Origin of the sequence: Actinokineospora terrae, from assembly GCF_900111175.1 — a bacterium.
In the GTDB taxonomy this organism is placed as follows: Bacteria; Actinomycetota; Actinomycetes; order Mycobacteriales; family Pseudonocardiaceae; genus Actinokineospora; species Actinokineospora terrae.
The window spans coordinates 561,889-618,625 of the sequence record NZ_FOGI01000002.1 but is presented as its reverse complement, the minus strand read 5'-3'; the positions used below and the strand labels follow the sequence as shown (position 1 = coordinate 618,625).

Sequence of the window (56,737 nt, the reverse complement as noted above, 5' to 3'; positions counted from 1 at the left end):
CCGGTCGGCCCCGGCGGGCTCGCCGTCCACGCGCACGATGGCGCGCTCGGCGTAGAAGCAGGCGAGACCCGTGATCTTCTGGCTCTCGGGCAGCGGCGAGCGGTAGCTCCACACCAGGTCCTCGTGCAGCGTCCCGTCGACGAGCACGTGCCAGTAGGTGGCCGTTCCCTTGTAGGGGCACATGGTCGTGGTGCGGGACGGCCGCAGCAGGTCGAGGCGGATGTCGTGCAGGGGCAGGTAGTACCGGGCGGGCAGGCCGGTCTCGAACAGGATCCGGGGCCTGCGCGACGACGCGACCACGGTCCCGGCGACCTCCACCACCACGTGCCGGGACGACGCCAGGATGTCCACCCGCGTGTACGGGTCCCTGGCGTGCACGTAGACCGGTTCGTCCTCCTCGAACCACTCGTCCATCGACTCCCAGGCGACCCGCGCCAGCCCGGCCAGCTCCGGTTCGTCGGCGACCCGCAACGCCCCCGGCGGCACCAGTTCGGCCCGCACGTCGGCAACCGGGAAGTAGTACGTCGGGTACACCCGCTCCCAGACCAGCCGTGGGCGCAGGCAGTCGACGACCAAGGCGCCGTCGCGGTAAGCACGGACTCGCTTCGGTGACCGTTCGACACGCAGGGGCATGGGGCGAACGTACCCGCGAGTGGCCGCCCGCACCGGGGCGTGGGAGGTTTCTGTCATGGTCATCAACCCGGGCACCGAGCCGCGCAAGCACCGCGTCTCGGTGGACGACTGGGTGATGCTCCTGTTGGCGGTGCTCGCGGTCGGCCTCTTGGTCTACCGGAAGTTCTGGCACCCGCCGGTCGACCAGGTCAGGGTGATCCTCTGGGTCGACCGGGGGCTGTGCGCGGTGTTCGCCGTCGAGTTCCTGTGGCGGTGGGCCGCCGTCCGGTTCACCCGGCGGTTCCTGCTGGTCAACTGGTACGACCTGGTCGGCTTGGTGCCGGTGGCGCACGTGGCGCTGCGCGCGTTCCGACTGCTGCGCGTGGTCCGCATCGGCGTGCAGCTGACCCGGCTGCGGCGCCCGGTCGACCGCTCGGTCGGCGAGGAACTGGCCCACCGGGCGATGGCCCGCTTCGGCGGCGTCCTGATCGACGTGGTCAAGAAACCACTGACCGTGGCCGTGCTCGACGAGGTCGTCTCCGTCCTGCGCACCGGCCACTACGCGCGGAACCTGGCCAGCGCCCTGGAGGAGAACCGCACCGAGATCCGCGCCATGGTCCTGGAGAAGATCCGCCAGGACCCCCAGGCCGGACTCCTGCGCCGAGTCCCCTTCCACGACGAGATCGTCGGCTCCGTCACCGACGCCACCCTCCGCGTCGTGCTGGAGATGCTCGCCGACCCCCGCACCGACGAACTCATCTCCGACCTGCTGCGCGAGAACATCGAGCAGATCCGCTCCGCCGTCCGCGCCGACGCCCACCGCAACCTCCCCGAGCCGGAGCCGCCCGACCGGTGAGCGGTGCCATCACGCTCTGGTGAGCTGTGCCATCGTGGTCTGGTGAGCTGTGCCATCGTGGTCTGGTGACCGATGAGCGCTTCCAGGTCGACCCGGCCATCCACCACCTCAACCCCGGCGCGGTGGGCATCGTGCCCCGGGCCGTCGCCGAGGCTCGGGCGCGGTACGCCTCGCGCGCCGAGGCCAACCCCATGCGGTTCCACCGGGTCGAGACGATCCCGCTCGTGGCACGGGCCAGGGCCGCGGGCGCGGAGTTCCTCGGCTCGGACGGGATCGTGCTGGTGCGCAACACCACCGAGGCCGTGGCGACCGTCCTCGCGTCCATCCCGTTCGGCGACGGCGACGAGATCCTGCTGTCCGACCACGGTTATCCCACCGCGCTGCTCGCCGCCCAGGACCGCGCGCGGGTGCGGGAGGTGTCGTTCCCGGTCACCGCCACACCGGACGAGGTCGTCGCGGCGTTCGCGGAAGGGCTGCGGACCAACACCAAACTGGTGATCATCGACGCCATCACCTCGATCAGCGCGTTGGTCCTACCGGTCGAGCGGATCGTGACGCTGGCCCACGAACACGGCGTGCCGGTGCTGGTCGACGCCGCGCACGTGCCAGGACACCTGAGGCAGCGACCCGCGGACACCGGTGCGGACTTCTGGGCGGGCAACTTCCACAAGTGGGCTTACGCCGCGCGGACGACAGCCGCCCTGTACGTCGCCGAGCAGTGGCGCGACCGGATCCGGCCCCTGGTGCCGTCTTTCGAGCACCCACTCGGCTTCCCGCGCTGGTTCGATCACGCGGGCACATTGGACTACTCGGCGTGGATGGCGCTACCGGAGGCGTTGGACTTCTGGCGGGAGGTAGGCGGATGGGACGCCGTTGACGCAAGCTCCCGATTGCTGGACAAAGGCGTCCGGATCGTCGCGGATGCCTTAGGCGCCACCGGACAGGTCAGCCCGCACCACGCGCCCCTGATGCGTTTGGTGCCACTGCCGGAAGGTTGGGTCACCAGCCCAGAGGACGCCCTGGAGTACTACGAAGAACTGAGCACCCGCCACAACATCGAGGTAGCCGTGCACTCCTACGGCGGGCAGGGCTACTTCCGCCTAGGGGCCACGATCGCGAACACCGAGGCCGGGTTCGCGGCCCTCGCCGACGCGGTCGCCGAGGGCCGCTAGCGGGCTACTGCACGCCCTTGCCGGGGTGCGGGATGGAGAACCCGGGACCCGCGCGTTCCACACTGTCCACACCGGACACCCCGCGCAGGGCGGCGAACGCGCCCGGCTCGGCCGCGCCGGTGATGGTGGCGATCTCCGGCAGGACGCGGTCCACCCGCATCCCGGCCGCCTCCAACGCCGCCACCACCGCCATCAGCCCGCCGAGCGCGCCGTCGTCGACCACCACCAGCACCGGGACACTCACGGAGCCTGCACCACACCAGCACCCACGTCGACCGAGGGTAGCGGCAACCGGCGCGCCGCCTGGTGCAGCCGCGCCCACAGCTCCCACCCGCGCGCGCCGGTCGCCTGCGCGATCAGCGCCGCCACCCCGGCCACGTGCGGGGTCGCCATGCTGGTGCCGCTGATCCGGTTGTGGTTCTTCGGCCGCGGCCACGACGAGTACACGTCCACCCCGGGCGCCACCACGTCCACCGCGCCGATCAGGTCGACCGTGCCGCAGGAGAACCAGCCCAGCGCGGTCGCCACGTCGATCGCGCCGACCGCCAGCACCGAGGGGCAGTTCGCCGGGTGCCCGACCGGGTTGATCCGGCCTTCCTGCCGCCGCGACTCGTTGCCCGCCGCCGCCACGATCAGCGTGCCCTGCGCCAGCGCCCGGCTCGCCACCCGCTCGTAGGTCTGCGAGTACGGGGTGCCCGGCCGCACCGCCGCGCCCAGCGACATCGACACCACCTGGCAGTTGTTCGACACCGCCCACGCGATGCCCGCCAGGATGCCGCCGTCCGAGCCGGACCCGGCGTTGCTGAGCACCTTGCCCGCGAAGATCTCCGCCTCGTACGCCACCCCGTAGCCCGCGCCGCCGCCCGGTGCCCGCGGCCCCGTCGCCGTGCCGATGCAGTGCGTGCCGTGCCCGTGGCCGTCCGCGACGGTCTCGCCGTCGATGAACGACGCCGTGGTGATCGCCCGGCCCGCGAACTCCGGGTGCTCGGCGTCGAACCCGGTGTCGAGCACCGCGACCCGCACCCCGGCCCCGGTCGCCGCCGACTTGTTCGCGCCGACCGCCTGCAGCCCCCAGGTGAACACCGACTCGTCCACCTGCGGCCCCGGCGCCGCTTCCTCGGCGGCCGCGCTGATCGCGAACACCCGCCGCTCCGCCTCCAGCGCCGCGATCGGCCCGGGCGCGTCCACCGCGCTGGTGAGCGCGGCGAGCTGGTCGGGGTCGGCGCTGACCACCGCCACCCCGAGCCGGTCGAACACCAGCCCGTCCGGGCCGGGGAACTCGGCCCCGGCCGCCTCCGCGGTGCTCGCGGTCCGCAACCCCGCGATCCGGTCCAGCTCGCGCGTGCCCGCCTCGACCGCGCCGTCCTCCAGCAGCACCAGGAACCGACCCGTGGTGCCGTTCTCCTCGTCGGGATTGGTCATCTCCGCCCCTCTCCGCACGCTGGCCCCCTGTACAGGGTGATCGCCAACACCGGGTGGGTGTAACGGGGGTCACACGTTTGGCCCACGGTGTACCGGTTCACCCACCGTCCACCCCGTGGCACACCCCCGCGGGTGAGGCCGGGACGTTTACTGTCGGAGTCATGCAGACCTGGCAATCCCACCCGGTGCCGCGGGTAGCCGGCACGCCTCGGCCGCTGCGGCTCTACGACACCGCCGCGGGGGAGGTCCGGCCGACGGCCCCCGGCCCGACCGCGACGATGTACGTCTGCGGGATCACCCCCTACGACGCGACGCACCTGGGGCACGCGGCCACCTACCTGGCCTTCGACCTGGTGCACCGGCAGTGGCTCGACAACGGCCACGACGTGCACTACGTGCAGAACGTCACCGACATCGACGACCCGCTGCTGGAGCGGGCCGAGCGCGACCAGGACGACTGGGTGGTGCTCGGCATGCGCGAGACCGCGCTGTTCCGCGAGGACATGGTCGCGCTGCGGGTGCTGCCGCCGCGCGAGTTCGTCGGCGCGGTCGAGTCCATCCCGGAGATCGTCACCGCGGTGGCCAAGCTCATCGCCGACGGCACCGCCTACCGGGTGGACGACGCCGAGTTCCCGGACGTCTACTTCGACCACACCGCGACCGGCCGGTTCGGCTCCGAGTCCAACTACGACGAACCGACGATGAACCGGTTCTTCGCCGAGCGCGGCGGCGACCCCGACCGCGCGGGCAAGCGGCACCCGCTCGACGCGCTGCTGTGGCGCGCCGCGCGCCCCGGCGAGCCCAGGTGGGACAGCGAACTCGGTCCCGGGCGCCCCGGCTGGCACATCGAGTGCAGCGTCATCGCGCTCAACCGGCTCGGGATCACCTTCGACCTGCAGGGCGGCGGGTCCGACCTGATCTTCCCGCACCACGAGTACAGCGCCGCGCACGCCGAGGCGCTGACCGGGCAGCACCCGTTCGCCCGGCACTACACGCACTCCGGGATGATCGCCCTCGACGGCGAGAAGATGTCCAAGTCCCGCGGCAACCTGGTGTTCGTGTCCCGGCTGCGCGCCGACAAGGTCGACCCGATGGCGGTCCGGCTCGGCCTGCTCTCCGGCCACTACCGCCAGGACCGGTCCTGGGCCGACGCCGTGCTCGCCGAGGGCCAGGCCAGGCTCGCCCGCTGGCGCGCCGCGGTCGACGCGGCCACCGGCGCCCCCGCGGCGGACGTCATCGCCCGGCTGCGCGACCACCTGGCCGACGACCTGGACACCCCCGGCGCGCTGGCCGCCGTCGACGCCTGGGCGAAGCAGGGCGGCTCGGACCCGGACGCGCCCCAGGCCGTCCGGGACGCTGTGGACGCTCTCCTCGGGATCGCGCTCTAGCGGCTCTGGTCCCCTGGCACGACACCCGTCGCGTCAGGGGACCGGTTCCTGCCCAGCAGCAGCACCGCCGAGGTGGACACGAACAGCGCGGGAACGACGAACCCCAGCCAGGACTCGACCTGGTACAGCGGGGTGCACGCCAAAGGGGACACCGCGGCACCGGTGAACCGCAACGACTGCACCACCGACACCGCACCCGCCCGGTTGGGACCGTCCCCGCTCAACACCAGCGAGTTGACTCCTGTTAGCACCAACTGCGCCGAGATGCCGGTAAGCGCCCACAGCAGCGCTACCGCGGGCAACCAGTCCAGCGTCCCCACCAACGCGACCGGTACCGCGCCCGCGACCGACCCGATCAACACCGCGCGCCGACCCCCGATCCGGTCGATCGCCCGCCCCACTGGCCTCGCCGAGAGCAGACCGACCACACCGAACCCGGTCAGCACCAACCCGCGCTCGGCAGCGCTAAGGCCGAAGGTCTCCTCTGCCCGCAAAGCGAGCAATACGGACATACCGCCGAGGCAGGCCCAACCGACCATGGCGAGCCAACCGGCCTTGAGCACGTGGGGCCGCCACGCCGACCGCAACGTCGAGTGGGTGCGCTGCGGCTCCCGCATCTGCTCCGGCAGGCCAGCCAGCGCCAGACCCGCCGACACGACCGCGACCCCCGCGAACGCCCACCGCCAGTCGACCTCCGCGGCCACCCCGCCCAGCAGCGGCGCGCTGGTCTGCCCAGCGGCCTGCAACGACGCGTAGAGGCCCAGCGCCCGCCCCAGCCGCTCCGGGGGCGTCACGGTCGCGATGGCGGCCAGCAGCAGGGGAGTGGTGAACGCGTTCGCCCCGCCCTGCACCGCCCGCGCGGCGAGGAACTGCGGGTAGGTCGACGCCACCGCGCAGGCGGCCGACGACACGACGTAGACCAGGTACGCGACCCGCACGCTGCGCCCCGCGCCCCAGCGGGCACCCAGCGTGCCGGAGAACAGCATCAACGCCGCGAACGGCACCAGGTACGCCGTCAGCGAGTACGACGCGACCTGCGTCGACACCCCGAAGTCGGCCCCCAGTTCCGGCAGCATCGAGGTGGTGATGCCGCCCGCGAACGGGCCAAGGAACCCGCCCGCGTACAGCGCGACGGTGACGCCGCGGTTCACACCCCGGTCGGCCCGGGACCTGACCCGCCGCGGCCGGGACCGGGCCTGCGCCTGCGCAGGTACCGCTCGAACTCGGCGGCGATCACGTCACCGCTGGTCTCGTTGAGGGTGTCCTCCGCGTCGCCGCGCTCCTCGAGGGCGCGCACGTAGTTGCGCACGTCCTCGTCCTCCTCGGCCATCTCGCTGACCGTCTGCTGCCACTCCTCGGCCTGGTCGGGCAGCGTGCCCAGCGGCACCTCCACGTCCAGCACCTCCTCGACCCGGTGCAGCAGCGCCAGCGTCGCCTTGGGCGAGGGCGGCTGCGACACGTAGTGCGGCACCGCCGCCCAGATCGAGATCGCGGGCACCCCGGCCCGCACGCAGGCGTCCTGCAGCACCCCGACGATCCCGGTCGGGCCCTCGTAGCGCGAGCGCTCCAGGCCGAAGCGGGCCGCCGAGGTCGCGTCGTAGGCGGTGCCGGTCACCGGGACCGGGCGGGTGTGCGGGGTGTCGGCCAGCAGCGCGCCCAGCGTCACCACCGTGGTGATGTTGAGCTCCTCGATGTGGCCGAGCAGCTCCGCGCAGAACTTGCGCCACCGCATGTTCGGCTCGATGCCGTGCACCAGCACGACGTCCCGGTTGGACCCCGGCGGCCTGCACAGGTACAGCCGGGTCGTGGGCCACTCCACCCTCCGCGTGACACCGTCCACCATGCGCACGGTCGGCCTGGTCACCTGGAAGTCGTAGTAGTCGTCCGGGTCGATCTCCAGCAGCGGGCTCGCGTCCCAGGTCAGCTGCAGGTGCTCGATCGCGGTGCTGGCCGCGTCGCCCGCGTCGTTCCAGCCCTCGAACGCCGCGACCAGCACGGGGTCGACGAGTTCCTGCCGCGCCGTCGGCTCGCGGTCGGGCGCCATCTGCTGGTGGTCCGGGTCGGTCACCCGGCAAGCCTACGGCTAGGGGGTCGGCGGCGGAGATCGTAGGCTGAGGGAGCGCCGCGACGCCGCGGCCGGACCCGGGCCGCCGCCCGGCGCGCCGCGACGTCGCACGAGTGGAGCACGCCAGTGACCGGACCGTCCACAGTGGATGGCCTGCCCGCCGCGGTCCTGTGGGACATGGACGGCACCCTGCTCGACTCCGAGAAGCTGTGGGACATCCCGCTGCGCGAGTACTCGCTGAAGCTGGGCACCCCGTTGGCCGCAGACACCAGGGCCGCGATGGTCGGCAGCAACGTCCCCACCAGCATGGGGCTGCTCTTCGGCGGCATCGGCGTGGTGCCCACCGAGGCCGACATCCGCGAGGCCATGGGCTGGATCAACGCCCGCATGCGGGAGCTGTTCGCGACCAGGCTGGCCTTCCGGCCCGGCGCGCCGGAGGCGTTGCGCGCGGTGCGGGCCACCGGGCTGCCGGTCGCCCTGGTCACCTCCACCGAGCGCGAGCTGACCGAGGTGGCGCTCGACACCCTCGGCCGCGAGCACTTCGACGTCACCGTCTGCGGCGACGAGGTCGCGGGCCGCAACAAGCCGCTGCCGGACCCGTACCTGCGCGCGGCCGCCCTGCTCGGCGTCGACCCGGCCGCCTGCCTGGCCGTCGAGGACTCCCCGACCGGCACCACCTCGGCCGTCGCCGCAGGCTGCGTCGTGCTGGTCGTGCCCTGCGAGGTCCCGGTACCGGACGGGCCGCGCCGGGTGCCGCGCGCCTCCCTGGTCGGCCTGGACGCCGACGTGCTGCGGGCGGTCGTGGCCGCGGGGCGAGGTGGTGTCGCCCCGGCGGGTGCCGGGTGGCAGGATCGTCCGGCGTGAAGACCTTCGACCAGCTGTTCGCCGAGCTCACCGACCGCGCCACGACCAGGCCGGAGGGCTCCGGCACGGTCCGCGCGCTCGACGACGGCGTGCACGCCCAGGGCAAGAAGGTCCTCGAGGAGGCGGGCGAGGTGTGGATCGCCGCCGAGTACCAGTCCGACGCGGAACTGGCCGAGGAGATCTCCCAGCTGCTCTACCGCGTCCAGGTCCTGATGGTCGGCCGCGGCCTCACCCTCGACGACGTCTACAAGTACCTCTAGTCGGCCCGGTCCAGCGCCGACTCCTCGCCGGGGTCGGGCTCGGGCCAACCGGGGTACTCCGGCGGGGTGCCGCCGAACTCCGGGCAGTGCGCCTGGTGCGAGCACCACCCGCAGAGCTTGCTCTTGTTCGGCCGGAAGTCCCCGGTGCGACCCGCGCGCAGGATCGCCGCCCAGATCGCGTCCAGCGTCCGCTCGAACCGCGCCAGCTCGGCCTCGTCCGGGGTGTAGGCCAGCGACTGCCGGTCGGCCAGGTACATCAGCCGCAGCTGCCGGGGCACCTCACCGCGCAACCGCCACACGGCCAACGCGTAGAACTTCATCTGGAACAGCGCCTTGGCCTCCCCGATCTCCCTCGGCGCAGCCCCGGTCTTGTAGTCCACCACCCGGATCTCCCCGGTCGGCGCCACGTCCAGCCGGTCGATGTACCCGCGCAGCAACACCCCCGAGGGCAACTCGGTCTCCACCAACAGCTCACACGCGTCCGGCTGCAACCGCCGCGGGTCCTCCAACTCGAAGTACCCGTCGATCAACCCCTCCGCCGAGGCCAGCCACTCTCCGGGATCCTCACCCTCGGCGAAGATCTCACCAAGCCCGGGCTGCTCCGCCAGCAACTCGTCCCAGGTCGGCGAGAGCAAGCCCCGCGCGGTGTCAGGCACCCGCTCGGCAGCGGGAAGGGCATAGAGCCGCTCCAGGACGGCGTGCACGACCGTGCCGCGAACCTGGGCCTTGGTGGGCGTCTCGGGCAGCCGATCTACGGCGCGGAACCGGTAGAGCAGGGGGCACTGCTTGAAGTCACCCGCCCGGGAGGGCGACAGCGCAGGCCTGCGCCTGCCCGACCCACGCCCGGGCCGCTCCGCTGTGTCCTTCGGCTCCGCAGTGACCTCGGCCGCCTGGACCGGAATGGGCTCAGTGTCCGTCGCCATGACCGCCAACCCTAGTGTTGACCACCGACAGTCCTAGACACCGCACTGCGCGCCGGTGCCCAGCCGAGCCCACCGGCCCCCACGAACGCCCATCTCCACCCGGCCCTCACAGACGTTGGCCCCAACGCGCCCTCACAGGCATTGGCCCAACGCCCCCCTCGCAGGCGATGGCCCGAAAGCGCCCTTCTCAGACGTTGGCCCCAACACGCCCCTCACAGGCGTTGGCCGAACAACGCTCCTCGGAGTCGCTGGTGCCAACCCTGCTCGATGGGGCGGACTTGTTTTGTGTGGGGGAGCAGTGCCCGTAGCGTCGTTCGCGGACAGGGCCATGCTCTTCGGCCCCTGCTTTGCGGTCCTGCCACGGGTGCTGTCGGGGCCCCGCGCAAAGCAAGTTCGCCGCATCGAGCACAGCTCGAAACTCGCGTCCCGGCCAATGCCGAAGGCGAGGCGGTTCCGTCGACGCCGCAGGCGAGACCGAGAGCCGCCACCCCCAGCTCAAGATCAAACCGCCCAAAGCAGCCCCCGATATACAGCCTACCGAGATGCACCGACAAACCAGCCAGAGCAATCAGCCGCCCTGTGGACAACCAGCCACCCGGTGGGGATCACCCCTGTCCTACATGGAGGCGGATAGGCTGGGTGAGGTGACGGGCACCACACACCAACTCCCTGCTGCTGGCGGTGGGCTGCTGCTGTTCCGCTACAGCGGCGTACCGGTGGTGCTGGCCCCGTCCTGGTGGGTTGGGGCGTTGGCGGTGGTCGTGTTCTACGCGCCCTTGGTCGGGAACCTGATGCCTGGGGCGTCAATGGTGACCTCGGTCCTCCTCGCGTGTGCGTTCGCCGTTCTGCTCGGCGCCTCGGTGCTGGCGCACGAGCTTGGGCACTGTGTGGTGGCGTTGAAGCTGGGTCTGCCGGTGCGCAGGCTGCGGCTGTTCCTGCTCGGGGGGCTCTCCGAGATCGCCAAGACCCCGCGTAGGCCGGTGCATGAGGGGGTTGTCGCGGCGGCGGGGCCTGCGGTGTCGATTGCGTTGGCCGGGGCTTGTGGGCTGGCGCTGTTGGCCATTCCGGCTGGGGGTCCGGTGTGGCTGCTGGTGCTCGAGTGCGCTTTCGCCAATACCGCTGTGGCTGTGTTCAACCTGCTGCCCGGGCTCCCGCTCGATGGTGGGCGGATGCTCCGGGCGGGGGTGTGGGCGCTCACCGGCCGTCGTGGGGCTGGGACCAGGGCCGCGGTGGTCGGTGGGTGGGCTGTCGCGGGGTTGTTGGTCGCGTGGGCGTTGTGGGGGATTCTGGAGCAGAGCCCGGACCGGTGGCTGCGGCTGGGCGTGTGCGTGCTCACCGCGTGGTTCGTGGTCGCGGGCGCGGGTGGGGAACTGGCCGCCGAGCAGCGGCGTGGGTGGCCCGAGGGGCTGCTGCTGTCCGACGTGGTGCGGCCCGTGCTCCAGTTGCCCGCCGAGAGCCCGGTCGCCGACGCGCTCGCGGCGGCGGCGGGCAGGGGAGTGGTGCTGGTCCGGGCCGATGGTGTCGCCGCCGGGTTGCTCGACGAGATCGCGGCCAGGGAGCTCGCCGCGCACTCGCCGTTCGCCCCTGCCGAGCACGCCGCCGAGCCGATCCGGCCCGAGTCGGTGCTGCTGGCCTCCGAGCCGGGCGAGGAGATCGCCGAGCGGGTGCTGGAGACCCCGGCCTGGCAGTTCGTGGTCGTCGACGACGAGGGGCGCCCGTCCGGTGTGCTGCGCCGCGAGGACCTGCACGCCGCGCTGCGCGACCACGGCGGCCGCTGACCGGGGTGGGTGCCCGCCCGCGCGACCCGCTCTGCGACCATCTCCTGTCGGTTCAGGTACGGCAGGAGGGCGAGGTCCGGGTGTCGGCACGCAAGGTCAGCGGTCCGTTCGAGGCGGGGGACCGGGTTCAGCTCACCGACCCCAAGGGCAGGCACTACACGCTCGTGCTCGAGGCGGGCGAGAAGTACCACACCCACCGCGGCGCCCTCGCCCACGACGACATCATCGGGCAGCCGGAGGGCTCGGTCGTCAGCTCCGTCGCCGGTACCGCCTACCTGGCGCTGCGACCGCTGCTGGCCGACTACGTGCTGTCCATGCCGCGCGGGGCCCAGGTCATCTACCCCAAGGACGCCGCGCAGATCGTCATGCACGGCGACATCTTCCCCGGCGCCAGGGTGCTGGAGGCCGGGGCGGGCTCCGGCGCGCTCACCTGCTCGCTGCTGCGCGCGGTCGGCCCCACCGGCACCGTGATCTCGCACGAGATCCGCGCCGACCACGCCGAGCACGCCGAGCGCAACGTGGTGCAGTTCTACGGCGAGCACCCGCCCAACTGGTCGCTGACCGTCGGGGACCTCGCCGACCACACCGGTGAGGTCGACCGGGTCATCCTGGACATGCTCGCCCCGTGGGACGTGCTGCCCACGGTCGCGAAGAACATCATCCCGGGCGGTGTCCTGGTGGTCTACGTGGCCACCACGACCCAGCTGTCGCGGGTCGCGGAGGCGCTGCGCGAGCAGACCTGCTGGACCGAGCCGTACGCCTGGGAGACCCTGGTCCGCCCGTGGCACTCGGTCGGCCTCGCGGTCCGGCCGGAGCACCGGATGATCGGGCACACCGCGTTCCTGATCACCGCCCGCCGCCTGGCGGATGGCGTGGTCACCCCACGTCCGCAGCGGCGCCCCAGCAAGGGCTGAGCACATGGCGAGGGCCGGTGGGAAACCCCACCGGCCCTCTTCGCCTGCCTGTCCGGGGACGGTCCTACAGGGACACGCACCAGCCCTTGGACTTCTTCTCGAACACGATCGGGAAGTCGATGGGCGCGCTGCCCATGACCGTCACCTGGGTGTCGACCTTGCCGTTGCTGTCGCCGTAGGTCTCCGGCTCGCCCACCACGGTCACCTTGCCGCCGTTGGGGGCGACGCTGGTGTACATGATGCCCGCGTCGGTGCCCGAGCAGGTCAGCGACTTCGCGGTCGCCTCGTCCTTGGCGTTCACCGCGTCGGCGTACTTCGCGCCAGCCGCCTTGAGGTCCTCGCCACCGCCGCCGGTCCCGCCGCCGTCCGCGGTCGTGGTGGTCGGCCGCTTGGTGGTGGTCGTCTCGTCGTCGGTGGTGGTCTTGGGCGCCTTCTTGGTCGTGGTGGTGCTGGAGGTCGTCTCACCACCACCGCCCCCGGGCGACGCCGAGTTGCCGCTGTCGTTCTTGAGCAGGAAGTACAGGCCGACGCCACCGCCGCCGAGCACGAGCACGGCGATCACCACGATGGCGATGATCTTGCCGCTGCCCTTCTTCGGCGGGCCGCCCACCGGCTGGCCGTAGCCGCCGTAGGGCTGCTGCTGGCCGTAGGGGTCCTGGCCGAACTGCTGCGGCTGCTGCTGCCCGTAGTACGGCTGCTGCTGCTGGCCGTAGGGGTCCTGCTGGGGCTGCTGGCCGTACGGGTCCTGGCCGAACTGCTGGGGCTGCTGCGGCTGCTGCTGGGCGTACGGGTCGTGCTGGTAGGGCTGTTGCTGGCCGTAGGGGTCGGGCTGCTGCCCGTAGGGTCCCGGCTGCTGCGGTGGGTAGGTCATAAGTGTTCCCCGGCTCGTGCTGGCGAAAGGGCGGTCTCAGGCTGTCTGCGGTCGGTTCGCGCGTTCTCGGTCGGTGCCCCGGTCAGGCCGCCTCCTCGCCGCAGAACCGCCACTCGCCGGTCTCCTTGACGATCTTGATCTTGATGCTGGCGTCCTTGCTCGTCCCGTCCTTGCTCAGCACCAGGTCGATGACCGCGGTCGCGGAGTTGCCCGACACCGTCGGCTCGCCCTTCGCGGTCGCGGTGATGTCGAACGGCGCCAAGTCCGTCTCCAGCTTGGTGGTGTCGGTGCCGTACTTGTCCTTGTAGGCGTCGCAGGCGCTCTCGGTGACCGACGAGAAGCTCTTCGACTCGTAGGCCTTGAGGTAGTCGTCCACGACCTCCTGCGGCCCGGAGGTGTCCGGCGCCGCCTTGGTCGTGGTGGTCGGCTCGTCGGTGGCCGACTTCTTGGTCGAGGTCTTGGGCGCGCTGGTGGTGGTGCCGCCACCGCCGCCCGCGTCGCTCTTGCCGTCCTTGGTGAGGAAGTACACCCCGACCCCGGCGCCGCCGAGCACCAGCACCGCGATGATCACGATCGCGACGATCTTGCCGGTGTTGTTCGGCTTGGGCGGCTGGCCGCCACCGCCGGGGAACCCGCCGAGCCCCTGGTAGCCGCCCTGCTGCGGGAACTGGCTGGTCTGCGGGTACTGCTGCCCCGGCTGCGGTGGCTGGTTCCCGTAGCCGCCGGGCTGCTGCGGCTGCTGGCCGTAGGGCCCTGGCTGCTGCGGAGGGTAGGTCATCGTCGTCCTGACTTCCGGGTGGACTGCGCTTGTCCGTTGGCTGCCGCGCCTGCGGCCGACGCGGAGGTAGACGGTCGGGACCGCCACCGCGTTCCACCGCCGACGGTATCCCGTGACGGCGCCACCATGGTATTGGCCACAAGGCGCCCGACCGGCCCGCCCCACCACCGGCGCGGGCCACGATCGGGTGACGAACCGGGCACGGCTCAGCCGCGACCGATCCGGTCGACGCACCAGGCGTCGCCGCGCTTGCGCAACTGGAGCCGGATCTTGGTCTCCCGGCCGCTGATGGACGCGGTGAACTCGCCGACCGCGGTGTCGCCGTTCTCGGTGACGTTGGTGACCGAGGTGTCGGTGATCTGGACGTCGCGGTCCTCGTCGATCTCCTTCTGGGTGGTCTTGTCGTCCTCGTCGCACATGAGCTTGTTGAAGGCCTCGGCGTCGCGGTCCTTCACCGCGGCGATGAACGCCTCGGTCGTGCCGCGCGGCGACCCGGTCCCGTCGCCGCTGAGCACCAGGATCAGCGTGACGACGACGCCGATCACCAGCAGGCCGCCGCCTGCGAGCAGCAACGGCGTGGTGTTGCGCCGCCGCGGGCCGTAGGTCTGGCCGTACGGGTTCGGGTAACCGCCCGGCTGCCGCGGGTAGCCACCCGCAGGGGGGACCTGGCCGTAGGGCGCCTGCTGGTACTGCTCCTGCTGGAACTGCTGGCCCGGGTACTGCTGCCCGGGGTGCTGCTCGCCGGGCAGTTGCTGGCTCGGGTACTGCTGGCCCGGGTACGCCTGACCGGCCGGGTACTGCGGGTGCCCCGCGGCGGGGTCCGCGCCGTGCTGACCGGGCGCGAACTGCCCGAATGGTGGGACGTTCGGCTGCCGGTCCGGAGGTTGCGCAGAGTGAGCGCCCGGCTGCGGGTACTGGCCGTGCGCGGGCTGCGGCGGGTACGGGTCGTGCGCGCCGTACGGGGTCTCGCCCTGCGGCGGCTGCACCGGGTCCGGCTCCTGGCCCGGGAAGGCGCCCGAGGGCAGGAACTGGGTCTGCCCGGGGAACGCCTGTTGGTATCCGCCCTGGTCAGGCTGCTGGCCGGGCTCCTGTGGCTGTCCTTCGAACGGATCACGCGGCGGTTGGGTCATGGTCCCCGGGCTCTCGTGGGAGTGGAGTGTGCGGTTGGGAGTGATCGCCACCGGGCGATCGTGCCGGTGATCGTGTCACGGCGCCGCCCGTGGCCGAGGCGGACCCGCTGCCGACGCCCCCGCGCGCCGGTCACCACCCGGGTCTGGTAACACCAGCCGTGCTGACGCGACACTCCGGTTCACACCCGCGCGGTCGGCCTAGCGCGTGGACGCACGGTGACGCCCGTCCGGTTCCCGCGAGTACCGGGATGGCGGACGGGGTGCGGCCAAGCGAGTGTCACGCGGGTGTGACACGCAAGTTCCGACATGTCGATGCTCTGTCCTTGTCGGTGATCGCCGGTACCGTAGGGGTACGAGTTCGGGAGGAGGTGCCGACATGCAGCACGATCGTCCCGGCAGTCGGCCAGAGAACGCCGACGGTGAGCACGGAGGCGTGGTGGACCCTGGGCGCGAGCGCCCCGAGGTGTCCGAAGCCGCGCAGATCCGCTTCCTCGAGGAGGAAGTCGCTCTGCTTCGCCGGAAACTGACGGAATCGCCACGGCATTCGCGGCTGCTCGAGCAGCGGCTCGCGGAGGCGACCGAGCGGGTGAACCAGCTCACCGAGCGGAACACCAAGCTGGTCGACACGTTGCGGGAGGCCAGGAGCCAGCTGCTAGCGCTGCGCGAAGAGGTCGACCGCCTCGCCCAACCGCCCAGCGGCTACGGCGTGTTCCTGGTAGGCCACGACGACGGCACTGTGGACGTGTTCACCGCGGGCCGCAGGATGCGGGTGTCGGTGTCGCCCGCGGTGGACGGTGCCGCCCTGCGGCGCGGGCAGTCGGTTCGGCTCAACGAGGCGCTCACGGTCGTCGAGGGCGGCGGCTTCGAGCGCACCGGTGAGGTGTCCACGTTGCGCGAGCTGCTCGTCGCCGACGGCGAGGAGGTCGCCACCAGGGCGCTGGTCGTCGGGCACGCCGACGAGGAGCGCGTGGTGTGGCTGGCCGACCCGCTGACCGAGGCGCCGCTCAAGGCGGGTGACTCGCTGCTGGTGGACGGCAAGTCCGGCTACGCCTACGAGCGGGTGCCCAAGGCCGAGGTGGAGGACCTGGTCCTGGAGGAGGTGCCCGACGTCGACTACACCGACATCGGTGGCCTGTTCCGGCAGATCGAGCAGATCCGCGACGCGGTGGAGCTGCCGTTCCTGCACAAGGACCTGTTCGCCGAGTACGAGCTGCGCCCGCCCAAGGGCGTGCTGCTCTACGGCCCGCCCGGCTGCGGCAAGACGCTGATCGCCAAGGCGGTGGCCAACTCCCTGGCCAAGAAGGTGGCCGCGGCGCGCGGGGACCACGCGCCCAAGGACGCCAAGTCGTACTTCCTCAACATCAAGGGTCCCGAGCTGCTCAACAAGTTCGTCGGCGAGACCGAGCGGCACATCCGGCTGATCTTCCAGCGGGCGCGCGAGAAGGCGTCCGAGGGCACCCCGGTGATCGTGTTCTTCGACGAGATGGACTCGATCTTCCGCACCCGCGGCAGCGGTGTCTCCTCCGATGTGGAGACCACCATCGTCCCGCAGTTGCTCAGCGAGATCGACGGTGTGGAGGGCCTGGAGAACGTCATCGTCATCGGGGCGTCCAACCGGGAGGACATGATCGACCCGGCCATCCTGCGACCGGGCAGGCTGGACGTGAAGATCAAGATCGAACGGCCGGACGCGGAGGCGGCGCGCGACATCTTCTCCAAGTACCTCACCACCAACCTGCCCATCCACGCCGACGACCTCGCCGAGTTCGGCGGCGACAAGCGGGTGTGCATCGACGCGATGATCCAGCACACCGTGGAGCGGATGTACGAGGAGACCGAGGACAACCGCTTCCTGGAGGTCACCTACGCCAACGGGGACAAGGAAGTCCTGTACTTCCGCGACTTCAACTCCGGCGCGATGATCCAGAACATCGTGGACCGGGCGAAGAAGGCGGCCATCAAGTCCGTGTTGGAGACCCGGCAGGCGGGCCTGCGGGTGCAGCACCTGCTCGACGCCATTGTGGACGAGTTCGCCGAGAACGAGGACCTGCCCAACACGACCAACCCCGACGACTGGGCGCGGATCTCGGGCAAGAAGGGCGAGCGCATCGTCTACATAAGGACACTGGTCACCGGCAAGAACCAGGAGTCCGGGCGGGCGATAGACACCGCGACGAACACGGGCCAGTACCTCTAGGCACTGGCGGTAGTCAGATCGGTCCCCGGTGGGCCCCGACCACGCGGTCGGGGCCCACCGCCGTGCACGGACCACCCCAGCCAAGACCATCGCACCCAGCGGTGACCGGGGTTCGACCACGGGGTGAACCGATGGCCACGGAGCCTCGACGAAGTCGGGGGCGGGGACCGGGGGGCGGATCGGCACCGCGGCGGGGGAAGTGACCCGACCACCCGATACGGTCGTGGTGATCACTCCCGCATCCCCCGGAAGGACGACCGTTGCCCCGGGTTCGCGCCCTGGCGCTCGTCGCCGCGCTCCCCCTCGCCGCGCTCGCGGCCTGTTCGGACCGCCCGAACGACCTCTACACCTACTACGACGACCCCACCTCGGCCTCGGCGGTGGCGGGCGAGGTCACCGCGCGGCCCCCGGTGTCCACCTCGGCCACGCCGGTCGAGACCAGCCGCGCGCAGGCGCCCGCCGAGCTCGCCACGAACGCGTTGATGCGCCAGTCGGACCTGGTCGCCGAGGAGGTCGTGGCCGACCAGGCGGGGACGACACCGGTGACGACGCTCCCGGACTGCGGCATCGACCTGGGCGCGGGCACGGCCAAGCAGGCGACCTGGGCCTACCCGAGCGGCGCGAGGTTGCGCCAGGTCGTGGTGTTCAGCACCGGTACTGCGGCCGCCGCCGACGTCGTCGCGGCCGCCCGCTCGGAGCTGACCTGCAAGACGTTCAAGGTCGCGGGCACCACCTTCCAGCTCGACAAGTCCCTCACCCTCCCCGGGTTACCCGACACCGACGACCAGGTCGCCTGGTGCGCCACCACCCAGACCAAGTCGTCCTGCACCGTCGTGGTGGCCGCCGACCGCCTGGTCACCGCCGTCACCGTCGAGGCCTCCACCGCCGCCCGCGCCAAGACCGCCATCGCCCGGGTCGCCCCCAAGGCCGCCGAGGTGCTCACCCGCGGCGCCTGAACCACTCCTCGACCGCCACCCGACCGTCCGGGACGAACGGCCACGACGGGTTCGCCAGCCGGGCGCGCAGGTCGTCGAGCGGCAGCCACCAGCCCTCGGCGACCTCCGCCTCCTGCGGCACCACCGGCCCGTCCCAGCGGACCTCGTAGGCCCACAGGTGCTCCCGCACCGGTGCCCGCCCCGGCAGGTCGAACTCGGCGGTCATGGTGAACAGGGGCGCCAACGGCACCCCGCAGACCCCGAGCTCCTCCGCCAGCTCCCGCTCCGCGCACTCGTCCGGCGACTCCCCGGCGGCCACCACGCCACCGGCCCAGCAGTCGTGCGCGCCGGGGAAGACGTCCTTGGTGTCGGTGCGGCGGTGCACGTACACGCGCTCGCCGTCACCGGAGCGCACCAGCACCGACGAGCACGCGTGCCACAGCCCCTCGGCCCGGACCCGCTGCCTGGTGACGGCGCCGATGACCGACCCCGCCGCGTCGTAGTGCGCCACCATCTCCACGGGGTTCACCGTAACGGCGGTGTGGCGGGCCGATCCGCCGAGCCGGGGCGGGGACGCGGGGCGGGCGGCGGGAGAAAGCGCCACCGTCCCCGTAGGCTGGGCTCATGCGGCGGATCATGGGAACCGAGGTCGAGTACGGCATCGCGGTGCCGGGCGACGCGACGGCGAACCCGGTGTTGACATCGACCCAGGTCGTGCTGGCCTACGCCGCGGCGGCGGACATCCCGCGCGCGCGGCGGGCCAGGTGGGACTACGAGGTGGAGTCGCCGCTGCGCGACGCGCGGGGGTTCGACCTCGGGGTGCCCGGGATGGGGCCCGCCGACCCCGACGTGGAGGACCTGGGGGCGGCCAACGTCATCCTCACCAACGGGGCCCGGCTCTACGTCGACCACGCGCACCCCGAGTACTCCGCGCCCGAGGTCACCAACGCCCGCGACGCGGTCATCTGGGACAAGGCGGGGGAGCGGGTGATGGAGGAGGCCGCGCTGCGCGCCGCCACCGTGCCCGGCCAGCCCCGGTTGCAGCTCTACAAGAACAACATCGACAACAAGGGCGCCAGCTACGGCACCCACGAGAACTACCTGATGGCCCGCGGCACCCCGTTCGTGTCGGTCATCGGCGGCCTCACCCCGTTCTTCGCCTCCCGGCAGGTCGTCTGCGGGTCCGGCCGGGTCGGCATCGGCGCCTCCGGTGACGGCGCGGGCTTCCAGCTCTCCCAGCGCGCCGACTACATCGAGGTCGAGGTCGGCCTGGAGACCACCCTCAAGCGCGGCATCATCAACACCCGCGACGAGCCGCACGCCGACGCCGACAAGTACCGGCGGCTGCACGTGATCATCGGCGACGCGAACCTGGCCGAGACGTCGACCTACCTCAAGGTCGGCACGACGGCGCTGGTGCTCGACCTGATCGAGTCCGGTGTCCGGTTCGACCACCTCAAGCTCGCCGACCCGGTCCGCGCGGTGCACGTGCTCAGCCACGACCCGACGCTCAAGGCGACCGTCGAGCTGGCCAACGGCCGCAGGTTCACCGGTATCGACATCCAGCAGGCCTACCACGAGCTGGTCGGCGAGCACCTGGAGCGGGTGGAGCCCGACCGGGTCGGGCTCGACGTGCTGCGCACCTGGGGCGAGATCCTCGACGCGCTGCGCCGCGACCCGATGGAGACCGCCGACCGGCTGGACTGGCCCGCGAAGCTGCGGCTGCTGGAGGGCTTCCGGGCCCGCGACGGCCTGGCCTGGTCCTCGCCCCGGTTGCAGCTGGTCGACCTGCAGTACTCCGACGTGCGGCTGGACAAGGGCCTCTACAACCGGCTGGTGGCCCGCGGCTCGATGAAGCGGCTGGTCACCGAGGACGAGGTCCGCTCGGCCATCACCAGCCCGCCGCAGGACACCCGCGCCTACTTCCGCGGCCGCTGCCTGGAGCGCTACCCCAGCGCCATCGCGGCCGCCTCGTGGGACTCGGTGATCTTCGACCTCGGTCGCGAGTCGCTGGTGCGCATCCCCACCCTCGAACCGCTGCGCGGGACGAAAGCCCACGTGGGAGCGCTCCTGGACGCCGCGAACACCGCCGAGGAGCTGGTCGACGCGCTGACCGGGGCGGCCAAGCGCTGAGCCGGTCGATCATGGCTGCGGCGCGGCCCGCGACGAAAGCCGCTGCGGATCGGTAGTGTTCTCAGGTAGGGCCCCAGTTCCACACCGGGAGGCGACATGTCCCAGGAGCAGACGCAGCGCCAGGGCGGCGGAGACGGCGACGACGGCGTCGACGACACCACCGCGGCCGGGCAGGAGCGCCGGGAGAAGCTCGGCGACGACACCGACGCCATCCTCGACGAGATCGACGACGTCCTCGAGGAGAACGCCGAGGACTTCGTCCGCGCCTACGTGCAGAAGGGCGGCGAGTAGGGCCGAGCAGCCCCGCCCGCCTCGAGTCCCGACCCGCGACAGGATTGAAAGAAGGCATGGAACACACCTCGTCCCGAGGGCAGCTGGGCGCCTCGCTCCCGGCCGCCTACCTGTCGGCAGGAACCTCGTCGTTCACCGATTTCCTGCGCTCGCAGGCCCCCGACCTGCTGCCGGGCGGCCGCGGCGGGCGCGAGCAGCGCGGCACCCCGGCCGCGGTGCCGGTGGACGCCGCCCCGCACGGCACCACGATCGTGGCGCTCACCTTCGCCGGTGGCGTGCTCATCGCGGGTGACCGGCGGGCGACGGCGGGCAACCTGATCGCGCAGCGGGACATCGAGAAGGTGTTCATCACCGACGACTACTCCTCGGTGGGCATCGCGGGCACCGCGGGCCTTGCCGTGGAGATGGTCCGGCTCTACACCGTGGAGCTGCGCCACTACGAGAAGATCGAGGGCGTCCAGCTCTCCCTCGACGGCAAGACCAACAAGCTGGCCAGCATGGTGCGCGGCAACCTCGACGTCGCGCTGGCCGGTCTCGCGGTGCTGCCGCTGTTCGTCGGCTACGACATCGATGCCGCCGACCCCGCGCGGGCCGGGCGGATCGTGTCCTACGACATCACCGGCGGCCGCTACGAGGAGCGCGCGGGCTTCCACGCCATCGGCTCCGGCTCGATGTTCGCCCGCTCCGCGCTCAAGAAGCTCTACCAGCCCGACGGCGACCGCGACGCGGCGCTGCGCGCGGCCGTGGAGGCGCTCTACGACGCCGCGGACGACGACTCGGCCACCGGCGGGCCCGACATGGCCCGCGGCATCTACCCGAGCATCGCCACCATCACCGCCGACGAGGGCGCGGTGCGGGTGACCGAGCAGGAGGCGGCCACCGTCGCCGCCGCCGTGGTCGCCGAGCGCGCCGACCGGCCGCGCGGCTAGTCCCGTTGTCCCCTCGCCGACCAGCACCGAAGGAGCCCGCCCCGTGACGATGCCGTTGTACGCCTCGCCCGAGCAGCTGATGCGCGATCGCTCGGAGTACGCCCGCAAGGGCATCGCCCGGGGTCGCAGCGTCGTCGCGCTCAAGTACGCCGACGGGGTGCTCTTCGTCGCCGAGAACCCGTCGGCGACGCTGCACAAGGTCTCCGAGATCCACGACCGGATCGGCTTCGCCGCCGCCGGGCGCTACAGCGAGTACGAGAGCCTGCGCCGCGGCGGGATCCGGCACGTCGACCTGTGGGGCTACTCCTACGACCGCAGGGACGTCTCGGCCAGGCAGCTGGCCAACGTCTACGCGCAGACCCTCGGCACGATCTTCACCGAGCAGGTCAAGCCGATGGAGGTCGAGGTCTGCGTCGCCGAGGTCGGCGCGACCGCCGCGCAGGACCAGCTCTACCGGCTCACCTACGACGGCTCCATCGTCGACGAGCCGCAATTCCTGGTCATGGGCGGGCAGACCGAGCCGATCGTGGCGTCGCTGAAGGAGAACTACACCGACGCGCTGCCGATCGCCGACGCGGTCAAGCTGGCGCTGCGGGCCTTCGGCGCCGGGTCGACCGCGGCCCCCAACGGCGCGGGCACCGAGGCGGGCCCCGGCATCGAGAAGCTGGAGGTGGCGGTGCTGGAGCGGCACCGCCCGCTGCGCGCGTTCCGCCGCGTCCAGGGCGCCGCGCTGACCGCGCTGCTGCCCGTGCCCGCCGCCCAGGCCGAGACCGAGTCCCCGGCCCAGCCCGTCGAGGACGTCGAGCTGCCGCCGGACGAGGGCACCGACGCCCCGTAGTCACCCCGCGATCCCCGTTCGGCCACCGGCCGGGCGGGGATCACCGGTGTGGCCGCTGGGAGCGCTCACCACCGGTGAGCGGTGCCGCGCCCGCGGTCACCACCGGCGTCCGATATGCGCACGGATGCAGTACCGGGTGGTTCCACACGCCGCGTGATGAAAATGTGCCGTTATTCCCAGATGGCCGCAGGAAGTTTGCATAACGTCGGCGCAGCGGGCATAACTTTCGTGTGAGCGAGTTGGAACTCCGTCATCTGCGCGTCATCCGCGCGGTCGCCGACGCGGGCAGCCTGTCCAAGGCGGCGGTCCAGCTCGGGGTGTCCCAGCCCGCCCTCACCGCCCAGCTGCAGCGCCTGGAGCGCCGGGTCGGCGGCCTGCTCTTCGCCCGCACCGGCACCGGCGTCGTCCCCACCGACCTGGGCAGCTACGTGCTGTCCTCGGCGCGGGCGCTGCTCAACGACGTCGACGAGCTGATGACCGGCATCCGGCAGCGCACCCAGGCCGCCACCCACACCGGCCAGGTCCGCGTCGGCGGCCCGCCCGGGCTGATCGTGCCGCTGTTCGCCACCGCCATCGCCACGCGGCTCGGCGGCGCCGAGGCCACCATCGACATCGACATGCACCCCGCCGAGCTGGTCCGCAAGGTGCTCGACCACAAGGTCGACTTCGCCGTGCTGGAGGAGAACCCCGGCTTCCGCACCAGCCTGCCGCCGCGGCTGCTGAGCCGGATCATGTTCCGCGCCCCGCTGTTCCTCGCCATCGCCGCCGACCACCCGCTCGCCGACCACGACGAGATCCACCTGGCCGAGCTGGCCGGGGAGAGCTGGGTGATGCCGCCGGTCGCCGAGGGCACCGAGCAGCTGGCCTTCACCAGGGTCTGCGCGCAGAGCGGCTTCACGCCCAACATCAAGCACCAGATGTCGGACTCGACCACCACCAGGGCCCTGGTCCAGGCGGGCGCGGTCACCCTGGCCAAGCCGGTGGCGCGGGAGGGCAGCGGCATCGTCATCCGCCCCATCGTCGGCACCCCCATGCGCCAGGAGATCGTCCTGGTGTGGCACGAGGAGAGCGCGCTGGCCGGTGCCGCGGAACAGGCCCCCAAGGCGCTGCTGGAGGCCTACTCGCGGCTCACCGACACCAACCCGCTCTTCGCCGCCTGGTGGGCCAGGTTCCGCCCTGAGGACTGAGTCACTCCTTCCCGCCACCCACCCCCTCGCCCCCGCCCGGCATCGTTCCCGACTTGGCGCGCCTCCCCGCTGCTTGGAGGGATCAGGCGTCGTGGTGGGCGCGGTAGATGGCGAGGGCGTCGGGCTTGGCGCTGAACCCGAACTCCTGGCCGAGCGGCCCCACCTCGCCGTCGGTGGCGATCCGCCGGTAGCCGTCGAGCAGCCGCACCCGCAGCGCGCGCAGGTCGTGCTGCCGGTAGACGTGGCTGGTGCCCAGGGTCCTGGTCAGCGTGCCGATGACGAACCTGGCCCGCGAGTACGGCAGGTCGGCCCGCAGGTAGCGCACGTCGAGCAGTCCGGTGTCCAGCTCGGGCCTGCTGGTCGGCGCGAACCCCTTGGGCGCGTAGCTGCCGTTGCCGACGAACAGCATCCACACCAGGTGCGGCTTGCCGTTGAGCTCCAGCCGGATCGGCTGGGCCCGGCGCAGCGTCCTGATCAGCGCGATCGCCCCGGCAGGCCACTTGGGCCACTTGCGGGCCTCCAGCCGCTCGCGCAGCCGCACCATCTCCGGGTAGCCGCCCAGGCTGGCGGTGTTGACGAACCAGCGGTGCGTGTCGCCCTCGGTGCCGGAGATCTCGACGTAGCCGAGGTCGATCTCCACCCCGGTGCCGGTCGCCACGGACTCGACCGACTCCGCCGTCGACTCGACGCCCACGTCCCTGGCGAAGTGGTTGAGCGTCCCGGCCGGGATCAGCACCAGCGGCAGCTGGTACTCGGCGGCCACGGTCGCCACCGCCGCCACCGTGCCGTCGCCGCCCGCCACGCCGACCGCCTTGATGTCGCCCGGCGAGCGGGTGAGCTCCTCGGAGAGCTGCTCGACCAGGTCGCGGCCCGGCTCCGGGTAGACGATCGTCGCCCGCGGCCAGGACACCTTGATCTCCTCGGTGGGGTCCGCCCCCGACACGCCCGAGTGCGGGTTGACCAACACCAACAACCCGTCGCCGTCCTCCAGCGCGGCCAGCCGCACGGACTCCGTCACGTGCGCTGGGCCCTCGTGCGTCCTGGGCCACCAGTGCCGGGTCGCGTACGCCGCGCCCACCCCGATGGCCGCCCCCGCGGCGATGTCGGTCGGCCAGTGCACGCCGGTGTGCATCCGCGAGTAGGCGACCGCGGCGGCGACCGGCGCCAGAGCGATGGCCGCACCCGGGTGCTCCATGGCGACCGCGGTGGTGAACGCGACCGCCGACGCCGAGTGCCCCGACGGGAACGACGAACTGGTCGGGCGCTTGGTCAGCCGCCGGTGCTCCGGCAGCAGCTCGGCCGCGGGCCGCCTGCGGGGGAACAGGTTCTTGCCGACCAGGTTCGCCGTCGCGCTGGCGATCCCGATCGCGGCGACCCCCCGCAGCGCGCCGCGCCTGGTCGCCCCCTTGCGGGCGGCGAGCAGGGCGGCCACGGCGAACCACAGCCTGCCCTTGTTCGCCGAGCGCGACAGCGCCTTGAGCGCGTCGTCGGCGCGGGTGCGGGGCAGGTCGGCACTGCGCGTCATGAGCCGCAGGTCGACCCGGCCCACCTGTCGTCCGGTCCGCCGGACATGTCCGAACATGATCGTAGATTCAACCCGACCCCGGGGTCGGGCGCCGACTGAGACCACCGTCGTGGGCCCGCTGTGCACAACCGGTCACCGTGCGCTCGATAACAGAATGTGGACCACCCCGAACGGCGCACGGTCCGCGGCCGCGCGAGCGCCTAGGCTTAGGGGATGCAGCGGCGGATCTTCGGCATCGAGACCGAGTTCGGCGTGACCTGTACGTTCCACGGGCAGCGCAGGCTGTCGCCGGACGAGGTCGCGCGGTACCTGTTCCGGCGGGTGGTGTCGTGGGGGCGTTCCTCGAACGTGTTCCTGCGCAACGGTTCACGCCTCTACCTCGACGTCGGCTCACACCCGGAGTACGCGACCGCGGAGTGCGACGACCTCGTCCAGCTGGTCACCCACGACAAGGCAGGCGAGCGGATCCTGGAGGACCTGCTCGTCGACGCCGAGCGGCGGCTGGCCGACGAGGGCATCGGCGGCGACATCTTCCTGTTCAAGAACAACACCGACTCGGCGGGCAACTCCTACGGCTGCCACGAGAACTTCCTGGTCACCAGGGCCGGGGAGTTCTCCCGCATCGCCGACGTGCTGCTGCCGTTCCTGGTCACCCGGCAGCTGATCTGCGGGGCGGGCAAGGTGCTGCAGACCCCGCGCGGGGCGGTGTTCTGCCTCTCGCAGCGCGCCGAGCACATCTGGGAGGGCGTCTCCAGCGCCACCACCCGGTCCCGGCCGATCATCAACACCCGCGACGAGCCGCACGCCGACGCCGAGCGCTACCGGCGGCTGCACGTCATCGTCGGCGACTCGAACATGTCCGAGAGCACCACGCTGCTCAAGGTCGGCACCGCGAACCTGGTGCTGGAGATGATCGAGGACGGCGTCCAGTTCCGGGACTTCTCGCTGGACAACCCGATCCGGGCGATCCGCGAGATCAGCCACGACCTGACCGGCCGCAAGCCGGTGCGGCTCGCCGGTGGCCGCGAGGCCTCCGCGCTCGACATCCAGCGCGAGTACTACGCCAAGGCCGTCGAGCACGTCGCCCGCCGCTCGCCCGACCCGCTGGGCCAGCGCGTGGTGGACATGTGGGGCAAGGTCCTCGACGCGGTCGAGGCGCAGGACCTGACCAGGATCGACCGCGAGGTCGACTGGGCCATCAAGCACCGGCTGCTGGAGCGCTACCAGGCCAAGCACAACCTGGAGCTGTCGAGCCCGCGCATCGCCCAGCTCGACCTCGCCTACCACGACATCCGCCGCGGCCGGGGCATCTTCGACCTGCTCCAGCGCAAGGACCTGGTGGCCAGGGTCACCGACGACGGCGAGATCGAGGCCGCCAAGGACACCCCGCCGCAGACCACCAGGGCCAAGCTGCGCGGCGACTTCATCGCCGCCGCCCAGCAGGCGGGCCGCGACTTCACCGTCGACTGGGTGCACCTCAAGCTCAACGACCAGGCCCAGCGCACCGTCCTGTGCAAGGACCCCTTCCGCGCCGTCGACGAGCGGGTGGAACGCCTGATCGCCTCGCTGTAAACCTGCTTGCCGAGGGCGGGCCGCACCGGGAACATCCCCCGGCGTGGCCCGCCCTCGCGCTGTGCTGAGCAACCCGCCCGTCCTGCTGCGCAGGCTCACCCGGGCCGACGCGCCGGAGGTGCTGCGCGTGGTCGCCGAGTCGGTCGAGCACCTGCGGCCGTGGATGGCCTGGGCGGCCGTCGACCCGACCGCCGGGCAGGTCGTGGCCAACATCGACCAGTGCGTCGCGGACTGGGACAACGGCGTGGACTACTCGTACGCGATCGTCGTCGACGGCACGATCGTCGGCCGCTGCGGCATGATGCCCCGCGTCGGGCCAGGGGGCCTGGAGATGGGCTACTGGCTGCACCCGGCGCACGTCGGCAGGGGACTGGCCACCCTCGCCACCGCCGCCATGGTCGACGCGGCGTTCGCCCTACCCGACATCGACCGACTGGAGATCGTGCACGACACCGCCAACACCCGCAGCGGCGCCGTACCCCGGCGGCTCGGGTTCCGCGAGGTCGCCAGGGACTCCCCACCGCAGGAACCGATCACCGCGGCCGAGCACGGCGTCGACGTCCGCTGGCGGCTGACCAGGGCCGAGCACCTGTCCCGCTGACCGCACCCGCTTCTTTCTCTGCTGACCTGTTGCGCTGGCTCTTGTCGAGACTGGAGTCATTTATCCGGTATCAACTATCAAGATATTCGGTTATTGCGGTGGGGGCCGGCTGGTTGGCCGAGTGGGGATCGACAAGGGAAACAAGCGCCAGGACCCGGAGATGATCACGGAGGGTGAGGGGGTGTCTGCTCGGTGGGGTGGTCGGCGACTAGAACGGGTGTTCGGGTGTGGCGGGTGCCGCGGCGGGGAGCTGGGGCGTTAAGGTGCGCGGGTGTCTGTCGCACGCGCCGAACGGCTGGTGAACCTGGTGCTGTGCCTGCTGTCCACCCGCCAGTACCTCAGTGCCGAGAAGATCCGGGGGATCGTGCCCGGGTACTCCGACGCGCCGAGTGACGAGGCGTTCTTCCGGACGTTCGAGCGGGACAAGACCGAGCTGCGGGAGTTGGGGATCCCGCTGGAGGTCGGGCGCAACCGGGTGGTCGACACCGTCGACGGGTACCGGATCGCCCGGCGGGACTACGAGCTCGGCGAGATCGATCTGGAGCCGGACGAGGCCGCGGCGGTCGCGCTGGCGGTGCGGCTGTGGGACTCACCGGAGTTGACCGGTGCCGCGCACGGTGCTCTGTTGAAGCTGCGGGCGGCCGGGGTCGACGTGGACCAGGCGGCGCCGACCGTGGTCGAGTCCAAGGTCCGCACCACCGAGCCCGCGTTCGGTCCGCTGCTGGCCGCTGTCCAGGCCGGTCAGGCGGTGGCGTTCGACTACCGCCGCCCGTCGCCGGTCGAGCTGCGCGAGCGGGTCCTGGAGCCCTGGGGCGTCGTGTCCTGGCGGGGCCGCTGGTACGTGGTCGGCCACGACCGCGACCGCAAGGCGCCGCGCTGCTTCCGGCTGTCGCGGATCGTCGGCGAGGTGCGCAAGCTCGGCAAGCCGGGCACGGTGCGCAGGCCCGACGACGTGAACCTGATGGCGTTCGTCGCCAACACCAGCGGTGAGCCCGCCCGCTCGTCCACCGCCTCGCTGTGGGTCGCCGACGGCCGGGCCGCCGGTCTGCGCCGCAGCTCCAGGGTCGTCGGACAGCGCGAGGTCGACGGCATCGCCGGGGACGTCATCGAGATCGACCTGAACTACCCGGACACCGCGGCGGGCTGGATCGCGGGTTACGGGGCGGACGTGCTGGTGCTCGACCCCGAGGTGCTGGCCAAGTCGGTGCGGGAGCGGCTGCTGGCCGCGGCGGGGGGTGCGCTGTGAGCGCCGCGCAGGACCGCCTGCCCAGGCTGCTGGCCCTGGTGCCGTACCTGCTGGCCAGGCCGGGCATCCTGATCGACGAGGCGGCCGCCGACTTCGGGGTGACGGCCAGGCAGCTGCGCAAGGACCTGGAACTGCTGTGGATGTGCGGGCTGCCCGGCTACGGCCCGGGCGACCTGATCGACATCTCGTTCGACGAGGACACCGTCACCGTCGCCTTCGACGCGGGCATGCGCAGGCCGCTGCGGCTGACCGGCGCCGAGGCCACCGCGCTGCTGGTGGCGCTGCGGGCGCTGCTGGAGACCCCGGGCGTGGCCGACGCGGACGCCATCCGGCGCGCGGTCGCCAAGATCGAGTCGGCCGCGGGCCAGGCCCGCCCCGGTGGGGTCGCGGTCGGGCTCGGGGTGCGCGAGGCCGAGGGCACCGCGCGGGTCCGCGAGGTCGTGCAGTCGGCCCTGGTTGCCGGGCTGGCGCTGCGGATCAGCTACTACACCGCCTCCAAGGACGAGGTCACCGAGCGCACCGTCGACCCGATGCGGGTGTTGATCGTCGACGGCCGTGGATACCTGGAGGCGTGGTGCCGCCGCGCCGACGGGGTCCGGCTGTTCCGGTTGGACCGCGTCGACGAGGTGGTCGTGCTCGACGAGCGCGCCGCCCCGCCGCCCTACGCCGAGCCGACCGACACCTCCGAGGGCCTGTTCCGGGCCGCGCCGGACCAGCGCTCGGCCCGGCTGCTGCTGCGCCCGGACGCCCGCTGGGTGGCCGAGTACTACCCGGTGGAGGACGTCGAGGAGCTCGACGGCGGCCAGTTGCGGGTGCGGATGCGCTACTCCGACACCTCCTGGATCGTGCGGCTGCTGCTCGGCCAGGGCGGCGAGGTCGTGGTGGAGGAACCGGCCGAGTTGGCCCGTGCCGTGCGCGAGCAGGCCGCCGCCGCGGTGGCGCGGGTGGATCGTCACCTCGCGGCCACCTGAACTCCGCCTCGCGCACGCCGAAAGGGTGTTCGATCGCCGACCGGGCGCGGGGTAGAGTTCGGCCGTGCCTTATCTGCCGAGTGCGGCGCTGCTCCTCATCGGGCTGGCGCTGCTGGGTCTGCTCGTCCTGCGGGTGAACCGCGGGGTCGGCAGGACCAGAACCGTCCTCGCGGCAGCGAAGGCGACATTCGGTGACGAAACCGGACTGCTGCGCGCGCGGGTCGCCGGTCTGCGGGTCGCGGTAGCTGAACGGAAGCGCTCGCCTCGCGTAGCATGGGCGGGGCGAGGCGAGACTGGAGGACGGTCGTGAACCTGGGACCCTGGGAAATTCTGATCATCGCGGTGGTGGTCGTGCTGCTCTTCGGGGCGCGCAAGATGCCCGCGATGGCGCGGTCCCTCGGGCAGTCGATGCGCATCCTGAAGGCCGAGACCAAGGGCATGCGCGCCGACGACGAGGACGACAAGGCGGACAAGACCGCTGCCCCCGCGCAGCCCGCCGCCGCGTTGCCCGCGGCCAAGCCCGAGCAGTCGCCGGAGCAGTTGCGCGCCGAGATCGATGAGCTGCAGCGCAAGCTGAACCAGCAGCAAGCGCAGAAGAACGCGGGCTGAGAGAACCGGTCCCCACGGTGGTGAGCGACGAGTCGCTCCGCCCGGATCCGAGCCGTCGCGAGAAGCGCAAGCTGCGCAGTCGCAGGCACAATCCCGACGGAACGATGTCCCTGAAGGATCACCTCTACGAGCTGCGCACCAGACTCGGTTGGGCTGTCCTGTTCATCCTGCTCGGTGGAGTCTTCGGCTTCATCTGGTTCGAGGTCGACTTCGGCGTGGTGCCGTCACTGAGCCGCGTCCTGATCGACCCGTACTGCGCGCTGCCCGAGACGGTGCGCCTGTCCCCGAACGGCACCTGCCAACTGCTGCAGACCCAGCCGTTCGAAGCGTTCATGATCCAGTTCAAGGTCGGCATCGCCGCGGGTATGGTGCTGACCGCCCCGTTGTGGCTCTACCAGTTGTGGGCGTTCATCACCCCGGGGCTCTACGCGAAGGAGCGCCGGTTCGCCACGGTGTTCGTGTTCCTCGCGTCGATCCTGTTCGTCGCGGGTGGCGTGCTGGCGTTCCTGGTCATCCCGCAGGGCCTCAGCGTGCTGGTGTCCTTCGGTGGCGACGCGTTCATCACCGCGCTCAACGGCTCGGCCTACATCTCGTTCGTGCTGGTGATGCTGCTGATCTTCGGGGTGAGCTTCGAGGTCCCGCTGCTGATCATCATGCTGAACCGGGTCGGCGTGCTGCGCTACGAGAACCTGAGCAAGTGGCGGCGAGGCATCATCTTCGGTGTCTTCGTCTTCGCCGCGTTCGCCACCCCGGGCACCGACCCGATCTCCATGGTGGTGCTCGCCGCCGCGATGGCCGTGCTGGTGGAGCTGGCGATCCAGGTGTCGCGGGTGCACGACCGGCGCAAGGCCCGCCGCGAGGCGGTGGAGGACCCCAACGCGGGCCTGTCCGACGACGAGGCGACGCCGCTGGTGTTCGACACCGGCCCGGTCCCGGCCTCCCCGCCGCCCGCGGAGCCGGTGGTCCAGTCCGGTCCGACCCCGCCCGCCGAGCCGCGCAAGCCCGGCGGCTACGACGACGTGACCTGATCCGAGGTCTGGGTACCATGCCCGGCACGCCCCACGGGGAGTGCCGGGCATGGTCGTTTCCCGGCGGGCACGGTCGTTTCTCGGGAGGTGGCGCGGTGGTCAGGGCGGCGTTGGCGGTGCACCCCGGCTCGGGGCACGGCGCGGCGGCGCGGGCCTTGGACGCGGTGGTGGCGCGGATCCGGCCCGTGGTGGACGACCTGGCGGTGGTGTCCGCGGACACCGTGGCGCAGTCGCGGGCGTTGATGGAGCGCGCCAAGGACGCGGGTCTGGACGTGGTGGTGGTCCTCGGCGGCGACGGTTCGGTGCACCAGGGCGTGCAGTTCTGCGCCGACAACGACGTGGCGCTGGCGGTCGTCCCGGCGGGGACCGGCAACGACTTCGCGCGGGCGCTTGGCCTGCCGGGGGAGCCGGTGCCCGCGGCGGAGGCGGTCGCGAGGGCGCTGGCCGAGGGCACCCGGCGGCGCGTCGACCTCGGGCGGCTCGACGGCGGCCCGTGGTTCGCCAGCGTGCTGTGCGCCGGGTTCGACTCCGCGGTCAACGAGCGGGTGAACCGGATGCGCTGGCCGCACGGCCGCCGCCGCTACGACCTGGCGATCGTCGCGGAACTGGCCGCGCTGCGCCACCGCGGGCTGGTGGTCGACACCGGCGACGAGCGGCTGGAGCTGGACGCCACCATGGTCGCGGTCGGCAACACCCCGTACTACGGCGGCGGCATCCCGGTCTGCCCCGCCGCCGACCCGGCCGACGGCCTGCTGGAGATCACGGTCGTCGGCAGGGCGAGCCGGGTAGACCTGCTGCGCATCCTCCCCACCCTGCGCACCGGCGACCACGTGCGCCACCCCTTCGTCCGCACCCTCCGCGCCCGCCAGGTAGCCCTGACCCCCGCCAACGACTGGATCGCCTACGCCGACGGCGAGCGACTGGGCCCCCTCCCGATCACCATCGCCTGCACCCCATCCGCCCTCACCGTCGTCGCCTGACCCCGTTCTCCCGCCCCCGCTCGGCGGTCGCCGCGCCGCGGCCCGCCCGGGAAGTTCGCGCGACGAGTGTCGGTCTGATGTGGAAGTCTTGGTGACGTGTCCGCCAGTGCATCTCGCAGTCCGGCCGAGGCGTATGCCGCTTCCCGGCAGCGTTCGAGCAGTCCCAAGCTGGCGGGGTTCGCCGCCGAGCTGTCGTTCGACCTCGACCCGTTCCAGCAGCGGGCGTGCGCGGCCTTGGAGGAGGGCCACGGCGTGCTGGTGTGCGCGCCGACCGGGGCGGGGAAGACGGTGGTCGGGGAGTTCGCCGTCCACCTCGCCCTGGGGGAGGGGCGCAAGTGCTTCTACACCACGCCGATCAAGGCGCTGTCCAACCAGAAGTTCGCCGACCTCACGGCCAGGTACGGGGCCAAGTCGGTCGGGCTGCTGACCGGCGACACCGCGGTCAACGGGAGCGCGCCGATCGTCGTGATGACGACCGAGGTGCTGCGCAACATGCTCTACGCGCGCTCGCCCGCCCTCGACGGCCTCGGGTACGTGGTGATGGACGAGGTGCACTACCTCGCCGACCGGTTCCGGGGCGCGGTGTGGGAAGAGGTGATCCTGCACCTGCCGGAGTGGGTCAACCTGGTGAGCCTGTCCGCGACGGTCAGCAACGCCGAGGAGTTCGGCGAGTGGCTGGTCGCGGTGCGCGGTGACACCTCCGTGGTGGTCGACGAGCACCGGCCGGTGCCGCTGTGGCAGCACATGCTGGTCGGCGGCAGGCTGCTGGACCTGTTCGTGGGGGAGGACCAGGACGGCGAGGCGCGGATCAACCCGCACCTGGTGCGCCGCACCGAGGAGGTCGGGCGGGTCCACGCGCCGTGGCACAACCCGAGGGCCAAGGGCGGTCGGGCGGCCGGGGCGCGCGGGCCGCGGTTCAAGCCGCCGTCGCGGGTCGAGGTCATCGACCGGTTGGCCGCGGCGAGCCTGCTGCCCGCGATCGTGTTCGTGTTCAGCCGCGCCGGGTGCGAGGCCGCGGTGACCCAGTGCGTGCGCTCGGGCCTGCGGCTCAACACCGAGGACGAGGTCGCCGAGGTGCGCAGGATCGTCGACTCGAAGACCAAGGACCTGCCGGACGCCGACCTGGCGGTGCTGGGTTTCTGGGAGTGGAAGGAGGCGTTGGAGCGCGGTTTCGCAGGCCACCACGCCGGTCTGCTGCCCGCGTTCAAGGAGACCGTGGAGGAGCTGTTCGTCCGCGGCCTGGTCAAGGCGGTGTTCGCGACCGAGACGCTGGCGCTGGGCATCAACATGCCCGCCCGCACCGTCGTGCTGGAGCGGCTGGTCAAGTACAACGGCGAGGCGCACGTCGACCTGACGCCGGGGGAGTACACGCAGCTGACCGGCCGGGCCGGGCGGCGCGGCATCGACGTCGAGGGCCACGCGGTGGTGCTGTGGCAGCCGGGCGTCGACCCCAAGCAGGTGGCAGGCCTGGCCTCGACCAGGACCTACCCGCTGCGCTCGTCGTTCCGCCCCGGCTACAACATGGCGGTGAACCTGGTCGAGCGGCTGGGGGCGCGGCAGGCGCGGGAGATCCTGGAGCAGTCCTTCGCGCAGTTCCAGGCCGACCGGTCGGTGGTCGGGCTCTCCCGCAAGCTCGACCGCAACACCGAGGCGCTCGACGGGTACGCCGACTCGATGACCTGCCACCTGGGCGACTTCGCCGAGTACGCGGGGCTGCGGCGCGCGATCTCCGACCGGGAGAAGGCGTTGGCGCGGCAGAACACCGCCGCCCGCCGCGCCGAGGTGGCGCACTCGCTCGAACAGCTGCACCGCGGCGACGTGATCGCGGTCCCCGCCGGGCGGCGCTCCGGGCTGGCCGTGGTGATCGACCCGGGCCTGGACTCGATGGGCGAGCCGAGGCCGCTGGTGGTCACCGAGGACCGCTGGGCCGGTCGGCTCTCGGTGTCGGACTTCCCGGCGCCGGTGGCGGCGCTTGGCCGGGTGCGGCTGCCCAAGCAGGTCGACATCCGGTCGCCGAAGTCGCGCCGGGACCTGGCCACGACGGTGCGCTCGACCGGTATCGAGACGCCGGACCGCGCGCGCAAGCGGTCCGGGGTGGACGACGACGCGGAACTGGCGGCGCTGCGGCGGGCGTTGCGCGCGCACCCGTGCCACGGCTGCCAGGACCGGGAGGCGCACGCGCGGTGGGCCGAGCGGTACCACCGGCTGCTGTCGGAGACCGAGCAGTTGCAGCGCAAGGTCGCCGCGACGACGCACTCGCTGGCGCGCGCGTTCGACCGCATCCGCGGGTTGCTGGCCGATCGCGGCTACCTCGCCCCGGGTGAGGACGGCGAGCAGGTGGTCACCGAGCACGGGCGCAGGCTCGCGCGGCTCTACAGCGAGTCCGACCTGCTGGCCGCCGAGTGCCTGCGCAACGGGGTGTGGACCGGCCTCGGGCCCGCCGAGCTGGCCGCGGTCGTGTCGTCGCTGGTCTACGAGGCGCGCCGGGACGGGCAGGTCGAGGCGCGGGTGCCCGGCGGCGCGGTGGCCGACGCGATGACGGCGACCGCGCGGCTGTGGGCGGAGCTGGAGGCCGACGAGCGCCACCACCGGCTGGACCGGACCAGGCAGCCCGACGCCGGGTTCGCCTGGACGGTGTACCGGTGGGTGCGCGGCGAGTCGCTGGAGAAGGTGATCACCGCGGCGGACTCGGCCGGGCAGGAGCTCTCCGCCGGTGACTTCGTGCGCTGGTGCAGGCAGGTGATCGACCTGCTCGACCAGATCAAGGAGGTGGTCGGCCGGGACGACCCGGTCGGCAAGGCCGCGGCGGAGGCGGTGCGGGGGATCCGGCGCGGGGTCATCGCCCTGGCGACGGCGTGAACCCGGGGTGGCGTTGTTGCCGGTTCACCACGTGGCCTGGGTGTGGCGGTGGCGGGTCACTGTGGTTTGATCGCGCGCAAGCGGCAAATCCAGCAGCGGCGCGGGCAGCGCCGACGGCCACACGATCTGGCGGAGGCGAGTGATGAGCAGCCCCTACGGGCCGTCCGGTGGGCAGGACCCGCAGCAGCAGTGGGGTCAGCAGCCTTATGGACAGCCCTCCGGTACCCCCTCGGGCGGGTTCCCCGCGCAGGGCTACCCGCAGCAGCAGCAACCGGGCTACCCCGGGTACGGCCAGCCGCAGCAGCAACCCCAGTACGACCCGAACCAGCAGCAACAGCAGCAGCCGCAGTACGGCGACCCGACCCAGCAGCACGGGTACGGCCAGCAGCCGGGCTACCCCGGTGGCTACGGGCAGCCGGGCCAGCAGGCCCAGCCGTTCGGGCAGCAGCAGTACCAGCAGTACCCCGGTTCGCCGCCGCAGGCGAAGAAGGGCGGCGCCTGGATCTGGGTGCTGGTCGCGGTCGTGGTGGTCATCGCGGGCGCGGTCGCGGTGCTGGGGTTCATCACCCCCGGGTGGTTCAACAAGCGGGTGTTCGACGTCAACGCGGTGCAGGACGGCGTGAAGTCGATCCTCACCGAGAAGTACAGCATCGAGGGCGTCGAGTCGGTGACCTGCCCGGCCCAGCAGGAAGTGAAGAAGGACAACCGCTTCACCTGCGACGTCACCATCGGTGGGGAGAAGAAGACGGTCAACATCACCGTCCGCAACACCAACGGCGAGTACGAGGTCGCCCCGCCCAGCGGCAACTAACCGGTCGCGTCCTGCCCCCGTCCCGGGGCAGGATCACCGGGTGTCCGACATCGAGATCCGCACCCTGGCCGACACCGAGTGGCGTGAGTCCCTCGCGTTGTTCCGGGCCGCTCTGCACGTCACCCCGCCCACCGACGAGCAGTGGGCGGTGGGCAGCCGTTCCTACGAACCCGGCCGCACCCTGGGCGCCTTCTGCGGCGACACCCTGGCCGGGACCGCGTTCGCCTGGTCGTCGGACCTGCTGGTCCCCGGCGGCGCGGTGGTGCCGATGGCGGCGGTCACCCGGGTCGGCGTGCGGTCGGACTTCCGCCGCCGCGGGGTGCTGCGCGAGCTGATGCGCCGCCAGCTGGCCGACGTCGCCGACCGCGGCGAGGTGCTGGCGGCCCTGCGCCCCACCGAACCGGTGATCTACGGGCGGTTCGGTTATGGGCAGGCCACCCGAGGCGCCAAGACGGTCGCGGCACCCAGGAATGCCGTGCTGCGTCCCGAAGTATCCTCCGGCGGCCGGGTCCGCCTGGTCACGCCCGCCGAGGCGCTGGCGGTGATGCCGGGGATCTACGAGCGGGCAGGCCGGAGCCGGCCGGGCACGATGGCGCGGCCGTCCTACTGGTGGACCGTGGCCTACGAACGGGCCTTCGCCGCCGACGAGCACATCATCGTCGCCGTCCACAGTGGACCCACGGGCGACGACGGCTACCTGATGTACCGGCCCACCCCCGGCGCGCTCCCCGGCACGAACGCGACCCTCGCCGTCGACGACTTCGTGGCCGCCGCCCCGGACGCGGTGTACGGCCTGTGGCGCTTCCTGCTCGGCGTGGACCTGGTCGACGAGGTGACGGTGTGGACCCGCCCGACCGACGAGCCGATCGCCGAAGCCCTGACCGACCCGAGGGCGATCACCTCGGCCGAGCACCGCTCGGACCTGTGGCTGCGCCTGGTGGACGTGCCGAAAGCCTTGGCAGCCCGCGAGTACGGCCCTGCAACGGTCGTGCTGGAGGTCGAGGATCCCTTGCTCCCCAGCAACTCCGGCATCTATCGCCTCACCCCGGACGGTGCGACCCGAACAACCGCGACCCCCGACCTGTCTCTGGGCGTCGACGTCCTGGCGATGCTCTACCTGGGCACCTGGCGGGCCGGCGCCCTCACCACCATCGGCCGCATACGCGAACTAACCCCTGGCGCGGCAGCGAAGGCAGACACCCTGTTCGCCGTTCCCCAGGCCGCGTGGTGCGGAACCTTCTTCTAGGCGGCCAAAACCTCAGACGCCGAGAGCCTTCAGCAGTCTGTCCACGGCGGACCCCAGTGCCCACCGCTCCTGGAGTTGCCGAACCCGGTCAACGTCAACTGCGTGCGGTAGCTCGGGAGTGCCGGTGGCCTCGATGGTGACGTCGGTGGCGACGCGGACCACGAGAGGGGCCTTGGCGAGGTAGTCGGCGTCGTGGGTGAAGGCTTCGCGGACCTTGAGGGGGACGTCCTTCGAGCCCGCGGCGGCGGCGTCGACCAGGGCGGCGAGGGAGCCGAACTTGGTGATCAGCTTGGCCGCGGTCTTCTCGCCGATGCCGGTGATGCCGGGCAGGCCGTCGGAGGGGTCGCCGCGCAGGACGGCCATGTCGGCGTACGCGAGGCCCTCGGCGGGCAGGCCGTAGCGGGCCGCGAGCTCCTGCGGTCCGACCACCTCGGCCTTGGACCAGCCGCGGCCCACGTACACCACGCGCACCGCGGTGGGCTCGTCGCGGACGCACTGGAACAGGTCGCGGTCACCGGTGATGATCTCCACCGGGGCCGCGGCCTCGCGGTGCGCCAGGGTGCCGATGACGTCGTCGGCCTCGTACCCGGCGGCCTGGGCGGTGGCGATGCCCAGCGCGTCGAGCAGGTCGATGATGATCGGCACCTGCGGGGTGAGCGTGTCCGGTACCTCCTCGGCGTTGACCGAGGGGTCAGCCACCCGCTGCGCCTTGTAGCTGGGGATCGCCTCGACCCGGAACGCGGGCCGCCAGTCGGCGTCCAGGCAGGCCACCAGCCGGGCCGGGTGCCGCTCGGTGACGATCTGGGCGATCATCCCGGCGAACCCGCGCACGGCGTTGACCGGGACGCCGTCCGGCGAGGTCATCGACTCCGGCAGCGCGAAGAACGACCGGAAGTACAGGCTCGCCGAGTCCAGCAGCACGAGGGGTCCGCTCACGGGGTCAGCCTGCCACATCGGACCGCAGAGAGTCCTTTGCAAATTTTCCTCTGCGGTTGTAGCGTCGCGATCATGACTCCGAGACCGAGGTTCAACCGGGTCGGCGCGGACACGCTCAAGGTCATCGCCCACCCGCTGCGGATGCGGATGCTGGGCGTCCTGCGCGCGCACGGCCCCAACACCGCCACCGGGCTGGCCGCCTGGCTGGGGGAGAGCTCCGGCACCACCAGCTGGCACCTGCGCCAGCTCGCCGACGCCGGGTTCATCGAGCAGGACACCGAGCGCGGCAACCGCAGGGAGCGCTGGTGGCGGGCGGCGCAGGACGTCACCCAGGTCCAGTCGCACACCATGCCCGACGACCCCGAGACCCAGGACGCCTACAACACCTTCCTCAGCGCCCTGATCGACCTGGGCCACGAGCGCGCCGCCCGCTACATCCGCACCCGCCACCAGCTGCCGCAGGAGTGGCTGCACGTCTCCGAGCTGTCGGACTGGCGGCTGTCGATGACCCCGGACGAGCTGCGCGAGCTGGCGGTCGAGCTGAACGAGGTCGTCGAGCGCTACCGCAGGACCCCGGCCGAGGGCGACGAGACCGTCACCGTCCAGATGCAGCTCTTCCCGACCAGCGAGTCCCCATGAGACGGCTGCCGCTGGTCGCCCTGCTGGCCGCCAACGCGTTCTCGGCCTGCGGGTCGATCATGACGGTGCTCGCGGTGCCCTGGTTCGTGCTGGCCACCACCGGCAGCGCCGCCAGGACCGGGCTCACCGCGGGCGCCGAGGTCGTCGGCGTGGTGATCGCGTCGCTGCTGGCCGGGCCGGTGGTGGACCGCTTCGGGCGGCGGGTGGTGAGCGTGACCTCCGACCTGGTCGCCGCGGTCGTCGTGTCGACCATCCCGCTGCTGCACGGCACGGTCGGGCTGCCGTTCTGGGCGCTGCTCGCCCTCGCCGTCGCACTGGGGTCGGCGGCGGCACCGGGGCAGACGGCCCGGCAGTCCATGATGCCCGGGCTGATCGCGCTGACCGGGGTCGACACCGAACGCGCCGCCAGCGCGTACGACGGGGTGAGCAGGGGCGCGCGGATGCTCGGGGCGCCGCTGGCCGGGGTGCTCATCGCGGTGCTGGGGTCGCAGCCGGTGCTGCTGGTCGACGCGGGCACGTTCCTGGTCTCGGCCCTGCTGGTCCGCCTGTTCGTGCCCCGCGTCACCGCCGCACCGCAGGACGCGCCCGGGTCGTACCTGACCAGGATGCGCCGCGGCCTGGCCTACCTGCGCCAGGACCGGCTGATGCTGGGCATCGTCGTGATGGTCTCGGCCACCAACCTGCTCGACGCCGCGTTCTTCTCGGTCCTGATGCCGGTCTACGCCAAGGACGTCCTGCACAGCAGCATCGCACTCGGCCTGATGGCCGGGACCTTCAACGCCGCCGCCCTCACCGGCTCCCTCCTGTACGCCTGGGCAGGCCCCCGCCTACCCCGACACCTGACCTACACCCTGGCGTTCCTGCTCAGCGGCGCCCCCCGGTTCGTGGTGCTCGCACTCGGCGCCCCGCTGCCGGTCGTGCTCGCCCTGTGGGCCGTCCTGGGCCTCGGCGTCGGCGCCATCAACCCGATCCTCGGCGCGGTCGAGTACGAGCGGGTACCCGAGGCGGTCCTGCCGATGGTCTTCGGCGTGATGCACGCGGCCGCGTTCTGCGGGATGCCCCTGGGCGCCGCCCTGGCAGGCCTCTCGGTCGAGGCCATCGGCCTGTTCCCGACCCTGTCAGGCTGCGCCGCGCTGTACCTCGTGGCCACCACGACCCCCGCCCTGTTCCGCGTATGGCGCCAACTGGACCGACGTCCGGAACACCCACCGGTCCCGGTGGCTGCCTGAATCGTCCGGGGACACCGTGAGGGGCCCGGGACCGGACCCGGCACGCGCGGCGCTGTTCTCGGTGGCGACCTCGGCCTCCGTGCGGCGGGAGCTCGACCGGCGATCGGGGCCAGTCTTGGTAGTCGCCCGGATGGGGTGGGGGAGCCGACTAAGCTGCGGGGTATGTCGACCATCACCGCCTCCGCCGATCCCGACCTGCTGCGTGCCCGGCTCCAGCGCGCCCGCCACGCCGCCGCGGCTCAGGGTGCCGATGCGTTGGTCATCGCTCCGGGATCGGATCTGCGGTACCTGATCGGGGGAACGGGGTCCTCGTTCGAGCGGCTCACCGCGCTGGCCGTGCCCGCCGGTGACGGTGAGGCCGTGCTGGTGGTCCCGAAGCTGGAGGCGCCCGGGTACGCGGGTGTGCCGCTCGACGCCCTGGGTGTGCGGTTGGCGACGTGGGTGGACGGGGAGGACCCGTACGCGCTGGTCGCGGGGGCACTGGGGGCGCCGTCGGTGGTCGCGGTCGGGGACATGCTGCCCGCCCTGCACGCGCTGCCGCTGCGGGACGCGCTGCCGGGGGCCGCGCAGGTCCTGGCCGGTCCGGTGCTGCGCGAGCTCCGGATGCGCAAGGACGCCGCCGAGGTCGAGGCGCTGCGGGTGGCGGGCGCGGCGATCGACCGGGTGCACGCCAGGATCGGCGAGTGGCTGCGCGCGGGCCGCACCGAGGCCGAGGTCGGCGCCGACATCGCCGCCGCGATCGTCGCCGAGGGGCACGCCACCGTCGAGTTCGTCATCGTCGGCTCCGGCCCCAACGGCGCCAGCCCGCACCACGGCCTGTCCGACCGGGTGATCACCACCGGCGACGTCGTCGTGATCGACATCGGCGGCTCCACGGCCGAGGGCTACAACTCCGACAGCACCCGCGTCTACTCCGTCGGCACCCCCCGCGACGCCGATGTCGCCGACACCTACGCGGTGCTCCTGGCCGCCCAGCGCGCCTCCGTCGAGGCCGTCCGCCCCGGCGTGACGGCGGAGTCCATCGACGCCGTGGGCCGCCAGGTCATCGCCGACGCCGGGTTCGGCGAGTACTTCATCCACCGCACCGGCCACGGCATCGGCCTGGACGTGCACGAGCACCCGTACATCGTCGCCGGGAACGACCTGGTCCTGGAGCCGGGCATGGCCTTCAGCGTGGAGCCGGGCATCTACCTGCCCGACCGCTGGGGCGCCCGCATCGAGGACATCGTCGTGGTCACCGAGGACGGCGTGGAATCGGTCAACAACCAGCCGCACGAGCTCGTGGTGCTCCCCGGATGAGCGAACTGGAACCCATCGACAAGGCGATAGTCCGCGAACTGGCCCTCGACGGCCGCCGCAGCTTCACCGACCTCGCCGAACGCGTCGGCCTGAGCGTCTCCGCCGTCCACCAACGCGTCCGCCGCTTGGAGCAACGCGAGGTAATCCGCGGCTACTCAGCCCGCTTGGACGCCCAGGCCATCGGACTGCCGCTGACCGCCCTGATCTCCCTGACCCCCATCGACCCCGCGGCCCCCGACGACTACCCGCAGCGGCTGCAACACATCAGCGAGATCGAGTCTTGTTATTCGGTGGCGGGGGATGAGTCGTACGTCCTTTTGGTTCGGGTGGCCACGCCTATCGACCTGGAAGACCTGCTCCGCAAGATCCGCGAATCCGCCAAGGTCTCCACCCGCACAACGGTGGTCCTGTCGACTCCCTACGAAGGCCGGTCACCCGCGCTCTGACGCTATTTTCCACGCGGTGGCGTAATTGCGAATGACAACCACTGTGGTCGGATGGTCTGGCCCGAGAACCCGTTCACAGCCGACAGCTGCCTGCTTGAAGAGGGGAATGGCTTCGTCGAGTCGTCCGACGGCCAGGTACGCGCCAGCAAGGTTGTTGGCCGAACACAGCGTGTCGGGGTGGTCGTTGCCGAGAATCCGGCGGCGGCCGGTGAGTGTCTGTTCGTCGAGTGCGATGGCATCGTCATCTCGTCCAGCGGTCCTGTACGCGCCAGCGAGGTTGTTGGTTGAGAGAAGCGTGCTTGGGTGGTTGTTGCCGAGGGTTCGGCGGTAGTCGGTGAGTGTTTGTTCGTGGAGCTTGATGGCGTCGTTGGCTCGTCCGGCGGCCTGGTATGCGCTGGCGAGGTTGTTGGCTGAGAGAAGCGTGTCGGAGTGGTCGTTGCCGAGGGTTCGGCGGCGGTCCGTGAGTGTTTGTTCGAAGAGCGGGATGGCTTCGCCGAGTCGTCCAGCCTCTTCGTATGCGCCGGCAAGGTTGTTGGCTGAGAGAAGTGTGCTTGGGTGGCTATTGCTGAGGGTTCGGCGGTGGTCGGTGAGTGTTTGTTCGTAGAGTGGGATGGCTTCGTTCAGCCGGCCAACCGCCTTGAGGGTCATAGCAAGATTGTTGGTTGAGAGCAGGGTCGTGGGGTGATCCTCGCCCAGGTGGGTCCGGTGGTGGAGCTGAGTGGTGGTGGCATGGGACACCGCTGCTGGACTGGCGGTAGCGTGGAGAAAACGGGTCGTCCGGTTGGCCAGCCCGAGAGCAGCCTGGCTGTGGCGGGTGAGGGCTGCGAGTTGGCGGGCGAGGTCGGGACCGATGGCGCGGAGTTCCCAGAACCGGTCCTCCGGCGGCAAGTGGTGGTCGAGCGCATCGGTGACCTTGGTGGCGGTCTCGTCAAGAGAGGGAGCCGCCTCGCGTAGGACGCGTTGGGTCAGGCGGTGCATGAGGTAGGTGTTGCCATCTTCGCCCGCGTAGTCGATGAGTGAGGCTCGGCGGAGTGCGGCTGCGGTCGTGAGCAGGTCATCTCGGGTGGGGAGCAGGGTCTCCAGCAGCGTGCGGTGGACGCCATCAGGGGCGATTAGGGCGATGGCTTCCAGCAGGAGACGGGCATGGGGGTGGTCGGCTTCCACGCGCCCCACGCTGAGCAGGATCGTCTTGGTCAGTGCGGTGGGGTAGCCGTGGCCCTTGGCTGGAGTCAGGTGGTCCAGCGTCGTCTCGTTGAGGTGGCGCAAGTAGTCCGTAAAGGAGCGCTCGTGGTCGCGGATCCGGGCGCCCGCCAAGGCAAGAGCCAGGGGTAGGTAACCGAGTTCCTCGGCGACAGCAGCGGCACCAGGCTCGTCGTCAAGTTGCGTCAGGTCGGTCAAGAAGGCGACCGCCGTGGTGGGGGAGAAGACGTCGACTGCCACGGAGGTGCCGATGTTGTGGGTGTCGGTGCTCGTGCTGGTGACGATCACCTGGAGCGACCCCGCCACCGGCAAGTGCTCGACGACGTCATCAGGATCGGTCACGTTGTCGAACACCAGCAGACCCGAGCCGGTGTAAGCGTTCAGGTGGGCACGCAGCCGCCCCAGGACGCGGTCCGGGGGTTCGTCGTCGGCGCCGCGCAAACCGAGCGGTCAGCCAGGTCCAGCAGATCGCCAGCCATCGTGGCCGCGTTCTCCGCCGCGATCCACCCCACCAGCCACCCCTGCCCAGCCCGCTCCCGCGCGTACGCCGCGGCCAACTGGGTCTTCCCCACCCCGCGCTGCCCCGTCACCGCCACGACAACGGCCACCCCGGCCGCCGCGACCTCCCGCAGCGCGTCCAGCTTCACCGGCACCCGGAACCCCTGCGGCGACCGGGGCACCTTCCCGATGACGACCTGCCCGGCCACCTTCCCCAACGGCCCCGGCGCCGCGTGCTGTACCACCGTGACCCGTCCCGAGTTGTCCCGGAACTGCAAGCTCTGCCCGCCGACATCCCCAGCCTGGTTCACCACCGGCCCGCACCTCCTCCCCGGAGTCCGCACATCGTACGACGCGCGGCCGGGGAGAGATCAGTCCTTGTCCTTCTTCCGCAGCGTCGTGGTCACGTAGATGAGGCTGCCGGTCAGGACCGCGATGTCGTCGAGGTAGATCGGGTCCGGCAGCGCGTCGACCGGGAACACCGTGTATGCCAGGGAGAGCCAGTACGCGACCTTGGTGGGCATAGGAGTGTCCGGCTGGTTGACCTGCCGGTGCTTGCGGATCAGGCGATAAGCCAAGAACAGCGCCACCAACACCAGCACCACGACCACGACGACCGCGACCACGCCGAGTCCGGTCCACAAGGAGTCCACGTCCGGGAGGTACCCCCGACCCACCCCAAGATCACGGCCCGATCGTCGTGGCCGGGTGCAGGTCCCCGTCCGCCCCCGGCAGGCAGGCCGCCGCCCGGGAGTCGGTCACCAGGAACTCGCCGAAGCAGCGGCCCAGTTGGGCGTGTCCGGCGGCGTTGGGGTGGAAGGACTCCTGCAGCGCGTGCGAGGCGCGGTCGTCGTCGCCCAGGTCGTTCCAGCGGACCGACAGCCTGCTGAACCACTCCTGCGTGGCGTCGTCGCGGGAGCACGCTTCCCGGCCGACGCCCGCGCGGGACACGTCCAGCAGCCGGGCGCCGGACTCGCGGGCGGCCTGGCGGACCCCGTCGGTGATCTTGGGGACGGCCTCGGCGCGGACCCAGCGCAGGTCGGCCTCGCGGAACGGGCAGCCGTTGAGGTTGCGCAGGCCCTGGCGGACGTCCGGGCTGATCGGGGCGGCGTAGGACTGCAGGACCAGGTGGTAGTCGGTCGGCTGGTACCCGGCGTCGGACATCACCGAGCGGATGTCGGCCAGCGCGCGGACCACCTTCGGCACCATCCGGTCCACCCGCTGCTGCCACTCGCCGCCCACCGAGTCCGAGCACGACTGCTTCGACTGGTCCAGCCACGCCTGCACGCAACTGTCGAGCACGTGCGAGAACGACGGGTCGTCGTTGGCGCCGACCGCCACCAGGATCGCCACGACCCGCTTCTGCCTGGCCAGCGACCCGAGCCGGGCCGCCTGGGAGCCCTCGGTGTACTGCTCCGTGCTGCCGAGCCCGACCTGGGCGGACGGGGCGCCGGAACAGGCGAGGTTGATCGTCTCGTCGATGCCGCGCAGTCCGGTGTGGTGGATCGAGGCGGCCCGGGAGCGGTGGCACCAGTCGCCGCCGGTGCCGTCGGTGCCCGGCTCGTAATCGCCCGCGGCCTCACCCGAGACGGTGGAGTCGCCCATCGCCACCAGCACCCTGGGCACCCCGCTCGGCGGCGACGGGGCAGGGGCCGGTCCGGGCAGGACGATCACCACGGCGCTCGCCAGCACGAGCACCAGCAGCAGGACAGCGGCATGCCATCGGTACCGTCGCATCATCTCGGCCCAGTCTAGGCGCCGCGATCACAGCGCGCGCAGCAACGCCTGCTTGGCCGCGGTGAACTCGTCCTCGGTGAGCACCCCGTCGCGGCGCAACTCGCCCAGTTCGCGCAGGCGCCGCAACACCGTGTCCTGGTCGACCGGACTGTCGCGTGTGGACGCCGCCGCGCTCGTGGACGCGGTCGGGTGCGGGAGTCTGGCGACGACAGCGGCGGCGAGCAGGGCCGACGCGGCGATGTCCTTCTTGAAGCCCCACAGCCGGAAGCAGTTCGGGTCGTGCGAGGCGGGTTGTGTGCTCGGCGGGCCTACCGGCCGCAGCCGCACCAGCTTGGGTGTCCACTCGATACCGAGCAGGTCGCCGACCGCCACCTCCCGCGCCCCACCGGAGCGCTTGGACGACTCGGCCGCCCAGCCCCACTCGAACCGGACGCGGTCACCGTCGAACGAGGCGTCGCCGTCCTCCCCGGTGGTCGACAGCGGCGCGCTCGGGGCCGCCAGCAGCCACCCCTCGGCCGCGGCGTCGGGCACCCGGGCGACCAGCCGCGCGTCGCGGACCCCGTCGGCGAAGTACTCGGCGGACGCCGCCGCCCTCGGCTCGATGGTGAGCCGGAACGGGTCGGCCGCCTCGGGCAGCGCGCCACCGGTCACGTGGGTCAGCGGGTCGGCGCCCGCGCGGGGCCGCAGCCGCAGGTGGCCGCCCTTGCGGTCGGTCTCGAACCCGACCCCGGCGATCGCGGCCAACGGCACCACCAGTTCGCCGACCGCCAGCCGCAGCGGGTGCGCCGACTTGGCCGGGACCACCCGCACCGAGTCGTAGTCGAACACCCAGGTGCCTTCCCGCCCGGTCACCTCGGTCATGCCCAGCACGTCGCGCTCCCCCCGGTCACCACGACACCGTACCGGGTTCAGGCGACCGCGATCCGCCCGTCCACCAGGGCCAGCCCGCGGTCGGCGATGTCGTGCACCGCGTCGTGGTGGGTGGCGACCAGCACCGCCGTGCCCTCCCCGGCGGTCCGGCGCAGCAACCCCAACACCGCGGCGACGCTGTCGTGGTCGAGGTGCGCGGTCGGCTCGTCGGCCAGCAGGACCTTGGGGCGCGCCGACACGGCCCTGGCCAGGGCGGCCCGCTGCTGCTGCCCGTAGGACACCTCCTGCGGGTACCGGTCGGCCAACCCGGCGATCCCCAGTTCCCCCAGCAGTTCCGCGACCCGGTCGCGCACCTCGGCCCGGCGCCCGGACAACCGCAGCGGCAGCCCCACGTTCTCCGCCAACGTCAACTCCTGCGCCAGTCCCAGCGCCTGCGGCAACACCCCGCAGTCCGCCCACGCGGGTACCTCCGCCAACGGCTCGCCGCACACCGCCACCGTGCCCGCGTCCGGCTTGTCGAACCCGCACAGCACCGCGAACAGCGCGCTCTTGCCCGACCCGGACCGCCCAGACACCGTGACCACCTCGGCCGAGGCGACGCTCAGGTCGACCCCGCGCAGCACCTCGATCCGACCGTCCGGGTGGTCGAACCCCCGGGTCAGCCCCATCCCGACCAGCGCGCTCACGCGGCCACCTCGTCGATGCGACCCTCGCGCAGGTGCACCACGCGATCCCCGAGGGCGACGAGTTCGGGGTCGTGGGAGGCGGCGACCACGGCCACGCCCCGCTCGGTGAGACGGCGCAGGACGTCGAGCACCAGCGCGGCCGAGGCGGCGTCGAGTTGGGACGTCGGCTCGTCGGCCAGGACGACGGCGGGGGAACGGGCCAGCGCGCACCCGAAGGCCAGGCGCTGCTGCTGGCCGCCGGACAGGGCGCTGACCCGCCAGCCGCCGGTGCCGGGGATGCCGAGCCAGTCGAGGATCTCGGGGTCCGCGTCCGGCAGACCGGCGGACTGGGCGGCGGCGGTCAGGTTCGCGGCCACACCGAGGTGCCCGATCAGGTTGTCCGGCGGCGCCTGGAACACCACCGCGATCCGCTCCCGCCGCACCGCCCGCCGCGCCCGGTGCGACAACCGCCCGATGTCCCGCCCCTGCCAGGCCACCGACCCGGCCGTGTGCCGGTCGATCAACCCCAGCACCCGCAACAACGTCGACTTCCCCGACCCGGACGGCCCGGCCAACACGGTCATCCCCCGCGCGGCCACGTCGAACGTCACGCCCCCGACCGCGGTGACCTGGCCCGCGGGGGTGCGGTAGCGGACGTGGGTGTCCCGCAGCTCGTAGAGCGGCACCTGGTCGTCGAAGATCGGCTCAGCCACGGGTCGACTCCCCACTCGGGCGGCGACGGGCCGCACTGGTCGGCTCAGCCACGGATCAACTCCTTGCTCGGGCGGTGGCGACGGAGCTGTGCGCCGGTGTCCGGGATCTCGCGATCGCCTGCCGCGCGGGGGTGCGTGGGTGTTCTGCGGCGTGCGGAGCGGACCTGGTCGTCGATCAGCTCGGCCATGGATCGGCTCCCGCCCTTGGCCTGCGATGGTCGCGGAACAGCGCTGCGCGCCACTGCTGCCGCTCGGCGGGCATCGAAGGTCGGTTCAGCCACGGATCAACTCCTTGCTCGGGCGGTGGCGACGAAGCTGCGCGCCGGTGCCCGGGATCCCGCGATGGCCTGCCACGCGGAGCGGACGTGGTCGTCGATCAGCTCGGCCATGGATCGGCTCCCGCCCCTGCTGCGATGGTCGCGGAACAGCGCTGCGCGCCACTGCTGCCGCTCGGCGGGCATCGAACATCGGTTCAGCCACGGATCAGCTCCCCGACCCGGGCGGTGGTGACCGAGCGCACCGCCGACCAGCACACGAGCGCCACCACCACCGCGGCCACCAGTGTCGTCGTCGAGACCAGCGGCACCAGGTTCGGCGCCGCCGCCACCGGGCGCAGCCACGGCGACGGGTCCAGCATCGGTGCCGACACGGCCGCGCAGACCGCGCCCGCCGCGCTGCCCGCCGCGACCGAGATGCCCGCCAGTGCCCCGAGTTCGGTGAGGTGGCTGGCGACCAGGGTCCGCTGCCGCAGGCCCATCCGGGTCGCCAGGGCCCCGGCCAGCGCGTTCTGCCTGCGCCGCACCTCCACCGCCAGGACCAGCGCGGCCGCGGCGACGATGGCCAGCACCATGCCCAGCGCGGTGACGAAGTCGAAGGTCCAGGTGACGGTCAGGAACGGCAGCCCGTCGAGCGCCAGGGCCTTGGACCGGGAGTGCAGGTGGTGGATCCCGGCCGCGTCCAGGTCGGCGACCAGTTCGGCGCTGGACCTGGACGACCAGACCTGCCACACGTCGATCTGCTCCGGGTCCGGCAGCGACGCCCGCGACACCACGTACCCGCGGCCGGTGCCGATCAGCGGGAACGACGCGACCTGCCCGACCGGGCGGACCGCGCCCACCCTGGGCAGCTCGGCCGGGGCGTCCGGTGTGGACCCGACCCGCAGCGCGCGGACCCCGGGACCGGCCAGTGTGGACAGCCGCGCGGCGACGTCGTCCGGGTCGCGGTCGCCGAGCCACGCCGAGCGGGTGAACGTCGCCGGGTCGACCGCCAGCACGATGCTCTGCCCGGTCTTGACCACGCCGACCACGGTGGCGTGCTGGGCCAGTGCGGGCGGCAGTCCGGCGATGGCGACCCGGCCGGGGATCTGCGCGGTCGACTCGGCGCCGACGAACAGCCCCGACTTGGTGTCCAGCGCCTCGCTCTGCGCGGCCGCCACCCCGACCCCCACGGTCAGCGTGCCCACCGCGAGCGTCCCGACCAGCAGGATCCCCACCGCGGAACCGGCGGCGGCCGACAGTCTGCGCAGCGCTAGGTGCACCGCTGGTGCCCGCCAGAGGTCAGCGCGGTGTGCGGCAGTGAGTGCCCACCGCGCCAGGCGGACGGTGACTAGAGCGACGGTCAGGACTACCAGCAACGGGAACGCCAACCCGACCGCGTCAGCGTTCTGCGGCAGCGGTTGTCCGAACTGGAGCTTCGTGGGCATGCTGTCCAGCCGTGCCCACGCGAGGTAGGCCAACCCGGCGGTGATGAGCTCCCACGGCACGAACCGCCACACCCGTGACGTGCGACGCGTACTACCTGCCTGGAACTCCCGGTGCGTCCGCGCCGCCGTCACCGCGCCTACGACCAGCAATGCGGCTACTAGGACGCTGGCCGCGACAAGAGCGGCGACACCGACTGTGCCGTCGGTCAGGGCTGTCGAGGGCGCGTACCAAGGCAGGGTCAACCGTGCCGCGAGCAAACCGGCTGCCGCGCCAAGGAGCAACGGCGCGGCCAACTCCAGCACCGCGCGCCAGCCAAGGGCTACCGGTCCCGCGCCGCGCGCCCACAGCAGTCGCAGTTCGGCGTGCCTGCGCTGCACCCACTGCACGGTCACCGCGCCGACCCCGGCCAACCCGACCAGCAGGCTGATGACCGTCAACGGCAGCACCGCGCCCAAGACCGTCGACTCGGCGGAGTGCGCGACCTCGACCGGTTTCGCGAAGTAGTTCGACGCGATCACCAGCCGCGCCTTGTCCCGCGCCCGCAACTGCGAGGTCACCCCGTCGACCACGGTCTTACCGCGTGCGACCAAGGCCGCGGCCTCGTCAGTGGTGGTGGGTGTCGGGGCAGGGAAGCGGACACTGACCGCGGCGGCGTTACCGCTCACGGGGCCCATAGAGGCGGTGAACGAGTCCAGAGTGGGGAACCAGACGACTGCGGCCGTGGCGCCCTCGGTGGCTAGAGGGTTCGGCATGATCCGCTGCTGCTCGGAGCACCAGTACGCGGGCACCGGGTCGCTGACGTCGGCGTAGATCGCGGTCACCGGCGGGAGCGTGCCGTTCAGCCCGCGGTCACCGATCTTGATCCCGGCGTCGTCGGCGACGCTGCGCGGCACCCACAGCCCGTCCCGGCTCCCGCCCTCGACCACCCGCAGGTTGTCCAGCGCGCCGTCGCGGTACCCGAACTGCGACCACGGGTGCGGCCCGTTGAAGTCCCACTGCCGCACCGGCGAGTACACCGCCCCGATGACGGTGCCGAACCCCGCCGCCCGCCCCTGCTCAGCCGAGATCCGCAGGACATCCCCTGCGTCGGCCACCGACACCCGGTTCCCATCCACCACCGGCGGCACCGTCTGCCCGCACAACCGCCCCGCCTGGTACGCGACCGCCGCCGACCCCGCCGAATCCGCGTGCAACACCGCCGCCGCCCCCACGAAACTGAGCAACAACGCCGCCACGAACGCAACCAACACCGTCAGCGGACTCGACACCGCCGCCCGCGGAGCCGCCCTCCAAGGCAACTGCATGGACCGGCACGCTACCGCCGCCCCCACCCCATCCCACCCACCGCGACCCATTCGAGATCCACCCCGGACAGTCCGTGTCCACCCGATCACGCAACGACGGAAACGTGGTGTTCCGCTGTGGATCACGGTGGGGCGCCTGCGTCGACGGCGAGCCGGGCAGCCTCGGCGGGAGTCCGGACGAACTGGTCGATCAGGTGCAATACCAGGAGTAGGGATTTTTGTAGTCGGTGTACCGCGCGGTGCTCGCTGGTCCGTACGTGCGCCTGCATGCCGCGTACATGTCGACCGAGCGCCAGGCAGCGGTGTCGTGGCCCCACTGGCACACCCAGCCGTGGGCGTTGTGGGTGCGGAGTTCCGCGTGCCACGGGGCGCTGTACTTCGCCACGCACCACCCGTTGATGTCGACCCCGCCGCCGTACTGCGCGGGCGGTGCGGCGGCCGCAGGTGACGCGGCCACCAGCGTCGCACCCACGCCCAACATGACCGCGGCCGTCGCGGCGGCCATCTTTCGTATGACGGTGAACCCAGTCTGGTTGGCCATCTCACCATCGTGCTGGGCTGCCGACGCGCCGTCAGCGCCTGCACGGGTCTCGATGTCGACCACGTTCGTGTGCCCCGAGGCTCTCGAGGTGACGTTCTGTCGAGGTACCGGTGTCCGCCGGAACGGCCAACACGCGTGCTGGTGCTGCCCTGGCGCCGACGCGGAAAGCGAAGGGGGCGGGCAGCCGTGTGGCCACCCGCCCCCTTCGTTGTCGCTCGGTTTAGAAGGGGCGCCTGCGGGGCGGCTCGGCGCGGTCGAGGTCGGTGATGCCGTCGGAGGCCTTCTCGGCGAAGGCCGGGGCGACGATGCCGTCGGAGGCTTTCCGGCGAGAGGCGGAGGCGGGCGTCTGCTGTCCGCGCTGTGGCGTCTACGGGTGGTCACTTTCCCGGGTGGGTGTCAATCACAGGCGCAGTGCGGTGAATGTGATGCGCCGACCGGGCTATCAGGTTGGGGGCGGGTTCCATCCCAGTCAGGTTTGGATCACACCCGTCCGCCAGCAGCCTGGCCCGCGCGCACGGTGGCGGACGGCATCCCGGGACCGGCGGACGGCACCGCTCACCTGCGCGAGTTGCCCCGGCGGGGCGGCAAGCAGCCGGGTGTCGGGTGTTCCCGAATGGACCCCTACAACCGTCGTGGGGCGATTGTCGGCGGCTTTCGGACAGCGGGGCCGGTGCGCAAGACTCTGCCATCCCTGCGGGCAGGGAACTGCCGCAGCAGAACACCGACCCCAAGGAGTATGGGCGTGCTCATCCGCACCAGACGGGCGCTCGCGGCGGGACTGGCGGTCGCCGCCGTGGTGGGGGTGGCCGTGGCGGCCTCCCCCGCGCAGGCGTCGCCCGCCACCGCCGTCAGCCAGAACGTCACCAGCGCCGACATCCTCGACCAGCTCAAGGCCGTGCCCGGTCTGACGGTCGTGTCGGAGTCGGCCACCCCGCCCGCGGGGTACCGGTTCTTCCTGCTGACGTTCAAGCAGCCGGTCGACCACCACAACCCGCGCGGCGCGACCTTCGAGCAGCGGTTCCAGTTGCTGCACAAGGACACCGCGCGGCCGGTCGTGCTGCACACCACCGGCTACAACATGTCGGTCAACGCGTTCCGCTCGGAGCCGACCCGGCTCATCGACGGCAACCAGATCTCGGTGGAGCAGCGGTTCTTCACCCCGTCGCGGCCCGCGAACGCGGACTGGGACGACCTGGACATCTGGCAGGCGGCGACCGACCACCACCGCATCGTCAGCGCCCTCAAGCGCGTCTACGCCGCCAAGTGGATCTCCACCGGGGCCAGCAAGGGCGGCATGACCTCGATCTACCACCGCCGCTTCTACCCCGACGACGTCGCCGGTGTCGTCGCCTACGTCGCCCCCAACGACGCGGTCAACGACTCCGACCGCGCCTACGACCGGTTCTTCCAGACCGTGGGCAACGACCCGGCCTGCCGCGCGAAGCTCGACGACGTGCAGAAGGAGGCCCTGAAGCGGCGCACCGCGCTGGTGGCGAAGTACCAGGCCGCCGCGACCGCCGCCGGGTGGACGTTCACCGGGGTGCTCGGGTCGATCGACAAGGCCTACGAGATGACCGTCCTGGACACCGTGTGGGCGTTCTGGCAGTACTCGACCCAGGCCGACTGCGCGACCGTCCCGGCCAAGACCGCGACCGACGACCAGCTGTACGCGTTCATCGACGCCACCGCCGGGTTCGCCTTCTACGCCGACCAGGGCATCACCCCGTACGCGCCGTACTACTACCAGGCCGCCACCCAGCTCGGCTGGCCGCAGCCCAAGTTCGAGCACCTGCGCGGCCTGACCAAGTACCCGAACCTGTACCAGGCGAACTCCAGCCTCCCGCCGGACCTGCGCCGCCGCTACGACTCCCGGCCGATGCTCGACGTCGACCGCTGGGTCCGCACCCGCGGCTCGGAACTGCTGTTCGTCTACGGCGCCAACGACCCGTGGGGCGCCGAGCAGTTCGTCCCCAGCCGCCGCGACTCGCACCTCTACATCGCCCCGGGCGCCAACCACGGCGCCAACATCGCCGCCCTCGCCCCGGCCGACCAGACCGCCGCCACCGCGACCCTGCGCCGCTGGGCCAACGTCACCGCCCCGGCCTTCGCCGAGAAGGCCTCCGACGGCATCACCGACCTCGACCGCGCCGAGCCGCCCCGCAGGCGCCCCTTCTAAACCGAGCGACAACGAAGGGGGCGGGTGGCCACACGGCTGCCCGCCCCCTTCGCTTGCCGCAGCCCCCTGGCTGCGGCTGACCAATAGCCCGCCGAGCGTCGTCCACGCCCGGCCCGAGGTCGCCGCGACTTCACGCCGGTCAGGTGAGACGACCCCGGTGCGGTGCGTGGTCGGCAGTAAGCACCGCAGCGGCGTATCGGTGGCCTATGGCGTGCCGGCGGGGTCCTCGCCGAATCACTGCCCACCCGTCCGTTCGGGCACGTCGACACCGAGCGAGTGCTGCCATGGGCGCCGTGTCCGTGGCGCGTTCGAGCAGGTCCGCGGGCGCCACCGGCTCGACTGCGCGAGCCGCGCCGTTTCGGATCACATGACGAGGAAGCAGGGCGGGTGGCCACACGGGCTGGGCGACAGGGACCTGCAGGCGGCTCGTGAGTAGCCGCTGCGTGGGGGAGGGGATCGGCGGTCGCCCAGGTGGCCCTCGCTCACTTGGGCGACCGCCGGGGTTCAGCCCTCGTAGGTCGGGTGGTCTCGCCAGTGCTGTTGGCCGGTGGTGGGGAGGCTGCTGATCGGGTCGTAGTACGGGTAGCGGCGGCTGAGGATGGCGGCGGCGTCCTCGGTTTCGGAGCGTTCGGTGCCCGCGCGGTAGTTCTTGGTCCAGTAGGAGACGCCGAGTTCGCGGTCGTACTCGGCGAGTTGGTGGACCCAGCGCTTTCCGACGTACGGGACGTCGCAGATGATGCGGGGGGTGGCGTATCCGGGGAGGTAGCCCATGATCGCGTGCTGGAGCTCCTGGGCCTCCCACACCGCGACCCGCCAGTGCTCGGCGTTGGGGATCATGTCGCACATGTAGAAGTAGTAGGGCAGCACGTTCGCCTCGCCCTGCAGCGCGAAGCACAGGTCGAGCAGCGCCTCCGGGGTCGCGTTGACGCCCCGCATCAGCACGCCCTGGTTGCGCACGTCGCGCACCCCGACCTCCAGCGCCGTCCGCGCCGCCTCGGCGACCAGCGGGGTCACCGACTGGGCGTGGTTGACGTGGGTGTGGATGGCCAGGTTCACCCCGCGCCGCGCGGCCGTGCGGGCGACCCGCTCCAGACCCTCGACCACCGACGGCTGCAACCAGTGCTGCGGCAGCCCCGCCAGCGCCTTGGTCGCCAGCCGGATGTCGCGCACCGTCTCGATGTCGAGCAGCCGCATCAGGAACGACTCCAGCTGCTTCCACGGCACGTTCGCCACGTCGCCGCCGGAGACCACCACGTCGCGCACACCCGGGGTGCGGCGCAGGTACTCGATCATCTGGTCCTGCCGGTCGACCGGCTTGAGGGCCAGCTTGTGCTTGTCGACCTGCGGGGTGGAGTTGCCGACCAGGTCCATCCGGGTGCAGTGCCCGCAGTACTGGGGGCAGGTGGACAGCAGCTCGGCGAGCACCTTGGTCGGGTAGCGGTGGGTCAGCCCCTCGACCACCCACATCTCGGCCTCGTGCAGCGAGTCGCGGGCCGAGTGCGGGTGGCTCGGCCACTCCGGGTCGCGGTCGGAGCGCACGGGCAGCATGTAGCGGCGGATCGGGTCGGCGAAGAACGCCTCGGTGAACTCGGCCGCCTCCGCCGTGGGTGCCATGGTGTTGAGCATCTGCGGGGGCAGCAGCATCGACATGGTGGCCAGCTGCTCCTGGTCGGCCAGCAGCTCGGCGTAGAACGACTCGGCGAGCAGGTCGCCGACGACCTTGCGCAGCTGCCGCTCGTTCTTGACGCAGTTCACCCGCTGCCACTGCGCGTCCCGCCACTGCGCCTCGGTGACCCCCGACCAGCCGGGGAAGCGCCGCCAGTCCGGTTCCACCAGCTCGCGCCGGACGTACTCGTAGGGCTGGTGGGCGCCGTCGCGCACCGCGGCGGACACGGTCGTGTCCGCCTGCCGCAAGTCCCGCAACGCAGTCATATGTACTCCTAGCCGCTAGGGTGGCGTGAAGATATGCTGCCAGAGCGCTAGTGCTCCGTAAAATCTACAGCACTTTCGCCGCCATGCGGTCACTGACATGACGTCACACGGAGGGCTCGGGATGAACGCACAGGTCGCACGGGTCGGCTCGCCGTTCGGGCTGCACCGGGTGGTCGAGCCCGCCGGGGTGCTGCCGCAGCAGGCGCACCGGCTCGACCCCGACCCCGAGCCGTACGCCGACGAGGTCGTCATCGACGTCGACCGGCTCAACCTCGACGCGGCCTCTTACCGGCAGCTCCGCGAGCAGCACGGCACCGGTGACGCCGTCCGCGCCGCCGTGCTGGGGATCGTCGCCGAGCGCGGCAAGATGCAGAATCCGGTCACCGGGTCCGGCGGCATGCTCCTGGGCACGGTCTCCGCTGTCGGCCCTGACTCGCCGTTGGCGCTAGAGGTCGGCGACCGGATCGCGACTCTCGTCTCGCTTACCCTGACCCCGCTGCGGATCACGGACGGCCTCGCCGACTGGGACGGGCTAAGCGAGCAGGTCCCGTGTCGGGGGACCGCGGTGCTGTTCGGCCGCTCTATCGCCGCCGTGCTGCCCGACGACCTGCCGGACGGCATCGCCCTGTCCGTGATGGACGTCTGCGGCGCCCCCGCGTTGACCGACCGCGTCGTCCGCGAGGCGGGCGTGGGCGCGTCCGTGCTGGTGCTCGGCGGTGGCGGCAAGTCCGGGTCGCTGTCGCTGGCCGCCGCCCGCCGCGCCGGGGCCACCCGCGTGGTCGCGCTCGTCCCCACGGTCGCCGAGGCGGACGCCGTGCGCGCGGCCGGGCTGGCCGACGAGGTCGTCGTCGCCGACGCCCGCGACCCGCTCGCCGTGCACGCCGCGATCGGCACCCCGGTCGACGTCACCGTCGTCTGCGTGGACGTGCCCGGCTGCGAGCACGGCGCGATCATGGCGACCGCGGACGGCGGCACGGTCGTGTTCTTCTCCATGGCCACCTCGTTCCCCGCCGCCGCGCTCGGCGCCGAGGGGCTCGCCGCGGACGTCCGGATGCTCGTCGGCAACGGGTACGTGCCCGGTCACGCCGCCTTCGCGCTCGACCTGCTGCGCGCCGAGCCCGGGGTGCGCGCGCTGTTCGCCGCCCGCGAGACTCAGTGACCGTGACGACTTCCAGCACCCTCTACACCGGGGGCCGCGTGCACTCCCCGGCCGACCCGTCCGCCACCGCGATCGCCGTGCGCGACGGCGTCGTCGTGTGGCTAGGCCAGGACTCGGTGGGCCGCGCACTGCACGGTGACGGCGAAGTGGTCGACCTCGACGGTGCCTTCGTCGCGCCCGCGTTCGTCGACGCCCACGTGCACGCCACCTCCGCCGGGCTGCTGCGCGTCGGCCTCGACCTGACCGGCGCCAGGACCCTCGCCGAGTGCCTGGCCATGGTCGCCGCGCACGTCCGGGCGAGCGGGCACCCGCTGGTGTGGGGGCACGGCTGGGACGAGACGACCTGGCCGGAGAACCGCCCGCCGACCCGCGCCGAGGTCGACGAGGCCGCCGGGTCCGCCGCGGTCTACCTGTCCCGGGTGGACGTCCACTCCGCCCTGGTGTCGACCGCCCTGCTCGACCGCGCCCCCGGCGCCCGCGGCGCCGACGGCTACCACCCGGACGGCCCGCTGACCCGCGACGCCCACCACCGCGCCCGCCGCGCCGCCCAGGACGCCATCACCCCCGCGCAGCGCGACGAGGCCCAACTCGAGTTCCTCCGGCACGCCGCCGCCCAGGGCACCGCGTGCGTCCACGAGTGCGCGGGCCCCGACATCTCCGGCGCCGACGACCTGACCGCGCTGCTGGCCCGCGCGGGTG

55 protein-coding genes (2 of these 55 running past the window's edge) are annotated in these 56,737 nt (G+C 72.1%); 32 read left to right on the top strand and 23 right to left on the bottom strand.

The annotated features are described in order from the left end of the window. Positions 1-633, bottom strand: the 5' portion of a protein-coding gene (locus tag BMY07_RS06010; protein WP_245782233.1) for a DUF427 domain-containing protein. The gene continues 3 nt to the left of window position 1, outside the view; 633 of the gene's 636 nt are visible here — the first part of the coding sequence; the start codon lies at positions 631-633; the stop codon falls past the left edge of the window. Positions 634-688: 55 nt separating this feature from the next. Here BMY07_RS06010 and BMY07_RS06005 point away from each other — a divergent pair, with 55 nt between their 5' ends. Together BMY07_RS06005 and BMY07_RS06000 are read left to right on the top strand one after the other, a co-directional pair. After that, a complete protein-coding gene (locus BMY07_RS06005) occupies positions 689-1,468 on the top strand; it encodes an ion transporter (protein ID WP_092775417.1) in 780 nt (259 codons plus the stop codon). Between the two features lie 65 nt (positions 1,469-1,533). Beyond that, entirely contained in the window at positions 1,534-2,640 is a 1,107-nt protein-coding gene (locus BMY07_RS06000; RefSeq protein WP_177215463.1) for an aminotransferase class V-fold PLP-dependent enzyme, read from the top strand. Between the two features lie 4 nt (positions 2,641-2,644). Here the strand turns inward: BMY07_RS06000 and BMY07_RS05995 are convergent, their stop codons facing one another. Further along, the gene (locus BMY07_RS05995) at positions 2,645-2,884 is read right to left on the bottom strand and encodes a hypothetical protein (protein ID WP_092775415.1); all 240 of its coding nucleotides are present in this window, start codon (positions 2,882-2,884) and stop codon (positions 2,645-2,647) included. Then, on the bottom strand, positions 2,881-4,062 hold the full coding sequence (locus BMY07_RS05990; RefSeq protein WP_092775414.1) for a S8 family serine peptidase: 1,182 nt from the start codon (positions 4,060-4,062) through the stop codon (positions 2,881-2,883). Before BMY07_RS05990 ends, BMY07_RS05995 begins: the two co-directional genes overlap by 4 nt. Before the next feature lie 161 nt (positions 4,063-4,223). Between BMY07_RS05990 and mshC the strand changes: the two genes are divergently transcribed. Beyond that, positions 4,224-5,450 carry a cysteine--1-D-myo-inosityl 2-amino-2-deoxy-alpha-D-glucopyranoside ligase gene (gene mshC, locus BMY07_RS05985; protein ID WP_092775413.1) on the top strand — a complete coding sequence of 409 codons (1,227 nt, stop codon included), beginning with the start codon at positions 4,224-4,226 and terminating at the stop codon, positions 5,448-5,450. Here mshC and BMY07_RS05980 read toward each other — a convergent pair. Both BMY07_RS05980 and BMY07_RS05975 read right to left on the bottom strand, forming a co-directional pair. Beyond that, on the bottom strand, positions 5,447-6,601 hold the full coding sequence (locus tag BMY07_RS05980; RefSeq protein ID WP_092775412.1) for an MFS transporter: 1,155 nt from the start codon (positions 6,599-6,601) through the stop codon (positions 5,447-5,449). The two genes, mshC and BMY07_RS05980, sit on opposite strands and share 4 nt — an antisense overlap. Next, entirely contained in the window at positions 6,598-7,494 is an 897-nt protein-coding gene (locus BMY07_RS05975; protein ID WP_092775483.1) for a PAC2 family protein, read from the bottom strand. Before BMY07_RS05975 ends, BMY07_RS05980 begins: the two co-directional genes overlap by 4 nt. A gap of 198 nt (positions 7,495-7,692) precedes the next feature. Between BMY07_RS05975 and BMY07_RS05970 the strand changes: the two genes are divergently transcribed. After that, a complete protein-coding gene (locus BMY07_RS05970) occupies positions 7,693-8,379 on the top strand; it encodes an HAD family hydrolase (protein ID WP_092775482.1) in 687 nt (228 codons plus the stop codon). Continuing rightward, the gene (locus tag BMY07_RS05965) at positions 8,376-8,639 is read left to right on the top strand and encodes a phosphoribosyl-ATP diphosphatase (protein ID WP_092775411.1); all 264 of its coding nucleotides are present in this window, start codon (positions 8,376-8,378) and stop codon (positions 8,637-8,639) included. The genes BMY07_RS05970 and BMY07_RS05965 overlap by 4 nt, the downstream gene beginning before the upstream one ends. Here BMY07_RS05965 and BMY07_RS05960 read toward each other — a convergent pair. After that, the gene (locus BMY07_RS05960; protein WP_092775410.1) at positions 8,636-9,562 is read right to left on the bottom strand and encodes a RecB family exonuclease; all 927 of its coding nucleotides are present in this window, start codon (positions 9,560-9,562) and stop codon (positions 8,636-8,638) included. The genes BMY07_RS05965 and BMY07_RS05960 overlap by 4 nt on opposite strands. Positions 9,563-10,182: 620 nt before the next feature. Here BMY07_RS05960 and BMY07_RS05955 point away from each other — a divergent pair. Together BMY07_RS05955 and BMY07_RS05950 are read left to right on the top strand one after the other, a co-directional pair. Next, the gene (locus BMY07_RS05955) at positions 10,183-11,340 is read left to right on the top strand and encodes a site-2 protease family protein (RefSeq protein WP_092775409.1); all 1,158 of its coding nucleotides are present in this window, start codon (positions 10,183-10,185) and stop codon (positions 11,338-11,340) included. An 80-nt stretch (positions 11,341-11,420) separates the two neighbouring features. Next, on the top strand, positions 11,421-12,254 hold the full coding sequence (locus BMY07_RS05950) for a tRNA (adenine-N1)-methyltransferase (protein ID WP_092775408.1): 834 nt from the start codon (positions 11,421-11,423) through the stop codon (positions 12,252-12,254). Positions 12,255-12,318: 64 nt separating this feature from the next. On the opposite strand, the gene BMY07_RS05945 is transcribed toward BMY07_RS05950, so the two are convergent. The 3 genes from BMY07_RS05945 to BMY07_RS05935 all read right to left on the bottom strand — a co-directional run bounded on the left by BMY07_RS05945 (position 12,319) and on the right by BMY07_RS05935 (position 15,084). After that, positions 12,319-13,125: a hypothetical protein gene (locus BMY07_RS05945; RefSeq protein ID WP_092775407.1), complete on the bottom strand. Its 807-nt coding sequence runs from the start codon at positions 13,123-13,125 to the stop codon at positions 12,319-12,321. Between the two features lie 82 nt (positions 13,126-13,207). Next, a complete protein-coding gene (locus tag BMY07_RS05940) occupies positions 13,208-13,903 on the bottom strand; it encodes a hypothetical protein (RefSeq protein WP_092775406.1) in 696 nt (231 codons plus the stop codon). Positions 13,904-14,109: 206 nt separating this feature from the next. Continuing rightward, positions 14,110-15,084 (bottom strand): Rv0361 family membrane protein, encoded by a 975-nt coding sequence (locus tag BMY07_RS05935; protein WP_092775405.1) that lies wholly within the window; start codon positions 15,082-15,084, stop codon positions 14,110-14,112. 325 nt (positions 15,085-15,409) lie between these two features. Here BMY07_RS05935 and arc point away from each other — a divergent pair, with 325 nt between their 5' ends. Next, a complete protein-coding gene (arc, locus tag BMY07_RS05930; protein WP_092775404.1) occupies positions 15,410-17,230 on the top strand; it encodes a proteasome ATPase in 1,821 nt (606 codons plus the stop codon). A gap of 260 nt (positions 17,231-17,490) precedes the next feature. Then, complete coding sequence (locus BMY07_RS05925; RefSeq protein ID WP_092775403.1) at positions 17,491-18,186, top strand: hypothetical protein; 696 nt, start codon at positions 17,491-17,493, stop codon at positions 18,184-18,186. On the opposite strand, the gene BMY07_RS05920 is transcribed toward BMY07_RS05925, so the two are convergent. Next, positions 18,170-18,679, bottom strand: a complete 510-nt coding sequence (locus BMY07_RS05920) for an NUDIX hydrolase (RefSeq protein WP_092775481.1) — start codon at positions 18,677-18,679, stop codon at positions 18,170-18,172. The two genes, BMY07_RS05925 and BMY07_RS05920, sit on opposite strands and share 17 nt — an antisense overlap. A gap of 110 nt (positions 18,680-18,789) precedes the next feature. Here BMY07_RS05920 and dop point away from each other — a divergent pair, with 110 nt between their 5' ends. The 5 genes from dop (at position 18,790) to BMY07_RS05895 (ending at position 23,543) form a co-directional block, all read left to right on the top strand. After that, the gene (gene dop / locus BMY07_RS05915) at positions 18,790-20,298 is read left to right on the top strand and encodes a depupylase/deamidase Dop (RefSeq protein WP_092775402.1); all 1,509 of its coding nucleotides are present in this window, start codon (positions 18,790-18,792) and stop codon (positions 20,296-20,298) included. Positions 20,299-20,394: 96 nt separating this feature from the next. Next, the gene (locus BMY07_RS05910; protein ID WP_092775401.1) at positions 20,395-20,589 is read left to right on the top strand and encodes a ubiquitin-like protein Pup; all 195 of its coding nucleotides are present in this window, start codon (positions 20,395-20,397) and stop codon (positions 20,587-20,589) included. A gap of 56 nt (positions 20,590-20,645) precedes the next feature. Further along, positions 20,646-21,518 carry a proteasome subunit beta gene (gene prcB / locus BMY07_RS05905; RefSeq protein WP_092775400.1) on the top strand — a complete coding sequence of 291 codons (873 nt, stop codon included), beginning with the start codon at positions 20,646-20,648 and terminating at the stop codon, positions 21,516-21,518. Positions 21,519-21,561: 43 nt separating this feature from the next. Beyond that, entirely contained in the window at positions 21,562-22,356 is a 795-nt protein-coding gene (gene prcA, locus BMY07_RS05900; RefSeq protein WP_092775399.1) for a proteasome subunit alpha, read from the top strand. A 230-nt stretch (positions 22,357-22,586) separates the two neighbouring features. Next, entirely contained in the window at positions 22,587-23,543 is a 957-nt protein-coding gene (locus BMY07_RS05895) for a LysR family transcriptional regulator (protein WP_092775398.1), read from the top strand. A gap of 82 nt (positions 23,544-23,625) precedes the next feature. On the opposite strand, the gene BMY07_RS05890 is transcribed toward BMY07_RS05895, so the two are convergent. After that, positions 23,626-25,125: a bifunctional phosphatase PAP2/diacylglycerol kinase family protein gene (locus BMY07_RS05890; RefSeq protein ID WP_092775397.1), complete on the bottom strand. Its 1,500-nt coding sequence runs from the start codon at positions 25,123-25,125 to the stop codon at positions 23,626-23,628. Between the two features lie 156 nt (positions 25,126-25,281). Between BMY07_RS05890 and pafA the strand changes: the two genes are divergently transcribed. The 11 genes from pafA to BMY07_RS05835 all read left to right on the top strand — a co-directional run bounded on the left by pafA (position 25,282) and on the right by BMY07_RS05835 (position 36,991). After that, the gene (gene pafA, locus BMY07_RS05885; RefSeq protein ID WP_092775396.1) at positions 25,282-26,640 is read left to right on the top strand and encodes a Pup--protein ligase; all 1,359 of its coding nucleotides are present in this window, start codon (positions 25,282-25,284) and stop codon (positions 26,638-26,640) included. A gap of 43 nt (positions 26,641-26,683) precedes the next feature. After that, positions 26,684-27,241: a GNAT family N-acetyltransferase gene (locus tag BMY07_RS05880; RefSeq protein WP_092775395.1), complete on the top strand. Its 558-nt coding sequence runs from the start codon at positions 26,684-26,686 to the stop codon at positions 27,239-27,241. A 271-nt stretch (positions 27,242-27,512) separates the two neighbouring features. Next, a complete protein-coding gene (locus BMY07_RS05875) occupies positions 27,513-28,487 on the top strand; it encodes a helix-turn-helix transcriptional regulator (protein ID WP_092775394.1) in 975 nt (324 codons plus the stop codon). After that, complete coding sequence (locus BMY07_RS05870; protein ID WP_092775393.1) at positions 28,484-29,458, top strand: helix-turn-helix transcriptional regulator; 975 nt, start codon at positions 28,484-28,486, stop codon at positions 29,456-29,458. Before BMY07_RS05875 ends, BMY07_RS05870 begins: the two co-directional genes overlap by 4 nt. 64 nt (positions 29,459-29,522) lie before the next feature. After that, positions 29,523-29,768 carry a bacteriophage holin gene (locus BMY07_RS05865; RefSeq protein ID WP_092775392.1) on the top strand — a complete coding sequence of 82 codons (246 nt, stop codon included), beginning with the start codon at positions 29,523-29,525 and terminating at the stop codon, positions 29,766-29,768. Continuing rightward, complete coding sequence (gene tatA, locus BMY07_RS05860) at positions 29,765-30,067, top strand: Sec-independent protein translocase subunit TatA (RefSeq protein WP_245782231.1); 303 nt, start codon at positions 29,765-29,767, stop codon at positions 30,065-30,067. Before BMY07_RS05865 ends, tatA begins: the two co-directional genes overlap by 4 nt. Positions 30,068-30,171: 104 nt before the next feature. Then, the gene (tatC, locus tag BMY07_RS05855) at positions 30,172-31,095 is read left to right on the top strand and encodes a twin-arginine translocase subunit TatC (protein ID WP_092775390.1); all 924 of its coding nucleotides are present in this window, start codon (positions 30,172-30,174) and stop codon (positions 31,093-31,095) included. Between the two features lie 95 nt (positions 31,096-31,190). After that, a complete protein-coding gene (locus tag BMY07_RS05850; RefSeq protein WP_245782230.1) occupies positions 31,191-32,075 on the top strand; it encodes a diacylglycerol/lipid kinase family protein in 885 nt (294 codons plus the stop codon). A 96-nt stretch (positions 32,076-32,171) separates the two neighbouring features. Then, positions 32,172-34,934, top strand: coding sequence for a DEAD/DEAH box helicase (locus BMY07_RS05845; RefSeq protein WP_092775388.1), 2,763 nt, complete (start codon positions 32,172-32,174; stop codon positions 34,932-34,934). A gap of 142 nt (positions 34,935-35,076) precedes the next feature. Next, positions 35,077-35,745 (top strand): DUF4333 domain-containing protein, encoded by a 669-nt coding sequence (locus BMY07_RS05840; RefSeq protein WP_092775387.1) that lies wholly within the window; start codon positions 35,077-35,079, stop codon positions 35,743-35,745. Positions 35,746-35,785: 40 nt separating this feature from the next. Next, positions 35,786-36,991, top strand: coding sequence for a GNAT family N-acetyltransferase (locus BMY07_RS05835; RefSeq protein WP_092775386.1), 1,206 nt, complete (start codon positions 35,786-35,788; stop codon positions 36,989-36,991). A gap of 12 nt (positions 36,992-37,003) precedes the next feature. Here the strand turns inward: BMY07_RS05835 and BMY07_RS05830 are convergent, their stop codons facing one another. Beyond that, the gene (locus tag BMY07_RS05830) at positions 37,004-37,927 is read right to left on the bottom strand and encodes a 5'-3' exonuclease (protein WP_092775480.1); all 924 of its coding nucleotides are present in this window, start codon (positions 37,925-37,927) and stop codon (positions 37,004-37,006) included. Positions 37,928-37,999: 72 nt separating this feature from the next. On the opposite strand from BMY07_RS05830, the gene BMY07_RS05825 reads away from it, so the two are divergent. The 4 genes from BMY07_RS05825 to BMY07_RS05810 all read left to right on the top strand — a co-directional run bounded on the left by BMY07_RS05825 (position 38,000) and on the right by BMY07_RS05810 (position 41,540). Continuing rightward, positions 38,000-38,566 (top strand): ArsR/SmtB family transcription factor, encoded by a 567-nt coding sequence (locus BMY07_RS05825; protein WP_092775385.1) that lies wholly within the window; start codon positions 38,000-38,002, stop codon positions 38,564-38,566. Next, the gene (locus tag BMY07_RS05820; protein WP_092775384.1) at positions 38,563-39,795 is read left to right on the top strand and encodes an MFS transporter; all 1,233 of its coding nucleotides are present in this window, start codon (positions 38,563-38,565) and stop codon (positions 39,793-39,795) included. Before BMY07_RS05825 ends, BMY07_RS05820 begins: the two co-directional genes overlap by 4 nt. Positions 39,796-39,957: 162 nt before the next feature. Next, positions 39,958-41,094, top strand: coding sequence for a M24 family metallopeptidase (locus BMY07_RS05815; protein WP_092775383.1), 1,137 nt, complete (start codon positions 39,958-39,960; stop codon positions 41,092-41,094). Continuing rightward, entirely contained in the window at positions 41,091-41,540 is a 450-nt protein-coding gene (locus tag BMY07_RS05810) for an Lrp/AsnC family transcriptional regulator (RefSeq protein WP_092775382.1), read from the top strand. The genes BMY07_RS05815 and BMY07_RS05810 overlap by 4 nt, the downstream gene beginning before the upstream one ends. On the opposite strand, the gene BMY07_RS34800 is transcribed toward BMY07_RS05810, so the two are convergent. The 10 genes from BMY07_RS34800 to BMY07_RS05765 all read right to left on the bottom strand — a co-directional run bounded on the left by BMY07_RS34800 (position 41,526) and on the right by BMY07_RS05765 (position 50,771). Then, positions 41,526-43,094, bottom strand: coding sequence for a tetratricopeptide repeat protein (locus BMY07_RS34800; protein ID WP_218150600.1), 1,569 nt, complete (start codon positions 43,092-43,094; stop codon positions 41,526-41,528). The genes BMY07_RS05810 and BMY07_RS34800 overlap by 15 nt on opposite strands. A 26-nt stretch (positions 43,095-43,120) precedes the next feature. Beyond that, positions 43,121-43,549, bottom strand: a complete 429-nt coding sequence (locus BMY07_RS05800) for a hypothetical protein (protein ID WP_143073378.1) — start codon at positions 43,547-43,549, stop codon at positions 43,121-43,123. Positions 43,550-43,609: 60 nt separating this feature from the next. After that, positions 43,610-43,891 carry a DUF1232 domain-containing protein gene (locus BMY07_RS05795; RefSeq protein WP_092775478.1) on the bottom strand — a complete coding sequence of 94 codons (282 nt, stop codon included), beginning with the start codon at positions 43,889-43,891 and terminating at the stop codon, positions 43,610-43,612. A 31-nt stretch (positions 43,892-43,922) separates the two neighbouring features. Beyond that, a complete protein-coding gene (locus BMY07_RS05790) occupies positions 43,923-44,975 on the bottom strand; it encodes a GDSL-type esterase/lipase family protein (RefSeq protein WP_092775477.1) in 1,053 nt (350 codons plus the stop codon). 27 nt (positions 44,976-45,002) lie between these two features. Next, the gene (locus BMY07_RS05785) at positions 45,003-45,836 is read right to left on the bottom strand and encodes a DUF4429 domain-containing protein (RefSeq protein ID WP_092775476.1); all 834 of its coding nucleotides are present in this window, start codon (positions 45,834-45,836) and stop codon (positions 45,003-45,005) included. A gap of 47 nt (positions 45,837-45,883) precedes the next feature. Continuing rightward, positions 45,884-46,513 carry an ABC transporter ATP-binding protein gene (locus BMY07_RS05780; RefSeq protein WP_092775475.1) on the bottom strand — a complete coding sequence of 210 codons (630 nt, stop codon included), beginning with the start codon at positions 46,511-46,513 and terminating at the stop codon, positions 45,884-45,886. Between the two features lie 14 nt (positions 46,514-46,527). Further along, a complete protein-coding gene (locus tag BMY07_RS05775; protein WP_177215461.1) occupies positions 46,528-47,223 on the bottom strand; it encodes an ABC transporter ATP-binding protein in 696 nt (231 codons plus the stop codon). A gap of 44 nt (positions 47,224-47,267) precedes the next feature. Next, entirely contained in the window at positions 47,268-47,411 is a 144-nt protein-coding gene (locus BMY07_RS34160) for a hypothetical protein (RefSeq protein ID WP_177215460.1), read from the bottom strand. 284 nt (positions 47,412-47,695) lie between these two features. Further along, positions 47,696-50,230 (bottom strand): ABC transporter permease, encoded by a 2,535-nt coding sequence (locus BMY07_RS05770; RefSeq protein WP_143073377.1) that lies wholly within the window; start codon positions 50,228-50,230, stop codon positions 47,696-47,698. A gap of 190 nt (positions 50,231-50,420) precedes the next feature. After that, positions 50,421-50,771 carry a hypothetical protein gene (locus BMY07_RS05765; protein WP_143073376.1) on the bottom strand — a complete coding sequence of 117 codons (351 nt, stop codon included), beginning with the start codon at positions 50,769-50,771 and terminating at the stop codon, positions 50,421-50,423. Positions 50,772-51,513: 742 nt separating this feature from the next. Between BMY07_RS05765 and BMY07_RS05760 the strand changes: the two genes are divergently transcribed. After that, positions 51,514-52,947, top strand: a complete 1,434-nt coding sequence (locus BMY07_RS05760) for a S28 family serine protease (RefSeq protein WP_245782227.1) — start codon at positions 51,514-51,516, stop codon at positions 52,945-52,947. A gap of 504 nt (positions 52,948-53,451) precedes the next feature. Here the strand turns inward: BMY07_RS05760 and BMY07_RS05755 are convergent. Continuing rightward, positions 53,452-54,879 (bottom strand): KamA family radical SAM protein, encoded by a 1,428-nt coding sequence (locus BMY07_RS05755; RefSeq protein WP_245782226.1) that lies wholly within the window; start codon positions 54,877-54,879, stop codon positions 53,452-53,454. A gap of 121 nt (positions 54,880-55,000) precedes the next feature. Here BMY07_RS05755 and kdd point away from each other — a divergent pair, with 121 nt between their 5' ends. Further along, positions 55,001-56,038 carry an L-erythro-3,5-diaminohexanoate dehydrogenase gene (kdd, locus tag BMY07_RS05750; protein ID WP_092775377.1) on the top strand — a complete coding sequence of 346 codons (1,038 nt, stop codon included), beginning with the start codon at positions 55,001-55,003 and terminating at the stop codon, positions 56,036-56,038. A 2-nt stretch (positions 56,039-56,040) separates the two neighbouring features. Beyond that, positions 56,041-56,737 carry the start of an amidohydrolase gene (locus BMY07_RS05745; RefSeq protein ID WP_092775472.1) on the top strand. 920 nt of this gene lie beyond the right edge of the window, so only the first 697 of its 1,617 coding nucleotides appear in the window; it begins with the start codon at positions 56,041-56,043; its stop codon lies beyond the right edge, outside the window.

What these genes read in the sequence shown, in the direction of transcription:
- BMY07_RS06005 (WP_092775417.1), top strand. Translation starts at nt 689, where the DNA reads ATGGTCATCAACCCGGGCACCGAGCCGCGCAAGCACCGCGTCTCGGTG.
- BMY07_RS05990 (WP_092775414.1), bottom strand. Translation starts at nt 4,062, where the DNA reads ATGACCAATCCCGACGAGGAGAACGGCACCACGGGTCGGTTCCTGGTG.
- mshC (WP_092775413.1), top strand. Translation starts at nt 4,224, where the DNA reads ATGCAGACCTGGCAATCCCACCCGGTGCCGCGGGTAGCCGGCACGCCT.
- BMY07_RS05975 (WP_092775483.1), bottom strand. Translation starts at nt 7,494, where the DNA reads ATGGCGCCCGACCGCGAGCCGACGGCGCGGCAGGAACTCGTCGACCCC.
- BMY07_RS05970 (WP_092775482.1), top strand. Translation starts at nt 7,693, where the DNA reads ATGGACGGCACCCTGCTCGACTCCGAGAAGCTGTGGGACATCCCGCTG.
- BMY07_RS05960 (WP_092775410.1), bottom strand. Translation starts at nt 9,562, where the DNA reads ATGGCGACGGACACTGAGCCCATTCCGGTCCAGGCGGCCGAGGTCACT.
- BMY07_RS05955 (WP_092775409.1), top strand. Translation starts at nt 10,183, where the DNA reads ATGGAGGCGGATAGGCTGGGTGAGGTGACGGGCACCACACACCAACTC.
- BMY07_RS05945 (WP_092775407.1), bottom strand. Translation starts at nt 13,125, where the DNA reads ATGACCTACCCACCGCAGCAGCCGGGACCCTACGGGCAGCAGCCCGAC.
- BMY07_RS05940 (WP_092775406.1), bottom strand. Translation starts at nt 13,903, where the DNA reads ATGACCTACCCTCCGCAGCAGCCAGGGCCCTACGGCCAGCAGCCGCAG.
- arc (WP_092775404.1), top strand. Translation starts at nt 15,410, where the DNA reads ATGCAGCACGATCGTCCCGGCAGTCGGCCAGAGAACGCCGACGGTGAG.
- BMY07_RS05920 (WP_092775481.1), bottom strand. Translation starts at nt 18,679, where the DNA reads ATGGTGGCGCACTACGACGCGGCGGGGTCGGTCATCGGCGCCGTCACC.
- dop (WP_092775402.1), top strand. Translation starts at nt 18,790, where the DNA reads ATGCGGCGGATCATGGGAACCGAGGTCGAGTACGGCATCGCGGTGCCG.
- BMY07_RS05910 (WP_092775401.1), top strand. Translation starts at nt 20,395, where the DNA reads ATGTCCCAGGAGCAGACGCAGCGCCAGGGCGGCGGAGACGGCGACGAC.
- prcB (WP_092775400.1), top strand. Translation starts at nt 20,646, where the DNA reads ATGGAACACACCTCGTCCCGAGGGCAGCTGGGCGCCTCGCTCCCGGCC.
- BMY07_RS05890 (WP_092775397.1), bottom strand. Translation starts at nt 25,125, where the DNA reads ATGTTCGGACATGTCCGGCGGACCGGACGACAGGTGGGCCGGGTCGAC.
- pafA (WP_092775396.1), top strand. Translation starts at nt 25,282, where the DNA reads ATGCAGCGGCGGATCTTCGGCATCGAGACCGAGTTCGGCGTGACCTGT.
- tatC (WP_092775390.1), top strand. Translation starts at nt 30,172, where the DNA reads ATGTCCCTGAAGGATCACCTCTACGAGCTGCGCACCAGACTCGGTTGG.
- BMY07_RS05840 (WP_092775387.1), top strand. Translation starts at nt 35,077, where the DNA reads ATGAGCAGCCCCTACGGGCCGTCCGGTGGGCAGGACCCGCAGCAGCAG.
- BMY07_RS05825 (WP_092775385.1), top strand. Translation starts at nt 38,000, where the DNA reads ATGACTCCGAGACCGAGGTTCAACCGGGTCGGCGCGGACACGCTCAAG.
- BMY07_RS05820 (WP_092775384.1), top strand. Translation starts at nt 38,563, where the DNA reads ATGAGACGGCTGCCGCTGGTCGCCCTGCTGGCCGCCAACGCGTTCTCG.
- BMY07_RS05815 (WP_092775383.1), top strand. Translation starts at nt 39,958, where the DNA reads ATGTCGACCATCACCGCCTCCGCCGATCCCGACCTGCTGCGTGCCCGG.
- BMY07_RS05810 (WP_092775382.1), top strand. Translation starts at nt 41,091, where the DNA reads ATGAGCGAACTGGAACCCATCGACAAGGCGATAGTCCGCGAACTGGCC.
- BMY07_RS05790 (WP_092775477.1), bottom strand. Translation starts at nt 44,975, where the DNA reads ATGCGACGGTACCGATGGCATGCCGCTGTCCTGCTGCTGGTGCTCGTG.
- BMY07_RS05785 (WP_092775476.1), bottom strand. Translation starts at nt 45,836, where the DNA reads ATGACCGAGGTGACCGGGCGGGAAGGCACCTGGGTGTTCGACTACGAC.
- BMY07_RS05780 (WP_092775475.1), bottom strand. Translation starts at nt 46,513, where the DNA reads ATGGGGCTGACCCGGGGGTTCGACCACCCGGACGGTCGGATCGAGGTG.
- BMY07_RS34160 (WP_177215460.1), bottom strand. Translation starts at nt 47,411, where the DNA reads ATGGCCGAGCTGATCGACGACCAGGTCCGCTCCGCACGCCGCAGAACA.
- BMY07_RS05770 (WP_143073377.1), bottom strand. Translation starts at nt 50,230, where the DNA reads ATGCAGTTGCCTTGGAGGGCGGCTCCGCGGGCGGCGGTGTCGAGTCCG.
- BMY07_RS05765 (WP_143073376.1), bottom strand. Translation starts at nt 50,771, where the DNA reads ATGGCCAACCAGACTGGGTTCACCGTCATACGAAAGATGGCCGCCGCG.
- BMY07_RS05755 (WP_245782226.1), bottom strand. Translation starts at nt 54,879, where the DNA reads ATGACTGCGTTGCGGGACTTGCGGCAGGCGGACACGACCGTGTCCGCC.
- kdd (WP_092775377.1), top strand. Translation starts at nt 55,001, where the DNA reads ATGAACGCACAGGTCGCACGGGTCGGCTCGCCGTTCGGGCTGCACCGG.